The organism is Pseudomonas sp. Ant30-3 (genome assembly GCF_000690905.1).
Classification (GTDB): Bacteria; Pseudomonadota; Gammaproteobacteria; order Pseudomonadales; family Pseudomonadaceae; genus Aquipseudomonas.
Genome location: NZ_JMCL01000064.1, coordinates 1 through 45033 on the forward strand (window position 1 = coordinate 1; position 45033 = coordinate 45033).

Annotated in this window: 40 protein-coding genes, 1 tRNA gene and 6 pseudogenes; 22 read left to right on the forward strand and 25 right to left on the reverse strand. The window is 58.5% G+C overall.

Annotated elements, in window-relative coordinates; genetic code table 11:
* Together DU29_RS0116600 and DU29_RS0116610 are read right to left on the reverse strand one after the other, a co-directional pair.
* On the reverse strand, positions 1-610 hold a 610-nt coding region (locus DU29_RS0116600), incomplete at its 3' end, for an amidohydrolase (RefSeq protein ID WP_033050619.1).
* A gap of 33 nt (positions 611-643) precedes the next feature.
* The gene (locus tag DU29_RS0116610) at positions 644-1945 is read right to left on the reverse strand and encodes an MFS transporter (protein ID WP_028622685.1); all 1302 of its coding nucleotides are present in this window, start codon (positions 1943-1945) and stop codon (positions 644-646) included.
* Positions 1946-2329: 384 nt separating this feature from the next.
* On the opposite strand from DU29_RS0116610, the gene DU29_RS1000000130940 reads away from it, so the two are divergent.
* Positions 2330-2998, forward strand: a complete 669-nt coding sequence (locus DU29_RS1000000130940; RefSeq protein ID WP_161781294.1) for a porin — start codon at positions 2330-2332, stop codon at positions 2996-2998.
* Positions 2999-3012: 14 nt separating this feature from the next.
* Positions 3013-3489, forward strand: a complete 477-nt coding sequence (locus tag DU29_RS1000000130945) for a porin (RefSeq protein ID WP_050483116.1) — start codon at positions 3013-3015, stop codon at positions 3487-3489.
* 33 nt (positions 3490-3522) lie between these two features.
* Here the strand turns inward: DU29_RS1000000130945 and DU29_RS1000000131600 are convergent.
* The 5 genes and pseudogenes from DU29_RS1000000131600 to DU29_RS1000000132850 all read right to left on the reverse strand — a co-directional run bounded on the left by DU29_RS1000000131600 (position 3523) and on the right by DU29_RS1000000132850 (position 6169).
* Positions 3523-4064, reverse strand: a pseudogene (locus tag DU29_RS1000000131600) (LysE family translocator).
* A 1-nt stretch (position 4065) separates the two neighbouring features.
* Positions 4066-4512, reverse strand: a pseudogene (locus DU29_RS01000000130045) (plasmid pRiA4b ORF-3 family protein); the annotation flags it as partial.
* 118 nt (positions 4513-4630) lie between these two features.
* Positions 4631-5695, reverse strand: a complete 1065-nt coding sequence (locus DU29_RS01000000130050) for an EAL domain-containing protein (protein ID WP_236645622.1) — start codon at positions 5693-5695, stop codon at positions 4631-4633.
* Complete coding sequence (locus DU29_RS1000000133070) at positions 5643-5885, reverse strand: hypothetical protein (protein ID WP_201770523.1); 243 nt, start codon at positions 5883-5885, stop codon at positions 5643-5645. The genes DU29_RS01000000130050 and DU29_RS1000000133070 overlap by 53 nt, the downstream gene beginning before the upstream one ends.
* Positions 5886-6022: 137 nt before the next feature.
* Positions 6023-6169: a hypothetical protein gene (locus DU29_RS1000000132850; RefSeq protein ID WP_161781295.1), complete on the reverse strand. Its 147-nt coding sequence runs from the start codon at positions 6167-6169 to the stop codon at positions 6023-6025.
* A gap of 322 nt (positions 6170-6491) precedes the next feature.
* Here DU29_RS1000000132850 and DU29_RS1000000132410 point away from each other — a divergent pair, with 322 nt between their 5' ends.
* A complete protein-coding gene (locus DU29_RS1000000132410) occupies positions 6492-6734 on the forward strand; it encodes a hypothetical protein (protein WP_152635554.1) in 243 nt (80 codons plus the stop codon).
* A 23-nt stretch (positions 6735-6757) separates the two neighbouring features.
* On the opposite strand, the gene DU29_RS1000000130950 is transcribed toward DU29_RS1000000132410, so the two are convergent.
* The 3 genes and pseudogenes from DU29_RS1000000130950 to glyA form a co-directional block, all read right to left on the reverse strand.
* On the reverse strand, positions 6758-7723 hold the full coding sequence (locus tag DU29_RS1000000130950) for a methyl-accepting chemotaxis protein (protein ID WP_236645619.1): 966 nt from the start codon (positions 7721-7723) through the stop codon (positions 6758-6760).
* Between the two features lie 83 nt (positions 7724-7806).
* Positions 7807-8715 (reverse strand): LysR family transcriptional regulator, encoded by a 909-nt coding sequence (locus DU29_RS0116655; RefSeq protein ID WP_028622687.1) that lies wholly within the window; start codon positions 8713-8715, stop codon positions 7807-7809.
* A 112-nt stretch (positions 8716-8827) separates the two neighbouring features.
* Positions 8828-8973: pseudogene (gene glyA / locus DU29_RS1000000133325) on the reverse strand (serine hydroxymethyltransferase); the annotation flags it as partial.
* Positions 8974-9013: 40 nt separating this feature from the next.
* Between glyA and DU29_RS01000000130060 the strand changes: the two are divergent.
* A pseudogene (locus tag DU29_RS01000000130060) lies at positions 9014-9956 on the forward strand (site-specific integrase); the annotation flags it as partial.
* A 136-nt stretch (positions 9957-10092) separates the two neighbouring features.
* Here the strand turns inward: DU29_RS01000000130060 and DU29_RS0116670 are convergent.
* Positions 10093-11772 (reverse strand): arylsulfatase, encoded by a 1680-nt coding sequence (locus tag DU29_RS0116670; RefSeq protein ID WP_028622688.1) that lies wholly within the window; start codon positions 11770-11772, stop codon positions 10093-10095.
* 204 nt (positions 11773-11976) lie between these two features.
* Between DU29_RS0116670 and DU29_RS01000000130065 the strand changes: the two genes are divergently transcribed.
* Both DU29_RS01000000130065 and DU29_RS0116680 read left to right on the forward strand, forming a co-directional pair.
* Positions 11977-14289, forward strand: coding sequence for a HEAT repeat domain-containing protein (locus tag DU29_RS01000000130065; protein WP_081832504.1), 2313 nt, complete (start codon positions 11977-11979; stop codon positions 14287-14289).
* A 30-nt stretch (positions 14290-14319) separates the two neighbouring features.
* Positions 14320-15402 carry a helix-turn-helix transcriptional regulator gene (locus tag DU29_RS0116680; RefSeq protein ID WP_236645620.1) on the forward strand — a complete coding sequence of 361 codons (1083 nt, stop codon included), beginning with the start codon at positions 14320-14322 and terminating at the stop codon, positions 15400-15402.
* Positions 15403-15479: 77 nt separating this feature from the next.
* Here the strand turns inward: DU29_RS0116680 and DU29_RS0116685 are convergent, their stop codons facing one another.
* The 5 genes and pseudogenes from DU29_RS0116685 to pobA all read right to left on the reverse strand — a co-directional run bounded on the left by DU29_RS0116685 (position 15480) and on the right by pobA (position 19299).
* Complete coding sequence (locus DU29_RS0116685; protein ID WP_177326968.1) at positions 15480-16703, reverse strand: OprD family porin; 1224 nt, start codon at positions 16701-16703, stop codon at positions 15480-15482.
* 148 nt (positions 16704-16851) lie between these two features.
* Positions 16852-17427 (reverse strand): annotated as a pseudogene (locus DU29_RS1000000130955) (methyl-accepting chemotaxis protein); the annotation flags it as partial.
* Positions 17411-17770: a hypothetical protein gene (locus DU29_RS1000000133590; RefSeq protein ID WP_028622692.1), complete on the reverse strand. Its 360-nt coding sequence runs from the start codon at positions 17768-17770 to the stop codon at positions 17411-17413. The pseudogene DU29_RS1000000130955 and the gene DU29_RS1000000133590, both read right to left, overlap by 17 nt.
* 43 nt (positions 17771-17813) lie before the next feature.
* Positions 17814-18050: a twin-arginine translocase TatA/TatE family subunit gene (gene tatA / locus DU29_RS01000000130075; protein ID WP_033050613.1), complete on the reverse strand. Its 237-nt coding sequence runs from the start codon at positions 18048-18050 to the stop codon at positions 17814-17816.
* 61 nt (positions 18051-18111) lie between these two features.
* Positions 18112-19299 (reverse strand): 4-hydroxybenzoate 3-monooxygenase, encoded by a 1188-nt coding sequence (pobA, locus tag DU29_RS0116705; RefSeq protein ID WP_028622693.1) that lies wholly within the window; start codon positions 19297-19299, stop codon positions 18112-18114.
* Between the two features lie 201 nt (positions 19300-19500).
* On the opposite strand from pobA, the gene DU29_RS0116710 reads away from it, so the two are divergent.
* The gene (locus DU29_RS0116710) at positions 19501-20385 is read left to right on the forward strand and encodes a helix-turn-helix domain-containing protein (RefSeq protein WP_028622694.1); all 885 of its coding nucleotides are present in this window, start codon (positions 19501-19503) and stop codon (positions 20383-20385) included.
* A gap of 212 nt (positions 20386-20597) precedes the next feature.
* Positions 20598-21533, forward strand: coding sequence for a SphA family protein (locus DU29_RS0116715; protein ID WP_028622695.1), 936 nt, complete (start codon positions 20598-20600; stop codon positions 21531-21533).
* 69 nt (positions 21534-21602) lie between these two features.
* Here DU29_RS0116715 and DU29_RS0116720 read toward each other — a convergent pair whose 3' ends face one another.
* Positions 21603-23459 carry a sigma-54-dependent Fis family transcriptional regulator gene (locus DU29_RS0116720; protein ID WP_028622696.1) on the reverse strand — a complete coding sequence of 619 codons (1857 nt, stop codon included), beginning with the start codon at positions 23457-23459 and terminating at the stop codon, positions 21603-21605.
* 341 nt (positions 23460-23800) lie between these two features.
* Here DU29_RS0116720 and pchA point away from each other — a divergent pair, with 341 nt between their 5' ends.
* From pchA to tnpC, 8 genes and pseudogenes are all read left to right on the forward strand, one after another.
* A complete protein-coding gene (gene pchA / locus DU29_RS0116725) occupies positions 23801-25285 on the forward strand; it encodes a 4-hydroxybenzaldehyde dehydrogenase (RefSeq protein ID WP_028622697.1) in 1485 nt (494 codons plus the stop codon).
* Between the two features lie 52 nt (positions 25286-25337).
* Positions 25338-25673, forward strand: coding sequence for a c-type cytochrome (locus DU29_RS0116730; RefSeq protein WP_028622698.1), 336 nt, complete (start codon positions 25338-25340; stop codon positions 25671-25673).
* 10 nt (positions 25674-25683) lie between these two features.
* Complete coding sequence (locus DU29_RS0116735) at positions 25684-26376, forward strand: hypothetical protein (RefSeq protein WP_028622699.1); 693 nt, start codon at positions 25684-25686, stop codon at positions 26374-26376.
* 13 nt (positions 26377-26389) lie between these two features.
* Positions 26390-27958 (forward strand): FAD-binding oxidoreductase, encoded by a 1569-nt coding sequence (locus tag DU29_RS0116740; protein ID WP_028622700.1) that lies wholly within the window; start codon positions 26390-26392, stop codon positions 27956-27958.
* A 60-nt stretch (positions 27959-28018) separates the two neighbouring features.
* Positions 28019-28390, forward strand: a complete 372-nt coding sequence (locus DU29_RS0116745) for a c-type cytochrome (protein ID WP_028622701.1) — start codon at positions 28019-28021, stop codon at positions 28388-28390.
* Positions 28391-28844: 454 nt separating this feature from the next.
* Positions 28845-29177, forward strand: a complete 333-nt coding sequence (gene tnpA / locus DU29_RS0116750) for an IS66-like element accessory protein TnpA (protein WP_028622702.1) — start codon at positions 28845-28847, stop codon at positions 29175-29177.
* Complete coding sequence (gene tnpB, locus DU29_RS1000000133330; RefSeq protein ID WP_028622703.1) at positions 29174-29509, forward strand: IS66 family insertion sequence element accessory protein TnpB; 336 nt, start codon at positions 29174-29176, stop codon at positions 29507-29509. The genes tnpA and tnpB overlap by 4 nt, the downstream gene beginning before the upstream one ends.
* A 61-nt stretch (positions 29510-29570) precedes the next feature.
* A pseudogene (tnpC, locus tag DU29_RS01000000130080) lies at positions 29571-30920 on the forward strand (IS66 family transposase); the annotation flags it as partial.
* Positions 30921-31141: 221 nt separating this feature from the next.
* On the opposite strand, the gene DU29_RS0116765 reads toward tnpC, so the two are convergent.
* Positions 31142-31408 (reverse strand): hypothetical protein, encoded by a 267-nt coding sequence (locus DU29_RS0116765; protein WP_028622704.1) that lies wholly within the window; start codon positions 31406-31408, stop codon positions 31142-31144.
* 222 nt (positions 31409-31630) lie between these two features.
* Here DU29_RS0116765 and DU29_RS1000000133010 point away from each other — a divergent pair, with 222 nt between their 5' ends.
* Positions 31631-31822: a hypothetical protein gene (locus DU29_RS1000000133010; protein WP_028622705.1), complete on the forward strand. Its 192-nt coding sequence runs from the start codon at positions 31631-31633 to the stop codon at positions 31820-31822.
* Between the two features lie 285 nt (positions 31823-32107).
* Here DU29_RS1000000133010 and DU29_RS0116775 read toward each other — a convergent pair whose 3' ends face one another.
* The 6 genes from DU29_RS0116775 to DU29_RS0116800 form a co-directional block, all read right to left on the reverse strand.
* Positions 32108-33940, reverse strand: a complete 1833-nt coding sequence (locus tag DU29_RS0116775; protein ID WP_028622706.1) for a tyrosine-type recombinase/integrase — start codon at positions 33938-33940, stop codon at positions 32108-32110.
* 226 nt (positions 33941-34166) lie between these two features.
* Positions 34167-34242, reverse strand: a tRNA-Gly gene (locus DU29_RS0116780).
* A gap of 63 nt (positions 34243-34305) precedes the next feature.
* Positions 34306-34866 carry a CDP-diacylglycerol--glycerol-3-phosphate 3-phosphatidyltransferase gene (pgsA, locus tag DU29_RS0116785; RefSeq protein ID WP_028622707.1) on the reverse strand — a complete coding sequence of 187 codons (561 nt, stop codon included), beginning with the start codon at positions 34864-34866 and terminating at the stop codon, positions 34306-34308.
* Between the two features lie 32 nt (positions 34867-34898).
* Positions 34899-36722: an excinuclease ABC subunit UvrC gene (gene uvrC, locus DU29_RS0116790; protein WP_028622708.1), complete on the reverse strand. Its 1824-nt coding sequence runs from the start codon at positions 36720-36722 to the stop codon at positions 34899-34901.
* Between the two features lie 2 nt (positions 36723-36724).
* Positions 36725-37366 carry a response regulator transcription factor GacA gene (gene gacA, locus DU29_RS0116795; protein WP_028622709.1) on the reverse strand — a complete coding sequence of 214 codons (642 nt, stop codon included), beginning with the start codon at positions 37364-37366 and terminating at the stop codon, positions 36725-36727.
* Between the two features lie 126 nt (positions 37367-37492).
* A complete protein-coding gene (locus DU29_RS0116800; protein ID WP_033050616.1) occupies positions 37493-37957 on the reverse strand; it encodes a GNAT family N-acetyltransferase in 465 nt (154 codons plus the stop codon).
* Positions 37958-38561: 604 nt separating this feature from the next.
* Here DU29_RS0116800 and DU29_RS0116805 point away from each other — a divergent pair.
* Positions 38562-39629 carry a 3-deoxy-7-phosphoheptulonate synthase gene (locus tag DU29_RS0116805; RefSeq protein WP_028622711.1) on the forward strand — a complete coding sequence of 356 codons (1068 nt, stop codon included), beginning with the start codon at positions 38562-38564 and terminating at the stop codon, positions 39627-39629.
* Positions 39630-39665: 36 nt separating this feature from the next.
* On the opposite strand, the gene DU29_RS0116810 is transcribed toward DU29_RS0116805, so the two are convergent.
* Positions 39666-40757: a hypothetical protein gene (locus tag DU29_RS0116810; protein ID WP_236645621.1), complete on the reverse strand. Its 1092-nt coding sequence runs from the start codon at positions 40755-40757 to the stop codon at positions 39666-39668.
* A gap of 289 nt (positions 40758-41046) precedes the next feature.
* On the opposite strand from DU29_RS0116810, the gene DU29_RS0116815 reads away from it, so the two are divergent.
* From DU29_RS0116815 to DU29_RS0116830, 4 genes are all read left to right on the forward strand, one after another.
* Complete coding sequence (locus tag DU29_RS0116815; RefSeq protein WP_028622713.1) at positions 41047-41928, forward strand: triacylglycerol lipase; 882 nt, start codon at positions 41047-41049, stop codon at positions 41926-41928.
* A gap of 85 nt (positions 41929-42013) precedes the next feature.
* A complete protein-coding gene (locus DU29_RS0116820; protein ID WP_028622714.1) occupies positions 42014-42295 on the forward strand; it encodes a peptidylprolyl isomerase in 282 nt (93 codons plus the stop codon).
* Positions 42296-42430: 135 nt separating this feature from the next.
* On the forward strand, positions 42431-44299 hold the full coding sequence (locus DU29_RS0116825; RefSeq protein ID WP_028622715.1) for an extracellular solute-binding protein: 1869 nt from the start codon (positions 42431-42433) through the stop codon (positions 44297-44299).
* Positions 44299-45033, forward strand: a 735-nt coding sequence (locus tag DU29_RS0116830) for an ABC transporter permease subunit (RefSeq protein ID WP_028622716.1), incomplete at its 3' end; no start/stop codon positions are given. The genes DU29_RS0116825 and DU29_RS0116830, both read left to right, overlap by 1 nt.

Consider the following 45033-nt stretch of genomic DNA (forward strand, 5'->3'; position numbering starts at 1 on the left):
CAGGCATGGCGCCGTGACCGCCGCGACCGGTCAGGGTGATGGTGACCCGCTCGGAGGAGGCCATCAGTCCGCCGACCTGTACCACCGCCTGCCCGACTGGCAGGCCCGGCATGTTGTGGTACGCGTACACCGCGTCGCATGGGAAACGGTCGAACAGGTCATCTTCGATCATCAGCTTCGCGCCGGCCAGACCTTCCTCGTCTGGCTGGAAGATCAGGTTCAGTGTGCCGTCGAACTCCGCAGTGTGGGCGAGCTGTTCGGCTGCTGCCAGCAAGGTCGTGGTGTGGCCATCGTGGCCGCAGGCGTGCATGCGCCCTTGATGCTGGCTGGCCCAGGGCAGGCCGTTTTTTTCCAGAATCGGCAGTGCATCCATGTCGGCGCGAATGCCCAGGCTGCGTTTGCCATTGCCCCGGCGCAGGACACCGACCACGCCATTGCCGCCCACCCCGGTATGCACTTCATAACCCCAACCGCCAAGCATTTCAGCGACCAGTGCGGCGGTGCGCAGGGTGTCGGCACCCAGTTCCGGAAAGCTATGGATATCGCGGCGAATCAATGCGAAGTGTTCGGCGCTGTTTTGCAGTTGCTGCTTGATAATCAGGTTAGTCATGGCTGATTCCTCTTTTTGGCACTAGTGCCAGCGTCAAGCGCGGCCTGGATGTTCGGGGTACAAACGCAGCGCGAACAGGCTCAGGGCCACGGCGGCGATCAAATAAAATGCGGGGGTCAACGGGTTACCGGTCACACCGATCAACCAGGTCACCAGCAGCGGGGAGAAGCCGCCAAACAGGGTTACGCCAAAGCTGTAAATAATAGACAGGCCAGTGACTCGTTGCGCCCGGGGAAAGGCTTCCATCATCAGCGCCAGAGATGGGCCTATACCCACTGCCAGCGGCATGATCAGCAAGGTGATAGCCAGCATGCACAGGCCAGTGCTTTCTCCGCCCAGCAGCAGGAAGGATGGGTAGACCATCACCAGCGGCAACCCGACGGTCCAGTACAGCAGAGGTTTGCGCCGCGCGAAACGGTCGGCATAGCGTGCCGATAATGGCGGGACTACTGCCAGCAACGCACTGGCTAGGCCGACTAGGGCGAAGGCGAACGTGCTCGGATAGTGCAGCGTCTGTACCAGATAGGTCGGCATATAGAAAACCACCATGTACATGCTGACGGTGGAGCTGGCCATCAGCGCAATGCCCAACAGCAGAGTACGGCCTTGCGTGCGCAGTACTTCACTCAGGGGCGTGGGGTTATGGCTGTCAGTATGGGTTTCGTCCAGATGCTGACGGATGTACCAGCCCACTGGGCCGATCAACAGGCCAATGATGAACGGCACACGCCAGCCCCACGAGTGCAGGGCCTCGTCACTCAAGGTGCTAGTGAGCACCAGCCCGGTCAATGCGCCGACCAGCGCTGCTGCACCTTGGCTGGCGCCTTGCCAGCTGACCATGAAGCAACGAGTGTCTGTGCGTCCTGATTCCATCAGAAAGGCCGAAGCGGTGCCTACTTCACCACCAGCGGAGATGCCTTGCAGTAATCGGCCGAACACCAGCAGGAAGGTCGCGGCGATGCCGATACTGGGGTAGGTCGGAGTAAAAGCGATGATCCCGGTGCCGACGGTCATCAAACCGATGGTCAGCGACAGTGCGGTCTTGCGTCCGCGCCGGTCGGCGACCCGACCGATCAGCACTGCGCCCAACGGACGCATCAGAAAGCCGACAGCAAAAGTCGCCAAGGACATCAACAGCGAAGCGATTGCCGACTCACCGGGGAAAAACAGCTTGCCGATGATCACGGCGAAGAAGCTGTAAACGGTGAAATCGTAGATCTCCAGGGCATTGCCCAGGGAAGAGGCGATCACCACCCGCCGCATCATGCGGGATTCGGAGGCAACACTTGATGCGGTATCGACACCGAGACCGTTACTAACTAGGGGGGTTCTCATACTTATTTTCCTTAGCCCAGGTAAGGGGTGTGGCTGCAGTCTTGGGCATGCGTCGGCAATCTGCACTTGGCATTTCTGCAAGGCCCTCACCAACGGTGCGGGAAAGATCGGTCCAGCCAACAGGCACCTGCGCAGATCTGGGCATTTTTGACTCGGTAGGCACAACGACGGTGCCACTAACCTGAGTCATTCGGTAACCCGAACGCTCGGAGATGGCTTTTTCCTGGAAAGCTTGTGGCCATGTTTTCCGCAAAAGTTCTGAAACAGGTGGTTTTAGAGCCTCTGCACTGACTTTTATCAAGGGATTGAGTAATGGTGAATGGGAGTGTTGCGACCGAGCAGTGAATGCTGCGCCACCTCCACACGGATCTAAGGTGTTTGCACATGGCATTACTTACCTCGTCGTCCTGGCGCCCTCTTTTCGGCGGTGCCTTGTTGAGCTTCGGTCTAATGAGCAGCGGCGTGGTCGATGCCGAAGGCTTTCCTGCTCTGAAAATGCTCGCCCCGGGATTCGGGCCGTACACGGTCGACACGCGCGATGGTGATGCTTTCAACGTGTACGGTACGCTTGATGGTTATGTCGACACCTATGACTCAGGGAGCAAGTCTGGTACGCGCTTTGCTGGTGGCGGGGCCTGGACCAACAAAATCGGCTTGTTTTTTCGCAAATCGTTGAACGATGATCTCTCGCTGCAAGGGGTGGTCGAGGAAGGGTTCAACTTCGACGGCAGTGCACTGTCCCACAATTCCAGCTGGGTCGATGTCGGTAGGCTGCGTCTGGCTGCCTTGGCATTGCGCTCAAAAACCTGGGGGAAACTGGAGGTCGGCAAGACTTACTCCATGAGTGCACCGGCGCTCGTCGACCCTTTTCTCGCAACGGCCAAAGAGTCGCCTTACTCTTCCCTGAGTCTGCCTGTCCGTGCACCAGGTTCGTATGCCCTTGATTTGCGTCCGATGAACTCACTGGCCTACACCACGCCAAAATGGCACGGCCTGAGCCTGGGCTCAATCCTCACTTCGGCGTGGAGGATGCTTCCAGCACAGGGCGCATGATTAGGGGTGAGGGTATGCGGGTGGATTACTGGAGCCCGACGGTCGTGTTGCTCGGAGGCTACAATCGCTATTGGAGTGACCCCTTCGAGACGCATGACAGCAGCCATTTTCAGGTGCGCAACGATTACTACTTTGTCAGCGGGATGTATGACTTTGGCCCTTTGAGTGCCAGTCTGACCTGGCAACAACAGGACGTGAAAGCGGCCGGCGTACCGCAGCTTAATGTCATCACTGCAGGGGCGATGATGCCGGTGGGCAAGGACCTGGCCCGGGCGGTACTGGTTAGTCGACAGGTTCAGGGCAGCAACAACGACGCCTGGGGGGTGATGGTCGGTTACGACCACTTTTTTACCCCGCAAACAGCGATCTATGTGCGCGCCGGGCTAGTCGTCAATGAACCCAATGCCGGCCAGACCCTCGCCGCCATTCCACTGGCAGATCGCGGCGATACCCCGCAGGATCTAGCTGTTGGGGTGTACCACCACTTTTAGCGTTCTCCATTTCGGAGCTGGCTGAGTGCATACTCAAATAGCTATCCGAGCAGACAAGCCGGCCAGCACGGTTCCCACTATATAGCGCTGTGCCTTGAGCCAGCCTGGATTGTCCGCCAACCATCCGGAATGCCCGCTTTTGTACGCTGCCCAGTATCAGGCTTTGGCTCAGCACATGATTGAGGTCGGTGATGAACTGCGGCAGCACAGACAGAAAAAAACAATAACTCTCAGATTTAGCAGGTTAGCGACCAGCCCCATGCTGAATAATTTATAGGGTGGGTCGGTGTCCAGCTCCCGCGCTTCAAACGTCGACCGGCCGCCTGGCCGCAGGTTCTGTCAGGCCAGCTAGTGCAGGTACAGGGCGCCGGTATATTTGAGCAGTTCATAAACAAAGGCCAAGGCAATGAACAGGCTGTTCAGCCCGGCCGCGGCGAGCATGTGGTAGATGTAACTCCCAGTAGCGAGATCAGCCCAGCCTTTCGGCCTTGGTAAAGCGTGCGTCAAACCAGGTAGATCATGTTCGGTCCGGAAGACAGTACCAACGTAACCGTCCGAACTACACCGCCTTGCATCTCAGACCTTAATCTCCTTTAACCACTGATTAACGCGCTCCCATTCAAAAACCGTTGGATCGAAGGTACTGCCGTGCCACTCCAACATGTCTTCATGCTCTGGATGGCTGGGATCTCCCATCGTTTCAAGAAATTCGGCATTACCCGGCCAACCGCCCACGTCCTCCGGTGGGCAAGCATTGGCACCGTCGATGCAATACGGCACCTGGGGACATGCCACAACAGGCAGTTTCTTTTCGACTTTGATCCGGTGATCCCAACCATCGCCAAAGTCATAGAGGTAGCGAAACGTCTTTTTCCCGTACAACGCTTTGATCAGGGTCTTGCGGACCTCCGAGTTCACGGGTGGGCCCCACCCGTCGGGGTCGGGTATGCCGTAATTCTCACCGGCAATTTCAAACTCATGCATATGCCCTCCCTCCCAGCCCATTACGATCTGAATCACTGAGAGGTTGTAAAAAAACTCTCGCCTACTGCGGCAGCCTCCAAACGCCCGCTGCGGCGTTGCGCTACACAGAAATTAAGGCGCAGATCATCCGGCCAGCTTCGCCCTCTGGGCGGGCGCATCACTGTTCCTGCCAATCCAGGTCACAGCAGAAGACATAGAGCGTGCCGCCAACCTTGACGGTCTGCGACAGCGTGATGCACATGCGCGAATCCGCCACCGACAGATAGGGCCGACTGATCTGGATGCCCCCTGGTTGCTTCAGTGCCCGGTAGTGGTAGTGCTTACACAGCAGGGGCACAAAGCGCGCATTCAGCTGCTGTTGGTAGTGCGGGGCATAGTCATTGCGCGGCACCTGATACCCCGCTTCATTGAGCAGATAGCAGCGCACCGTGCGCGGGTCGCTGAAGAGCAAAGCGCTGCTCAGGTCAAACTGCTGGTTGGCGGAAAAGTGCACCACGGCCTGTTGAAACAAGCCTTCTATTTCACACACATAGTGCTGCAAGTCGGCGTTGCGTTTGACGCTTTGCCACTGCTGGCCGCGCAGCAGGCTGTCGAAGGTAGTGACCAAACTCTGCTCGGCGTCGATGCGGGCCTGTGGTTTGGCAAAGTAGAAGCCCTTAACCATGTCGGCGTTGGCCGCAATGGCCACCAGTGCCTCGTGTTCGGTTTCCACGCCTTCCACTACTACCAGGCTGCCAGCCTCGTGCAGCAAGCTGATGATGCCGGTGAGAATCCGCTCCACCCGGCGCAAATGACCGGCATCCTGGATCAGGCGGCGGTCGATCTTGACGATGTCGGGTTGCAGATCCCAGATGCGATTAAAGTTGGAGTGCCCCGCGCCGAAGTCATCGATGGCTATCAGGCACCCCAACTGGCGGAGATGGCTGATGAAGCGCTTCAACTGCTCATGATCGCTGACCTCGCTTTCAATGATCTCTATCACCAGTCGATGCGCCGCAATGCCAGTGGTCTGCAGCAAGTTGTGGGTAAAACCAATGTCCGGTTGTACGCTGACCAAGTGCTGCGAGTTCAAATTGAGAAACAGCCAGGCTTGATCCGTGGCCTGCCGCGCAAAGTTATGCACATGCAAGGTCCGGCAGGTGCGGTCCAGCTCCAAGCTTTCCCTGCTATCACTCGGCATGGCCAGCAGGGTTGCCGGCGGCTCTGCCGTGCCATCCGGCATGGTGTGCACGAATCAGCCCTTCGTAGCCCACCGCCCGGCCATGCGCGATACTGAAAATCGGCTGGAAATGGCTGGTCAGTGACAGGCCACGATAGCGGGTGGCGACTATGGGGACGCTCGGCAGGCCGTGGACTGGCGGGCAGGCGGGCGTCTGGTGGTCGTAGCGCAGCGGCTGGACGGTATTTAGCATCTGCGCTTCCTTAGCGGGGCTGTAGCTGAGCCAGCGCCGCATCCACCAGGGCCAGCAGTTCATCAATGGCTTGGGTGGCGCGTTGGAAGTAGGTCTTGGCGGCAATCACGGGTTGTTCCTGGTCGAGCAGCTCCTCTTTATGTGCCGCGCAGAAAATCCTCCACCACCTGTTCGCGATGCTGCAGGCGGAACACGTCAGACTGCGGGTGATCGGTGGCGTGGCGTTGCAGAGTGGCGAAGGCCGTGCCGGCCAGCAGCTCGATCTTCTGGTAGAGAAAACGCATCCTCACGTGCTGCTCGGCGCTGCTCTGACCGGCCGCCGCGATGCCGGTGCCCAGGGCGCGCGCCTGGCCGGCCCCATTCTGCTGCCTGGACTACCTCGCGCCAGATGCAGGGCAGGTAGCCCAGCTCGGCACGGCCCTCAGTCAGATCGATTTCGCTCGCCACATCCTCCATCAGAAAGATGCTGTTGCGAATGATCAGGTGATGCTGCACCAGATTGTTCGCCCGGTCGCTACTGCGCCCTTCGCGCATGCGCGACCAGTGATCGATCAAGCTGTTCCAGGCGTCCCGGTACGTGCTGTCGAACTCCTGGATCACACGGATATGCTGGTCCAACCCCTGGCGTGCGGTGGCAAGATCCTGACTCAGGCTGGCATCGCCACAGAGCACGCCATTGCTCAGGCCGCGATGGCGCTGAAACCCGGATATCAGTGCACGCAACAAGGCCAGCTGGCGAATGTTCTACTGGATATGTTGGCGCTTTTGCCGCTGCAGGCGCCGGTGCAAGCCATAGAACAGCAGGATCAGGGTGGCCAGAGCGGTGGCAGCGGCGAGCAAGAGCGGTAGTCCGTGCAATCCATTCATGCTGATTACCCCGTCAGATGAGCCAGATGGTGGGCTATGGATCGCGCCTGATCGGCGGCCTGCAGGTTGTCGGCATTGCCTTGGCGGACGCGGTCGGCCAGTTCGGCGATTTCCGCAACGGTCTTGCCCTGTTGTTCGGTACTGACCGCCACTTGGTCGACCTGCCCGGTCAATTGCAGGGTTCGCTGTTGCACCTGATTGAGCAGCGCGCACACCGCTTCGGAACTGGCGGCGCTGCGATGCGCCAGATTGGTCAAGTCGGACACCTGCACCGTGGCATCCTTGATGTGCTGTTGCACCGATTCGATGTTGCGACTGATTTCTGCCGCCGACTCCTGGCTGTGTAAGGCCAAACGGCGAACTTCATCGGCCACCACGGCGAAGCCACGGCCGCTCTCACCTGCGCGGGCCGCTTCGATGGCGGCATTCAGGGCGAGCAGGTTGGTTTGCGAAGCAATCCCGCGGATGGTGCCGGACATTTCATTGATGGTGCGCGAGTTGGTGTTCAGGATCAGTTCGTTGGTGGTGATGGCTTGCTGCGCCATCTCGGACACCTGCTGCACCAAATTGGTGAGCTGGCCGATCCCGTCGGCCAACTGTTCGCTGGCCACGACGCTGGTCTGACGCGACTCATCGGCCAGCGCCGCCACCTGCAAAATGCTCACATTCAGTTGTTCTACCGCCGCTGCGGCGACAGTGGCCGATTCGCTTTGCCCTTCGGCATTGCTGGTCACCAGCGCCGCGCTTTGTTCGAGTTCGTGTGAGGAGTGGGATATTTCATCCAATCGCTGCTGTAACAGTTGTTGTTGGCGTTGTTCGTGGTTCAGCCGCTGCTGAAAGCTTCGTCTGATCGGCTGCAGCAGCAGCCACTCGGCAGCGCTGACTGGCTCCTGGGCGCCATGCTGGGCGGAGTCTTCACAGTAGCGTTGCAACTGCCAGATCTCCTGCAAATCGGAGAGGACAAGACTCACTTTTCACGCTTCTACGGTACTGTAAGCTTCGCAAGTGGTTCTCGAATGTAAAGTTTCAAGAGCCATCAAACAGGCAGCAGGAATCACCCACTCTGCAACGCCTGCTGCAACATCTCAAACAGCTGCCCGGCAGTCTTGGTTAAATAGCTGCGGTTAACGCACACCAGGTTGATGAAGTAGTCCGGTATCGGCTCCTGGATGTTGATCGGTTGCAAATGTTTTGACATGTCACTGAGGCTGACCAGATCGTGGCCCAGGGCCGCTTCGCTCATGATCATCACCACGTCGCTGTCGATCAGTAGCTTGATCGCCAGGTTCATCGCAGTGCATTCCAGGGTCTTACGCGGGCGGGACAGAGCGCTGCCTTCAAACAGCTGGTTGAATTGCGACTGAGTATCGCTGAGCGGATCGACGCTGATCCATTGCGCCTGTTGCAGCAGACGCAGGGATTTGACGTTGCGCAGCGGGTGTTCCTTGCGCACCACCACCAAGCCGTTGATCTGGCGCAGCGGTTGCCAGTCCAGGCCCACGGTGTTGGCCGGCAGTTGCGAGGTGAGGGCGAAGTCCAGCAGGCCGTCGCGCAGATGTTGCAGCAGTTGTGCCGGGCGCAGCTCTAGGACGCGCAGCGAGGCTTGTGGGTAGGTCTGCTGGAATTCCAGCAGGATCTGTTTGAGCGGTTGCAGGATGGCCGTGACCGGGGTCACGCCGATGGTGATCTCGCTGACCACCAGGCCTTTCATGTCTTCGATTTCCTGGCGCGCGCGGCGCACGCTTTCCAGGGCCTGGCGAGCGTGGCCGAGCATGCGCTGGCCGTATTCGGTGAGGGTCATGCCCTTGTTCGAGCGTACTAGCAAGGTGATACCCAGTTCATTCTCGAGTTCTTTGATGGCCCGGCTCAGCGCCGACTGGGTCAAGTGCAGGACGGCTGAGGCATCCTGCAGACTGCCGGTTTCATGGATGGAGACGAGGGCTCGAAGTTGATGCAGTTTCATTATTATTCCCGACATCGGCCAGAGGCCAGAGAGATGTTCTGGGGGGAGTTTGCCAGAAGCCGACCAATAGTGTCCGCCCTGGCGTTGCACTGTGGCGGACGGAATATCGGGATTAGCCTGGATAGCCTGGGAAACGCTTACTCAATTGAGCCACGCGATCTGCCACTTCGGCTTCCACATTGGCATCGCCCAAGTGGTCAAAAATATCGCAGATCCAGCCGGCCAACTCGCGGCTTGCTTGAAGCCGCGAGTAGTCACCCACTGACAGTCAATCGGTATTGTCCAGCCAGGCAAGCGCCGCAACGAGCATCGTTTCCAAGCGATCAGTTTCTTCGCCGACCTCACTCAGATGTTCAGCTGGGCTAGAAAGCGCCAACCTTGGCGGGCCTTATTGGTCGAGGGTGATCCAACTGAGCTGGTCGACATCTCCCCCCTGATCCCTGCCGACTACGAGGCAGAAAGAAGCCGGACCCTTTCGCTGACTGAGCTGTTGGAACTGCACAACCGCTTCCAGAAAATGACCGCCGATTACAACGCCCTCCCCTCTGGTCATAAGTACGAGGGTATTCGTCCATTAAAGAAGGAGACCCAACTCGCGCTCTGGATCAGCCTGGGCACTTTGTGCCGGATTGGCGAATTGCTACAGGCCGAATGGAAAAATGTCGATCTGGACCAGCAGACCTGGTTCATTCCGAGCGAAAACGTCAAAGGCACTCGCGGCAAGAAACAGGACCACCATGTCTTCCTCTCTCCCTTTGCGCTGCATTTCTTTCAGGAACTCAAGATCCTCACGGGAGACTCTCAGTGGTGCTTTCCCAACAAGCAGGATGATCAGCATGTTGATGTGAAAGCAGTGAGTAAGCAGGTGGGCGATCGTCAGGCTCGGTTCAAAAACCCGCAAGGCCCTGTCAAGACGGCGTCATGACGATACCCTGGTGCTTGCCGACGGCCAGAACGGTGACTGGACGCCGCATGATCTGCGCCGTACGGGCGCGACCATGATGCAGGCTTTGGGAGTCAGCCTGGACGTCATCGACCGCTGCCAAAACCATGTGCTGGCCGGTTCCCGGGTGAGGCGCCACTACCTGCATCATGATTATGCCGAAGAGAAAAAACGCGCCTGGGACCTGTTGGGCGACCGACTCAGTGCCGTGCTGTCCTCGACCTATGAGCATCCACCGACCGAGTCGATGATGTCTTTTCCAGACTATGCCGCCGCTGGAGTCCTGCGCCCCTCATGATCAGTTTTTTACTATTGTCCCGTATGGCATAGCTTTCGCATTCTCCTAGACGTCCACCAAAGCGGGGGAAGATCAGAAGGACGACATCACCGCCAAGCCGCGCTTCTACAGGATAGTGGCGTTATCGGGTACCCTCTTACTTGAAACAGTATTCATAGAGGCAGGTCTGGAACCCGTACTTGAGGTCGAACTTGCCATCGAGCACGTTGTTTTCCTTGGCGTACTGGTCCCACGCCACGAGCATTTCCTTCATCTTGGCCGGCTCGCTCTGGGCCAGGTCGCGGCTTTCGGTAGGGTCGCTCTTGAGGTTGTACAGCTGCCAGTTGGAGTTGCCGTAAGGTTGGTTGACCAAGGTGATTTTCCAATCTCCCTTGCGCAGCGCCTTGCGGCCGAACAATTCCCAGCCAATCTGACGTTCAGCCATGGCTTGACCTTCCAGCAACGGGCGCATGCTCTTGCCGCTGATGGTTTGCACCGGACGACCGTGGAATGTCTTGCCCAGTGCCGGGACGCCGGCCAGGTCCAGCAGGGTCGGCATCAGGTCCATCACATGGACCATGTCATTATTGAGGGTGCCTTGCAGGTGGGCCTTCTTTAGCATTTTCGCGCTGATGATAGCCGGCGCGCGAATCCCGCCCTCGTTGGTGAAGCCCTTGAACAGCGGGTACGGGGTGGAACTGACTTGGGCCCACTGTGCGCCGTAGTCGGCATACGAGCCTTTGTGACCGAGGTTCTTCAGGCTGTTATCGAAGTCGCTGGCGAGCCATTCCTTGTTGCCGGGCAGGTCAAGTGGGCTGTTGCCGTCGGCACCGTTGTCGGAGATAAACACGATAAAGGTGTTATCCAGCTTGCCGGTTTTCTCCAAGTACTGGAGCAGTCGACCGATGTGGTAGTCCATGTTGGACACCATCGCCGCATAGATCTCCATGTTGCGCGACTCACGCTGACGCTGCTCATCGCTCAACTGGTTCCAGCTTGGAAGACCCTTGGCCATTGGCGTGTTGGGCGTCGTATCCGCCGCGACGATACCCAGCTGTTTCTGACGCTCCAGACGTGCCTGTCGAATCGGCTCATAGCCTGCGTTGTAGCGGCCCTTGTATTTATCCAGCCAGTCATCCGGAGCATGCAGCGGCCAATGCGGCGCGGTGTAGGACAAGACGGCCATGAACGGCTTGTTACTGGCTTTGTCGGCATCGATGTAGTCAATCAGCCGATCGGTGTAGAACTCGCTGGAGTAAAAACCCTTGGGCACTTCCACCTGTTTGCCGTCTTCGCGATAGATCGCTTTCGGATCCTTGGCAATGATGGCGTGCTGGTCATCGAAATGACTGGCGCCGCCTTGGACCAGAATGAAGGAGCGGTCAAAACCACGTGCCTTCGGGCTGGTTTCTTCGGTGCGACCCAGGTGCCATTTACCGGTGGTATAGGTGTTGTAGCCAGCGTCCTGGAGCACTTGCCCCACCGTGACCATGCGTTCGTTCAAGTAACCTTCATAGCCAGGCTTGCCTTGCTGGAACGGCTGAAGCAGCTCGCCCATGTTACCCAGGCCAGCCACGTGGCTGTCTGCACCGGAGAACATCATCGCCCGTGTCGGCGAGCAGGTGGGCGCGGTGTGGAAGTTGCTCAGGCGCACACCGCCCTGGGCAAGCGAGTCGATGTTTGGGGTGCTGATTTCACCGCCGAAGCTGCCCAGGTCGCTGTAACCCAGGTCATCGGCGACAATTATTAGGAAGTTCGGGCGCTCATCTGCGGCCATGGCCGCGTGGCTGCACACGGCAACCATCAGGGGAAGTATGAGTTTCGTCATCCAGCTCATGGGGGGCGGTTCCTCAGTTGTTATTATTGGCTGAGGCGCCAGTATGCAGATGGCTCGGTGCGTGCCGCTAACGCGGTTGCGCAAGCGCTTATTCACCTGCGTCGTTATTTGCCCAAAGGGCTGGGGAACCGGTCAATCGCCGTTCATCATGGCCTCCATTTCCGGGGGCACGGGCACCCACTATTGAGCATGAGGTGGGGGCAAATGAAGCGAGGTAGTCGGCATAGAGCGCATTTCTCACGGGGGATTCTGCTGTTGCTGCTGTGCGCATGGACCGGCTGGCTCCTCGCCGCTCAAGCTCGCCCGCCAATGCAGAAGCTGGACGATGGTTACGTCGACCCAAGTGCATGTCAGGGCTGCCATGCCCGCCAGACGCAACAATGGTCGCAGTCGCATCACAGCTGGTCGATGCGCAAGCCGACCCAGGACAATGTGCTGGGAAATTTCGCCGATCAGACCTTTCAGGATGATGCGGGAGTCGAAGTAAGGTTCACCACCCGTGATGGCAAGTTCTACATCAATGCCGAGGACGAACAGGGCCAACGTCACGACTTTTCTTTGGCCTACACCTTTGGCGTCTACCCTCTGCAGCAGTATCTGATCGAGCGCCCAGGCGGGCGATTACAGTCGTTGACCGTCGCCTGGGACAACCGCGCCAAGGCGGATGGCGGGCAGCGCTGGTTTTCGCTTTACCCCGGTCAACGCTTTACCCCGGATGACGCACTGCACTGGACCGGCCGCTCGCAGAACTGGAACGGCATGTGCGCCCAGTGCCACTCCGGCAATCTGAAAAAAGGCTACGACGCCAAACAGGACAGCTTCGCCACCACCTGGAGCGAGCTGTCGGTGGGCTGTCAGAGTTGCCATGGGCCAGGAGCCCGGCATTTGGCGTGGGCCAGTCTGCCAGAGTCGCAACAACAGCCCGCCAGCAACGCAACCGACCGCGGTTTGCTCGTGGACTTCGGGCCGCATGCCAAAGGCTACGAAGTTGAACAGTGCGCACGCTGCCACGCACAGCAGGAAAGTCTCGGCGTTGGTAGCCAGCCGGGCAAGCCACTGGCAGATACGGCCTACCCTACCCTGCTGACCGCAGGGGCCTATTACGCCGATGGCCAGCAACAAGCTGAAGTGTTCGAGTACGGCTCCTTCGTACAGAGCAAAATGTACGCCGCCGGCGTGACCTGCAGCGATTGTCACAACCCTCACAGCGGCGTATTGTACGCTCAGGACAATACGCTGTGCACGGCCTGCCATAATCCACAGGGCAACCCGCGGTTCTCGTCGCTGCAAAAGAAGGCCTACGATAGCCCCAGCCATCATTTCCACCCTCAAGGCAGCCCGAGCGCGCAATGTACCAATTGCCACGCCCCTGCCCGCAACTACATGGTGATCGACTCACGACGCGACCATAGCTTCCGACTGCCAAGACCAGACCTGACGCCGATCACCGGCGCGCCTAACGCCTGCACTGACTGTCATCGCAATCGCTCGCCACAATGGGCAGCCAGTGAAATCAGCCAGCGCTTTGGCCCCCGGCGACCTGAGCATTATGGCCCGGTGTTGCAAGGTGCTCGCGAGCACGATCCTCAGGCTATCGTCTTGGCTGCACGACTGATAACAAACGCGACACGACCGGCAATTGTTCGGGCCTCTGCCGCCGAGGCCTTGACCGGCGTGGAAGGGCCCGCACTCGATAAACTCAGTCAGGCTCTCAAGGATCAGGACGCACTGGTACGCAGCAGTGCGGTCCGAGCCATGGCGAATGCATCGAGCGAACAACGCCTGCAACACTTGCCTGCCTTGCTCGACGACCCGGCACTCACCGTGCGCGATCAGGCCGCTCGAGCCTTGGTGGATCTGCAGGAGCAACTGCCGGTCGCCCAGCGCAGTAATCTAAAGCACTTACTCGAGGACCACGAAGCTCGCCTGAGAGCCAACGCCGATTTGCCGGGAATTGGATTCAACCTCGCCAGTCTGCTGGCGCGACAGGGCCGTGAAGAACAGACGCTCGACCAATACCGCCAAGTACTGCGCCAGGATCCGGATTTCACACCGGCGCGCGTGGCACTGGCAAGTTTGCTACTTGGCCGGCAGCAATCGGACCAAGCTTTTGAGACTCTGGAGGCCGGCCTGCAGCGCGGTGAGCAACGCGCCGGTTTCACCGACCTGGCCTATGCAATGGGACTGCTGCAGGCCGAGCGCCGCCAGCCAGCACAGGCCGTGTACTGGCTGGAGAAAGCCCTACCCGGTCAGCCGCAAAACCTGCGCCTGTATTACAACCTTGGCTTATTACACAGCCAACTCAACCAGCCTGAACAGGCCCGACGCGTGGTAGTGGCCGGTCTTGAGCGTGCGGTACAAGATATCGACCTCTTGTATGCTGCCGCTTACCTGGACACGCGGGCCGGTAAATTCCTGTCGGCGCAGCAGTATTTGCAGCGCCTGCTGGCGCAACAACCGCAGCACCTCAAGGCGCAACGCCTGCTTGGCTATGTACAGGAACAACAGCGCCGTTGATGTACAATGGGGCAGGATCGATAATGGCCTGTGCAGCCAACAACCGAGACTAAAAACCAAGCTGGTCAAACCAGACTAAAAAGAACAAAGGTTACGGTGATGAATACGCCCCATATCAGCGGCCTACCCCCTCCTTCATGGGGCGACTCCTGCCCTGCCAGGAATATTCCTTTTGCAGCTGAGCCATTGCTGCGCTCGCGCAATATCGATGATGCCGAGGCGCTGCTCAACAACCATCTTGAAGAACGTCGGATCAGCCTCGGGGGACGAGGAACTCTGGACATTGATTTCACCTTGCAGTCCTTGCCGCAGATGAAGTTGTTCGGGGCGCAGTGGGGCCGTGAGGTGCGCGTGAGCTCAAGCCCCTTGAACAGCTGGCATGGGATTTTACCCCTGCAGGGTACGATCAGCAGTCGTCCCGATGGCCTGCAAGCGAATTCTGGAGAGCTGTTGGTATTCAGCCCTGGGCATGAGGTGGATGTCATCTGGCATGAGGGGGTCAAGGCGATCGTCATCGCCCTGGATGCTGCATTGCTGCTCGATCACCTGGAGCGCCACCATCAGACCCACGAGCCTCGGCGCCCGACCCAGACGCTGCTGTTTGATAGCCGCCATCCCGCCATGCAGAGCTTAGGCAGCCTGCTGCGTCTGGTAGACAGCGAAACCGGCAACGCCTCAGGCTTATTGGCAACCCCAACCAGCCAGTCTCATGTGCAGCACCTGTTTTGCGAGAACCTGCTACAACTGATCCCCAGCCTGCACACCGAGACGCAACGCCGCCTGTTGCCGGGCACCGTGAAGCGGGTGGTTGATTTTATTCATGCCCATCTCGACCAGCCGCTGTGCATCACTCAGCTGGTGAGCATCAGCGGTACTAGCCGACGCAGTCTGGAGCAGGCGTTTCGCAACGCTCTAGGGACCAGCCCGCAACGCTACATCCAGAATTGCCGGCTGCATGCGATACGCAAAGTACTGCTGAGCCACCAACCCGGAGAGCTGCAGTTATCGGCGTTGGCATTTCACTGGGGCTTTGCGCAACCCAGCCACTTTACCGCGGCTTACAAGCAGGCCTTCGGTGAGTTGCCATCGCAAACACTGGCCAAGCCGCTTTGAGGTTTTTCACCGACCGTCTCTGCACGTAGTCATGGCGGCCAGGCCGCTCCAGGCAGAGCGACCGCCGCCTCCACGACCTACCAGAACTTCCAGGTATAGGTAGTCATCACACGGTTTTCATCGTAGTCATTGCCATGCTTGAACTGGGCGTTAATGTTGCGCCACTCCATGCCCACGCCCTTCAGGGGTCCACTCTGCACCACGTAAGCCAGAAACAGATCGCGCTCGCTTTCAGCGCTGTCGCTGAGGTCGCCACCGCGATCAATGCCCGTGCCGCGCAGGTAACGGGTGGTCAGGGTCAGGCCGGGCATGCCCATGGCCGCAAAGTCATAGTCGTAGCGCGCCTGCCAGGAGCTTTCGTTGGGTTTGATGAAGGCCACTGCCGACCAGTTCACCAGATAAGGTTGCGGCGCAAAGCCGTTCAGGGTCGGGAACGTGCTGTCACCCAGCATGCGTTGATAACCCACCCCAAAGCCGTGTCCGCCCTTCCTCAAGGTGGTCATTGCTCCGTAGGAGCGGTTATCGATATTCCCGTACAGTGCCTCACCCTCTTCCTTGTTGTTGAAGTAGCGCAGATCGGTCTTCAGGCGGTAGCCACGACCCAGGTCCGAATTGAGGGTTAGGCCCAGGTAATGTTGCTGGTAAATATCCTCCAACTGCCCATAAAAGTAGCTGGCCGAAAGATTGGGACTGAAGGCATAGGTGGCGCCGGCAAAGTCCAGACCATCGCTGGTGTGGCGGGGCCCGTTTGGTTTGGTGAACAGGTACATCTTTTCGCTGTTGGAGGATTCACGGGTGCTGATCTCGGTGAATCGCCCGCCAGTCAGCGTCAGGTTGTCTATCTCGTTGGATTTGACCAGAAAACCATGAAAGGTCGTCACCAACTGCCGGGAGTCGTCCTGGAAGGCCACCGGTAACGTCGGCCGATGCTCACCGATTTTCAGCTCGGTCTTCGAGAAGCGGACTTTTCCGGTCAGCGCCGCCCGGCCGTAATCCTTTGCCTGCTCCCGGTTGCTTTGGCTATAGGGCAAGACACTGTCCGGACCACGACCGCCGCCACCGTCAAGGCGATAGGCGTATTGCGCCGCCGCATCGAGACCGAACTCAAGCGGGCCCTGGGTATAACCGGAGGTGAAGCGCAGATCAAAGCCTTGGCTCCAACTGCCATCGCGCGAGGTTTTCGGGTTATCGCCTTTGAAATCGCGGTCCACATAGAAGTTGCGCAAACCCAGGTTCAACTGACTGTCTTGGACAAAATCGGCTTGTGCGGCCAGCGGCATCATCACCCCGATCAGCCCCATGGCCTTCAGGTGTTTTCCAGCAGAGTAAGCGGGGCGCGGCACAGCTGCGTATAGATAGTTCATGGATGCCTCTACACATTTTTATTGTTGTTGTAGAGGTTCAGTATCCGCAGCCCGCTCACAAGCCGTTATCGTCTGCGCGTGATGACTAGCTGCGCAGCGCAGGTATTCGTTTTTCCAGCTCGGTGAGTACGCCGACCACGCGGTGCAGACTTCTACCAGCACCTTCAGTGCGTCGCACGTTTTCCTGATTGCTCGCAGAAATCACCACCAACTCGCTAAGGTTGCGTGAAATATCTTCGGTTATCAGCGTCTGTTCTTCGGCCGCAACGGCGATCTGCTGGTTCATCTCACAGATGGTATGCACAGCGTCGGTTACGCCGTTCAGAATCTTGCCGGCAAGCTGGACCTGTTCAACGCCGTTCTCGATGCTGCGTTTCCCACTCTCGATGGCTTGTACCGCACTTTCTGCACCCTTTTGCACGGTGGCGATGATGGTGTTGATTTCAGCCGTGGACTGGGCAGTACGTTGTGCCAGGTTGCGTACTTCATCGGCCACAACGGCAAAGCCTCGGCCCTGCTCGCCGGCCCTGGCAGCTTCAATGGCGGCGTTCAGCGCAAGTAGATTGGTCTGTTCTGCAATGCTGTGGATGACCGCAAGCACCTCACCAATTCGTCCACTGTCAGCTGCCAGGCGATGGATGACTTTAGCAGTGCTGGTTATCCGAGCGAAAATCACGCAAAGTATCAGCGGCCCATTCCAGGCAACCCGACTCGTCTGTCCGGGCATTGTTTACCCGCTCAGCGCAATGGCTTCTATCCAACTGCGCAATGCACTCGAGCAAATGACCCAGTGGCGTGAATAACACACGGTTGAACAAACTCAGAGCCAGTAACCACGCCAGCACGCCAACTGCGAGAAGTGCCAAGGCTCCCGTGAACCATGTCGGTTCAGACAGGACGTTAGTGGAAAAGTAGAAACAGAGCGGCACCGAGAGCATGACCAACATCAGGCTGGCCCCTAGCGAAGTCAGCAACTGTGTGCGCATCGAACTTTTAAACAACATGAACTCGGTCCTCGGCAAACGAAGGGTGCAAATGGCGGAGCGATTAACGGCCCAATGGTGCCTGTCCGCTTTGCGTCTGCTGAGTTTGTGCGGTACCGCTCTGCACCCGCGCCGACGTTGCAACGCGAGGCTGCGCCTCGTCGTCGCTGCTCACCGAGCGGCGAAAACCCTTGATCGTCTCGCCTAAGTCGGACCCCAGGCTCTTCAGGCGTTTACCGCCGAACAGCACCGCCACTACGAGCAAGAGCACCAGCCAGTGTTTCCAGTCGAACAGGCCCATGATTACCTCCGTATTTGTCGTTCAACGCCCACAACTTGGCTGTGGGCGCAGTAGAAGCGGATTACTCGATATCTTCGTAGGGCAGGCCCACGTAGTTCTCTGCGATGTTGACCAGGCCTGCGTGTGAGTTGAAAAAATATTCGCGGTCGGCTTGCTGCATCTTCCGGTCCCACGCGTCCTTGTGCTCGCCGAAGTCGTGCAGCAGGTTGGTCATGAACCAGCTGAAACGCTCCCCCTTCCAGACACGGCGCAGTGCCAATTTGGAGTATTTTTCCAACAAGTCTGTACGCCCCTCCTTGTAGACCTTGACCAGGATGCGATACAGGTAGCACACGTCCGAGGCGGCCAGATTCAAGCCCTTGGCACCGGTTGGCGGCACGATGTGGGCGGCGTCGCCGAGCAGGAACAACTTGCCGTACTGCATCGGCTCGACCACGTAGCTACGCAGCGGCGCGATGCTCTTCTCCAGCGAAGGACCGGTCACCAGCTTGTCCGCCACGTCGTGTGGCAGACGTGCCTTGAGCTCACCCCAGAAGCGTTCATCGGACCACTCTTGGACCTTGTCGGTCAGCGGTACTTGCAAGTAGTAACGGCTGCGGGTCAGCGAGCGCTGACTGCACAACACGAAGCCACGGTCGTGGTGGGCATAGATCAACTCGTGGTTGACCGGTGGCGTGTCGGACAGCAGTCCAAGCCAGCCGAATGGATACACGCGCTCGTAGTGGGTGAGAACCTCTGCGGGAATGCTCTTACGGGCGACACCGTGGAAGCCGTCGCAACCGGCGATGTAATCGCAGTCGATGCGGTGGGTTTGTCCATTTTTCTCGTAGGTGACGTAAGGGCTTTCGCCCTTCATCTCGTGGGGCTGCACGTTTTCGACCGAATAGATGATCGGCGCGCCGTTGACGCTGCGAGCCTCCATCAGATCGCGAGTGACCTCGGTCTGGCCATAGACCATGACGGTCTTGCCGCCAGTCAGTGCCTTGAGGTCGACACGAATACGCTTGCCGGTCACCAGCAACTCCACGCCGTCGTGGACCAGGCCTTCGGCATCCATGCGTTCGGATACACCCGCTTCGCGCAGCAGGTCGACAGTGCCTTGCTCCAGCACCCCGGCACGAATACGGCTGAGGACGTAATCCGGTGTCTGGCGCTCGAGAATGACGTTGTCGATGCCGGCATTATGCAGCAATTGGCCAAGCAGAAGTCCGGAAGGGCCGGCGCCGATAATAGCAACCTGAGTTTTCATTATTTTAATCTCTGATGTGCGCTCCAACCGCTTACAAACGGCGACTGGATTTTGTTGTTCTATATTTCTCCTGCATTTTTACTGACAAAACTCAGATGAAAAGGTGATTTTTCCTGATTAAATTGCACTTTTACAAATTTTGTTCGATTATCGAACGACCCCACACACTGTGCATTTCCACTCTCAAGGTCGCCGAGCACGATGAAAACCAGCGTCAACAACATCCCTGTGTTCAAGCTGTATGGCGAAAACAAGGCATGGACCACCCCGGACTTGTTGCACTGCGAATCGATACCCAAACGCAGCAGCCTGCACCATTGGGAGATCAAGCCTCACCGTCACGCCGACCTGTTCCAGCTGCTCTATGTCCAACGCGGCCAGGCGGTGGTCGACATCGAGGGCAAGCGCAGTGACGTGCTGGAAGCGGCCATTCAGGTCATTCCGCCGCTAACCGTGCATGGTTTTCAGTTCTCGGAAAATATCGAGGGTTATGTGCTCACCCTCGGCGTGCCGCTGGTGGCCAGGCTGGAGTCGCAACTGGGCGCACCGCTGACAGTTCTGGCGTCTTGCGGGTGCTACCCGGTCGGGCGTGATCGCCGCTATATCAACACCCTGTTTGCCGCCCTGCTTCAGGAATACGAAAGCAGCGCATCGGCGCGCGACGTGCTGATGCACTCGCTGGTCAGTGTGCTGATGGTCTGGACCAGTCGCCACCGTCAACTCAACACGCCGCCTAGCAATCGTGGCGAACGCGACCAGCATTTGCTCAGCCACTTCATCAAGTTGGTAGAGCAGCACTACCGCGAGCACCTGTCGGTGGACATCTTCGCTCAGCGCATCGGCGTTTCAAGCGTGCACCTCAACATCCTGTGCCGGGAGCTGGCCGGGCAAACCGCGCTGCAGATCATTCACCAACGCCTGCTGCTGGAAGCCAAACGTAATCTGACTTACACGAACATGAGCATCAGCCAGTTGTCCGACAGCCTGGGTTTCAGCGACCCGACTTACTTCTCACGTTTTTTCCGCCGCCTCGGCGGCCAGACACCGAATGCCTTCCGCCATAGCGTCGGGCAAAGCGGCGCATGAATAATCACGAACTTTCCGCATTCGGTCGAACTTTCTTAACAAAAACCGTCACAGGCGTGCAGCCCAGGCCTTGAACAATTAACAGTAAGAACTCAGGCCATTGATTTACAACAAAAAATAAAAGAAGCCAACCTGGCACAATAGTTGAGTAGGGCAACCTTGCGCAATCAAAAGCTGCTGTATGCCCCTCATAACAATAAGGTTGGCCTTTCATGCATCAGAAATTCACCCGCTGCACTTCCCTTGCGCTCAGCGCTGTCCTGTTGCTGGCCGGCAGCGCCTCACTGGTCCAGGCTACCGAAGGCGGTGTGTCGTCCTGGCCGCTGGGCATTGAAATCTACGGCATGGGTATCCTGCCGCCACCCGGCACCTACGGTCAGGTTTTCGTCGGCGACTACCTGGCCGATACCCTGCGCGATAACGCCGGCGACAAGGTGGCCGACATCGACCTGCGCGTCACCACTGTCGTGCCTCGATTCATCTGGGTCACCGAACAGCAGGTACTTGGAGGCAGCCTGGGCTTCCACGCACTGCTACCGCTCAATGACATACGGCTGAACATCAAGAACGGCCCGCATGACCACAAGCGCGGCATCGGCGACGCTCACCTCGGCCCGGTGGTCGGTTTCCACCACAGTGACAAGTTCCACACCGCTATGGGTGTCGACTTCGTACTGCCCACCGCCAGCGAGTACGACAAGAACGACCTGGTCAACCTCGGCACGAACTATTACACCGTACAAGCGGTGTATGCCATGACCTACATGGACCCCAAGGGTTTTAACGCCGATGTGCGCCTGATGTACGATTACAACTTCGAAAACCAGGACACCCACTACCAGTCCGGCCGCGAGCTGCATGCCGACTACACCCTTGGCTGGGGCCTGGGCAATGGCTGGGTACTCGGTGTCGGTGGCCACGCTTACAAGCAAGTGAGCGATGACCAGTGCAGCGCCTCCCATTGCGCCGCCGCGGCTTTGGTCGATGCCGCCGATGGCAACCGTGGCCGCTCCTTTTCCATCGGTCCGGCCGTGCAATATGCCAGCAAGGATGGCTGGTCCCTCAGTGCCAAATGGCAAGATGAATCCGGCGTACGCAACCGTACCGATGGCCAGACCTATTGGCTCAAGTTCACCGTTCCCCTCTGAGCCCCCCACGAAATGCCCCGTGATCATCAGGTCGCGGGGCATCGTGTTGAGCCCGGATCGCGTCCGGCGCTAGCTCCCCTTGAGGCGATAACTGACCTGCGCACGACTCATGCCGAGCATCTGCGCCGCCGCCGTGATGTTGCCACCGGAGCGCTCCATTGCCAGGCGCACCAGGTGCAGCTCGATTTCTGCCAGGGGTGTATTCAACACCCGTTGGCTCCCGGAAACGAAGGCCTGCAGGCCTTCCAGTACCGGCTCGCGAAGTGAGCCTGCATGATCCCCTTCTTCAGTTGACGCTGTGGGCGCCCGCACTTTACCTGCCGCCTCATCACGTCGCTCGATAGCCGACAAGCGCCCCTCAGGGGTCAGACCGATCGCCATTGCCATCAACGGTGCGCCAATCTCGGCCAGATGCACGATGTCTATCACCTCGCCATCGCCGGCGGAAATCACCCCACGCTCGATCAGGTTCTGCAGTTCACGAATATTGCCGGGAAACCGATAAGTGAGCAGTGCATTGACCAGCCTCGTGCTGAAACCAGCCAGCCGACGCCCATGGCGCAGGCTGAAATGACGCAGAAAGTAACTCATCAGCAGCGGGATATCTTCGCGACGCTCGCGCAACGGTGGCAGATGAATAGGGAACACATTCAGTCGGTAGAACAAGTCTTCACGAAATCGTCCGGCCTCGACCTCGCGACGCAGATCCAGGTTGGTCGCGGCTATGACCCGTACATCCACCCGGATCGGCGCCGTGCCACCGACGCGCTCGATTTCGCCTTCCTGCAAGGCGCGCAGGATCTTGCTCTGCGCACTGAAGCTCAAGGTCGCTATTTCGTCGAGGAACAACGTCCCGCCATGGGCCCGTTCGAATCGACCGGGACGCGAACGCTCGGCACCGGTAAAAGCGCCACGCTCGACACCGAACAGTTCGGCCTCCACCAGGTTCTCCGGCAAGGTCGCGCAGTTGAGTGCCACCAGCGGCATATGCTGCCGGGAACTGGATTGGTACAGCGAGCGGGCGAACAACTCTTTGCCGACCCCTGACTCCCCGATCAACAACACCGTCGCCTCGGTCGGTGCAACGCGTTGCAGCAACTGAGTGGCCACGACGAACGCCGCCGAAATGCCCACCAGCGGTTTGCCGTCTGCCGGTTCCTCCAGCTCGGCAACGGTGGTCTCGGTGCCCGAGGCGTAGGTGCTGCGACTGAGGAAGTCGCCTGGATCCAGATAGGCCAGATCGACATCGATGTCGTCCCACTGATCGGCCGGTTTGCCAACGATACGGCAGGCCTGATGGCCCATCGAGCGGCACTCCTCCTCGCGAAACACGACCAGTCGGCCGAGCAGCGACGAGGCGTACCCGCTGGCATAACCGATCTCCATCCAACAGGCCGGTTCGCCGCCCAGGCCATAGGCGGCAATGTGCTCGTCGTCTTCCAGTGAGTTGTGCCAAAGGAACTCGGAATAGAAGTGACCAATGCCAGAGTCGATTTCGAAGCGCACCACCTCGACATTGACCATGCCTTCGAGCATGTGCAGCCGCGGTCCGGCACTATACAGGCTAGTGTCATCACCTTCCGGCCACTGCTCGCTGACCTGGGCGGCGTCACGCGCACCGGCTTGCCAGCCGATGCGCGTGAGCAGGCCACGTGCCTTGTCGAACCCCAGCGCCTCGATCAGCTCGCGGCGGATGGCTCCGAACGCAGAGCCTTGCAGCAGCATCATGCGCTGGCCACACAACCAGACGCTGCCTTCCTGCGGGGCGAAGGCCACCGTTTCCGCCAACTGCTCAGCCGATGGCAGGCCGCTGGTACCGAACTGACTGGCGCGGTCGACGATCAGGCGCTTCTGCCGGCCAAGCATCTGCTTGAGGAAATCCTCATCGGCAGAACGGCCAGTCTTGGTAGGCGTAGTACGAGTCATGGGCAGTCAACAAGAGGCAGGTAGGTAACCTATGAGTATGCCCAGCCCTCCCGGCGGGTCAATCCGCTAGCGATCGACTCGGCCGCTCCCTGCTGGCCATTTGTCCGATAACCGCACAACTTCTGCTCACCCAACTGGGCGTCGAGCTTTCAACAGCGTGCGACTTCTCTGCATAAATTTCCGCACAACTTCTATCGAGTCTGTGCCTGAGGCAGGCTTTGCGCAACTACAAAACAACTCAACTTATTGTTTTAAAAGGAAATTAATCTAAAAAATGGACATGGCACGATAAGTGTTAGTAGGCACATGTGCACTTTAATAAAAAGAGAGGTGACCTCGACATGACTACTACCCACTCCGTTCGCCCTGCCTATCAGCACCTTGAATTGCAGCCACTCGCCGGCCAATGGCGGGCCGGCAGCGCCGGTCGCCCTTTGGAGGTGTTCGACCCCTTCACTCAGACGCGCTTGCTGCAGATCACCCTGGCCAATCGCGAAGACCTCGATGCAGCCTACCGCAAGGCGCGCGTAACCCAGGTCGATTGGGCTACCAAAGGGCCGGCCGAACGTGGCCAGGTACTGCTCAACGCGGTGAAAATCTTCGACGAGCGTCGTGAAGAAATCATCGACTGGATCATCCGCGAGTCCGGCAGTACGCGCATCAAAGCGCAGATCGAATGGGGCGCCGCTCGCGCCATCACCCTGGAGTCGGCCAGCCTGCCCAGCCGCGTGCATGGGCGCATTCTTGCCTCCAACATTCCTGGCAAGGAAAGCCGCGTTTACCGTACGCCCCTGGGCGTGATCGGTGTGATCAGCCCATGGAACTTCCCGCTGCACCTGACAGCCCGCTCCCTGGCACCTGCCCTGGCGCTAGGCAACGCCGTGGTGGTCAAGCCGGCCAGCGATACCCCCGTTACCGGCGGCCTGTTGCTCGCGCGTATCTTCGAGGAAGCCGGATTGCCGGCGGGCGTGCTCAGTGTGGTGGTCGGTTCCGGCGCGGAAATCGGCGACGCCTTCGTCGAGCACCCGGTCCCGGCGTTCATCTCCTTCACCGGCTCAACCCAGGTCGGGCGCAACATCGGCCGCATCGCCAGCGGCGGTGAGCACCTCAAGCACGTGGCCCTGGAGCTGGGTGGCAACAGTCCGTTCGTGGTCCTGGCCGATGCCGACGTCGAGCAGGCCGTCAGCGCCGCCGTGGTGGGCAAATTCCTCCACCAGGGGCAAATCTGCATGGCGATCAATCGCATCATCGTCGAGCAGCCCCTGCTGGAAACCTTCACCCAGCGCTTCGTCGAACGCGTCAAAGCCCTGCCCTACGGCGACCCGAACAAAGCTGAAACCGTCATCGGGCCGGTGATCAACGGCAAGCAACTGGCTGGCCTGCAACAGAAGATCGCCATCGCCCAAGCCGAAGGCGCCACGCTGCTGGTAGGCGGTGAAGCCCTGGGCAACGTCATGCCGCCGCATGTGTTCGGCAACGTCACCGCCGACATGGACATCGCCCGTGAAGAAATCTTCGGTCCGCTGGTGGGCATTCAGTCAGCGCGTGACGCCGAGCATGCCCTTGAACTGGCCAACAGCAGTGAATACGGACTCTCCAGCGCTGTGTTCACATCGAGCCTGGAGCGCGGCGTGCAGTTCGCCCAACGCATCCACGCCGGTATGACCCATGTCAACGACATCCCGGTCAATGACGAACCCAACGCGCCGTTCGGCGGTGAGAAGAACTCCGGTCTTGGTCGCTTCAACGGCGACTGGGCGATCGACGAGTTCACCACTGACCACTGGATCACCCTGCAACATGCTCCAAGAGCGTATCCGTTCTGAGCTGAACCAAGCCCCCATGAACCCACCTACCAATAAGAAAATGGAGTACGAAATGTCTTCACTCCTCAACAGCTCAGCTGTGAAACGGACTCTGTCTGCCTGCCTTGCCCTGCCCTTTATCGTGCTGGCTGGTAACGCCGCCGCCGATGGCGACGGCGTCTGGAAAGGCGGGGAAAACGTCTATGCCAAGGTGTGCGGCCACTGTCACGAAAAACAGGTCGGCCCGCAAATCACCGGCCGCCAGCTGCCACCGCAGTACATCACCGCAATTGTGCGCAATGGATTTCGCGCCATGCCGGCTTTCCCCGCCTCGTTCATCGACGATAACTCGCTGCAACAGGTCGCTGAGTACATTTCCAAAACGCCCGCCTCGGCGGCCAAGCCTTGAGGAGCCAGCTATGAACGTCGAACGTCGCATGGTACTGAAGGGTATGGCTTTGAGCAGCCTGGCCGGGATAGCCATGAGCAGCTCCGGCCTGAGCATGGCCAATAGTGTTTTGGGCGCTCAGACCAGATCGGTCTTACCGACCCTGGTCTTGGTCAACAATGAGGTGACCGAATCGGTGTTCCTCCAGGGAGTCAACGCCAGCCCGGCGGGCAAGCAGGTCAAGGTGCAGCGCACCGACCTCAGCCTGGACTTCATCCTGGGTTTTGAAAAACGCCTGCGCAGCGGGCAACCGCAACGCATCATCGGCCTGGTCGACGATGCCAGTGCCGCACTAATCATTGACCTGGCGCGCAGCGCTGGCGCACGCGTGCAGTGGCTCGGCCAGCACCGCGCCACGACCAACGCTTCACAGCACCGCCTGCTCAGCGCCGAAGCCGCAAGCGGCTGCGCCCCACAACTGGGCCTGAGCCTGAACGCCTGCGGCACCGGCTTCAGCCTTACCGAACACCGTATGCATGGCCTGCAAGCTCCGTTGCAAGTGTCTGCGGCCGCCCGCAACAGCGTCGGCTCAGATCAATGGGCGGCCACGCTGGGCTACACCCTTGCAGCTCTGGGCACCATCAGCGAGGGGCAAGCACCGCTGATCGCCCGCCGACCGTCGCCACTGACCGGTAATTTCGTTTCGTTTTCGATCGAGGCTTGAAGGAGCTAACCAAATGACTGAGCAAATCAACAAGACCCTGCTCCCGCGCGGCGTCGACAGCGCAAACTTCGAGCAAGCCATCGCCAAGTTTCGCAAACTGCTGGGCGATGAAAACGTCCTGATCAAAGACGATCAACTGATCCCCTACACCAAGATCATGATGGCCGTGGACACTGCCGAGCACACGCCGTCCGCCGCCGTCACCGCCACCACCGTCGAACAGGTGCAAGGCGTGGTGAAGATCTGCAACGAACACAAAATTCCGGTGTGGACCATCTCCACCGGTCGCAACTTCGGTTACGGCTCCGCAGCACCTGGCCAGCGCGGTCAGATCATTCTCGACCTGAAGAAGATGAACAAAATCCTCCACGTCGACCCCGAACTGTGTACCGCCCTGGTTGAGCCGGGCGTGACCTATCAGCAGCTTTACGACTACATCCAGGAACACAATCTGCCATTGATGCTGTCGTTCTCTGCGCCGTCGGCCATCGCCGGTCCGTTGGGCAACACCATGGACCGCGGTGTGGGTTACACACCCTACGGCGAACATTTTCTGATGCAGTGCGGTATGGAAGTGGTGCTGGCCAACGGCGATGTGTACCGCACCGGCATGGGCGGCGTGAAAGGCGACAACGCCTGGCAGGTATTCAAGTGGGGCTATGGCCCGACTCTGGACGGAATGTTCACCCAAGCCAACTACGGTATCTGCACGAAAATGGGTTTCTGGCTAATGCCAAAACCGCCAGTATTCAAACCGTTCGAGATCAAGTTCGAGAACGAATCGGACATCGCCGAGATCGTCGAATTCATCCGCCCACTGCGCATCGCCCAGGTCATCCCGAACTCGGTCGTAATCGCCGGCGTACTCTGGGAGGCATCCACCTGCAACACCCGTCGCTCTGACTACACCGCCGAGCCGGGCGCGACCTCTGACGCGATCCTCAAGCAAATACAGAAAGACAAGAACCTCGGCGCCTGGAACGTCTACGCCGCGCTGTACGGCACTCAGGAGCAGGTCGACGTCAACTGGAATATCGTCACTGGAGCCCTGAAGCAACTGGGCAAGGGCCGAATCGTCACCCAGGAAGAGGCCGGCGACACCCAGCCGTTCAAGTACCGCGCCCAGTTGATGTCCGGGGTGCCTAACCTGCAGGAATTTGGCCTGTACAACTGGCGTGGCGGCGGCGGCTCGATGTGGTTCGCACCGGTGAGCCAGGCCCGAGGCAGCGAGTGCGACAAACAGCAGGCGCTGGCCAAGAAGACCCTCAACAAGCACGGTCTGGACTATGTCGGCGAGTTCATCGTCGGCTGGCGCGACATGCACCACGTCATCGACGTGTTGTATGACCGCACCAACCCGGAAGAGATCAAACGCGCTAACGCCTGCTTTGCCGAACTGCTGGATGTATTCGAGAAGGAAGGCTACGCCGTATACCGCGTCAACACAGCATTCCAGGATCGAGTTGCGCAGAGCTACGGCCCTGTCAAACGCAAGCTTGAACATGCCATCAAGCGTGCGCTGGACCCGAACAACATTCTGGCACCAGGCAAGTCGGGCATCGACCTCGCCAATACATTCTGATTGCTCTTGAGGCCCCGCCAGATCTGTCTTGGCGGGGCTTTTTTATTTGTAGGAAACGCAATGACTCACACACAACTGCTCGTTGCCAGCGCCCTGCTGCTGGCCGCCCCTCTGACGCTGGCCCAGGGCGACGTCACTCAAGGCCAAGCCCTGTTCACCACTCAATGCGGTTTCTGTCACAGCCCCGAAGCGGGCAAGAACCTGATGGGGCCGAGTCTGCACGGCGTGTTCAATCGCGCCAGCGCCCAGGCGCCGGCTTTTACCTATTCCGCCGCCCTGCAAGGCGCCAAGCTGCAGTGGAATGACGCTAATCTGGACAAGTGGCTTACAAGCCCTGCCAGCCTGCTGCCGGGCAACATGATGATGTTCCCGGGGCAGCCCGACGCGCAGAGTCGTCAGCACCTCATCGCTTATCTCAAGAGTTTGAAGTAAGCACGTTGCCGGCAGTGACCTTACCTGTGGGAGCAGCACTTCATTGAGCAGGCTATTTGATGCTGGCACCGCCTACCAGAACTACCAGTATGCGGAAAAGCTTCTCGGCCTGACGAGTACAAGCTGATGGATATCTTGTCGATAGTTTGTGAGAGAAGAGCGCATCAGGTAATCAAAACACCAAAATAGGGAGACAACACCTTGAAGTCCGCACCGCAGAGCACCAAAGGGCGCTTCAACCCTAGACGGAAGCGGTGAAGATTTGTGAGTTAACAGCGGATTTGGCACCGACCAGGTCCTTGCAAGAGATTCCGAACTGACCGCTAGAAGCCGCGGCCGACGGATCTTTCGGTATCCGTCCGGCCAAGTCATTTACCCGGCCCCGCAAAGCCAAGACATGGTGTGCACTTAAATTTAAGTGGGCACCAGTTCTAGCCTTTTAAGCGGGTATTTCATGCAGCCACAACGCCGTTCCTACTCCAAGTCTTTCAAAATCCAGGTCATTCAAGAGTGTGCCCAGCCCGGCGCTTCGATTGCCAGTATCGCCCTCAGCCATAGCCTCAATGCAAACCTAGTCCACAAATGGATTCGAGTGCATGCGCAGAAAAGCACGGCGCTGCAACCTGCATTCATTCCGTTACCCATCCAGTTGGCCGGAGCAAATTCGCCCGCAGCACCCTCGAATATCTGCGTTGAGATCCAGCACCCGCGCGGCACCGTCAAAGTGAACTGGCCGACCGAAAGTGCTGCTGCCTGCGCGGTCTTTCTTCGAGACTTGCTGCGATGATCCGCATCGATTCCATCTGGCTCGCCACCGAGCCGATGGACATGCGCGCCGGTACCGAGACGGCATTGGCCAGAGTGATCGCGGTGTTTGGTGCGGCGAAGCCGCACTGTGCTTATCTGTTCGCCAACCGCCGCGCCACGCGCATGAAAGTTCTGGTGCATGACGGCTTCGGGATCTGGCTGGCGGCTCGGCGTTTGAATCAAGGCAAGTTCCATTGGCCAGGCATTCGCCAAGGCTCTGAAATGGAGTTGGATACCGAACAACTCCAGGCTCTGGTGTTGGGTCTGCCATGGCAACGCGCCGGCTCCGGCGGTGCGATCACACTGCTTTAACGGCTGCCATTAGCCTATCGGTCTATCGCCGCGAACTGCTTGCTCTGGCAAAATCGGCGCCATGACTTCGCTCCCCAATCTCGACCACCTTACCCCTGAACAACTGCGCGCTTTGGCGGAGCAGTTGATACAGCGTGTCGAGACGCTCGACCATCAAGTCGACACACTGGGTAAGACGGTCGAGACGATGGGCAAGAAGATCAACCGCGATCAAACGGTTATCGAGAAGCTCCCCCACGAGATCGCACAACTCAAGCGTTTGAAGTTTGCCAAGCGCAGCGAGCAGATGAATCCTGAGCAGGCCAGCTTGCTCGATGACCTGATCGATACCGATATCGCGGCGATTGAAGCAGAGCTTCAAGCCTTGCAAACAGTGCTGGCTCCGACCGAGAAAAAGCAAAAGCCCAAACGCACTGCTTTGCCGGCAGAGTTTCCACGCACGCTAATCCATCACGAACCGGGCAACACTCACTGCCCATGTGGCTGCGCACTCAAGCGTATCGGTGAGGACGTCAGCGAAAAGCTGGACTACACGCCCGGCGTGTTTACCGTTGAGCGCCATGTCCGTGGCAAGTGGGTCTGTGATGACTGCGAAACGCTGATCCAGGCGCCGGTTCCGGCGCAGGTCATCGATAAGGGAATCCCGACTGCCGGGTGACTTGCCCACGTCATGATCGCGAAGTTTGCTGACCATCTGCCTCTTTACCGTCAGGAATCGATCTTCGGTCGTGCCGGCTTGGCGATTCCACGTTCAACTTTGGCTCAATGGGTTGGTGTGACTGGGGTGCAGCTGCAACCTCTGGTCGATGCACTGCGCGACGTAGTGCTTGGACAGCAGGTTATTCATGCCGATGAAACACCCGTGCAGATGCTCGTGCCGGGCTCAAAGAAAACCCACCGCTCCTATGTTTGGGCCTACGCCACCAGCCAGTTCTGCGAAACAGCAGCTGTTGTTTACGACTTCAGCCCCAGCCGCGCTGGTGAACATGCTCGCAACTTCCTGCAAGACTGGAAGGGCAAGCTGGTGTGTGATGATTTTGGCGGCTACAAGGCCAGCTTCGCACTCGGCGTGACCGAGATCGGATGCATGGCCCATGCGCGACGCAAGTTCTTCGAACTGCACGCGACCAACAAGAGCACGCTCGCCGAACAGGCCCTGCGCTACATCCAATTGCTTTACGAAATCGAGAGTGAAGTGCGCGACCTGGAGCCGGATTTACGGCGCCGAATACGGCAAGAAAAAGCCGTACCTGTGATGGATATGCTGCATGCCTGGATGATGGCCCAGCGCGATCTCGTGCCTGAAGGTTCAGCCATCAGCAGAGCGCTGGATTACAGCCTGAAACGCTGGGCAGCGCTATCGCGCTACCTCGATGACGGGGCCGTACCCATTGACAATAATTGGGCGGAGGTGCGACACGAAGTCGCTTACAGAAGTTGTTCCCCTTTGAGGGAACCACCCGTGTCACCGGGTGAATCTAGAAGGCTGAATCAAGAGCGCCTTCGACAATGTGACGAGGCACCGCAAGGTGCGGGGTACTAATCGTGAGAGGCGTACCCTTCTGGCAGCCATGGCCGGACAAGGGCTAGATAGTCGGTATGGTGAACACATGTGAACCTGCGTAAAGGTCGTTAGCCGGCGACAACACTCTTGGCCTCGCCACGATCTACGTCGCGCCAGTCGATGTCATGCGCCTGAAGGAAACTGAAAAAATCGTATAAAGCACGCCCCGTGCTTGGCCATGACTTCCGTGACCCAATGGCTCCCCGCAATAAAAAGTGGCGCATAAATTCATTAACAGGAACACAACTGTCCATCGTGTCCCAAAGCAAAATCGGAAAGCCTGGATAGGGACGACCGCCAATCACCAAGGACTCGGTAGCCCAGAGAAGCTCCATCTACTCCCCCAGCCTATGACCAGAACTATTGATTTCATAATTACTTTCTAAATTATTGTTTATAAAATACTCATGTCCTAACGCTTATCAAGCCCCAGAAAAAGACATTTTCCGCGTCGGTGGCCAGAACGTCTCGCTGCTGGAAGTCGAACAGGTCTTACTCAAACACCCGGCCGTCGAGTGGCACAGGTTATTGGTGTTTCAGCCCCACATTAGGGAGAAATGCCCGTAGGCTATGTCACCCATGAGCAAGGCGCTGACGCCCGCAGCGACGACTTGATCGCTTTCTGCAAGGCGTGTTGCGCCAACTTCAAGCGGCCGCGTTATCTATGCGTTGTCGAAGACTTCGAAAGCATCGGCATGACAGGGTCGAGCAAAATTCAGCAACCGTGGGACCTGATAGTGTCAGCGTGAACCTCTCGGCTCTGATCTCACCCTCTGCTCCGAGGCCATCTTCCAGCTGAGCATTTGGCTGACAAAGCAAAGCCCTGACGGTTCGTGGCCGTCAGGGCTTCTAATTCCTCAAGCATCTCAACATGGCGGGGGAATGTGAAACTATGATAGCAAGCTAACGATTGAATGTCGCGATTCGCAGTCACAATATCGTTTCGATTACAAATTTCAGCTATGCAGCCACGGGCGCTGCATTTAGTTTCCCAGCCAGCCCCTTAAGGCCCGGAACTCGTGGCCGATCCTTTTCTATGCGCTTTGAAGAGAGGCGTTCCCGCTACTCTTCAAGGTAAAGCACGCAGCCATAACAGCCTCATGGAAATTCGCTGACGTAACGGCCTCGATCGGCATGCGGCCATCCAGCATTCGGTGGGGATTCAGTAATGCTCGGTAGATCTCCCAGGAATCAGCGTCCTGCGAATGCTTCAGAACAGCCTGCACCAGCTTATGTTTCAGGGGATCTAGGTGCCAATCTGGAACGCGCTGCCCCTGGTTACCCAGGCTCAACGCAAGCACTCTTCTGGCCTGAATCTCGTAGCTAATCCACCGGCGGGACTTGCCGACCATCTCAGCGAACACAGCAGCCGGCAGGTTATGCGGCGCATTGAACATTTCCAGCATTTCCAGCCGCTCGCGCTGAATGTCCGAACGCTTAGGCGCTGGCCCCGAAACAGCCGAGATGCGCTGAACAGCCGCTGGCAGGTTTGGCATCGTGTTTCCTGGCTTCGTCACCAGCAGGATGGGCGCAGGCGTCATGGCGGGGATCACTTCATCGATCTTCTCACCTGCCAACTGCGGTACACCGTCTAAATGAACCGTGAGGTGCATGCTGGCTGACTCGATCTGGTTTTGCTCGAACAGATCCAACCGGTCAGCCCAGTCCTGCATCATCCTGCGGCGCTGCTCCACGTATTCAGCATGGTTGTACGCCGAGCTCACTTTGTCAGGATCAGAGTGCGAGAGTTGTGCATCGACCCAGACCTTCGGGTAGCCGATCTCGTTGAGGGCCGTAGATATGGTGCCTCTGATGCCGTGCCCCGTCAGTTGATCCTTGTACCCCATCCGTCTCAGCGCGACATTGAGCGTGTTTTCGCTGATGCGCTTTTTCAAATCACTGTAGTGGGCAAACAGATAACGCTGGGCTGGCTTCACTTGATCGAGCAGGTGGCGAGCGACCTCCATCGCTTGCACAGAGAGCGGCACGATGTAGGGCGGGATATCACCGGGACGCTTGCCCTCCTTGCGCAGTTCAAGCTGCAGCTGTTTCACCACTTCAGGGGGGATGATCCAGAGGCCCTTATCGAGATGGAACTGATCCGGCGTCGCCAGCCGCAGCTCCCCCGTACGCACCCCCGTCAAAAATAGCAACCGAAGGCCAAGCTGGGTCTGCAGCTTACCGGGATACTTGCGTAGTATCTGGAGCATGGCCGGGAGCTCGGGCATGCGCAGGAATGGATTGTGGCGTACAGGTGGCTGAGGCAGCGCGACGACGTCCAGATCGAACGCCGGATTCAGCGGTAACCCAGGAGCGATGATCAATGCGTAACGGAACATCTGCCGAAACCAGGTCCGGACCTTCTCGGCGCTAGTGAGCGCCTTTCTGCGTTCGATCCTTGCCACGACCTCCAGCAGGTCGGGGCGCTGGATCTCATAGATTGACCGCCTCCCAAGAGTAGGAAGAACGTCTTTGGCAAAGATGCGCCGGATCTGTGAGAGCGTGCTCTGCCGTCCTTCCTTGAGGACAAGCCTCCGATGCTCGACCCACTTGTCAAACACGGCCTTGAACGTGCTCTCGTCCGCGAGGCGGACGGACTGCCGCTTCTGCTTACGGTGTGCTCGGGGGTTGATGCCCTTGACCAAAAGAGCTCGGGCTTCGTCGCGTAGGGTACGCGCTTCCCGGAGGCTGACCTCGGGGTAAGTACCTAGCGACATGCGTTTCTGCTTACCGGCCCAGTAGTAGCGATAGTGCCACGATTTGCCGCCTTCGGGTGCGACCGCCAGGGATAGCCCATCAAGGTCGCCGAGGGTATAGGCCTTTCCGGTCGCTTTCGCTTGCCGGACAGCCAGATCTGAGAGTGCCATGCTCTAGCTCCTGAACTCTTGGTCAGGACTAGATACTGGTCGCGTTGAACTCGCCCCGCCAGCAACAATCCGGAAACCGCCACGCCCGTATTCATGGACTTAAAAATGGACTTAAAAGTCGTGGCTGTCGGTGGTTTCCAGTAGAACTCGCTGGAACGAAAAAAGGACCCGAAGGTCCTTATTTCAACGACTTACAGACTTCAATGAACGTCTGTAGATCATAATTTGGAGCGGGAAACGAGACTCGAACTCGCGACCCCGACCTTGGCAAGGTCGTGCTCTACCAACTGAGCTATTCCCGCGTCTTGGTGAGGCGCATTCTATAGAAACCGAATGCCCCGTCAACCCTTTGATTCAAAAATGTTTTATTTCTTTTCGACCTCGGTCTTCAGATGCGGCCAGGCGGCGCGCAGGTATTGGACCATGGACCACAGGGTCAAACCGGCCGAGATCAGCAGCAAGGCGTAGCCCAGCAAAACCCAGAACGTGAAGCTCGACGGATTGGCCAGCAGGATCACCAGCGCCAGCATCTGCGCGGCGGTTTTCCATTTGCCGAGGTTCGATACCGCAACGTGCGCACGTGCGCCCAGTTCGGCCATCCACTCACGCAGCGCCGAGACGACAATTTCGCGCCCGATGATCACGGCCGCCGGCAGTGTCAGCCACAGATTACCGTGCTCCTGCACCAGCAACACCAGCGCGACCGCAACCATCAGCTTGTCGGCAACCGGATCGAGGAAAGCCCCAAACGGTGTGCTTTGTTCGAGACGGCGGGCCAGATACCCGTCCAGCCAGTCCGTCGCGGCGGCAAATGCGAACACCGAAGCGGACGCCATGTAACTCCATTGGTACGGCAGGTAGAACAGTAAAATGAAGATCGGGATGAGCAGGACGCGTAGTACGGTAATCAGATTAGGGATATTCATCGGCACAACTGGCTACGAGGTGAGGTGGCATTCTACTCGCTGTGCAGATTTGCATAAATCAACTCTGCGAGCTTTTTACTGATTCCGGGTGCTTTGGCTATCTCTTCGATGCTGGCACGAGACAGCTCCTGCAATCCACCAAAATGTTTCAACAAATCACGGCGGCGCGTTGGCCCTACCCCGGCAACACCCTCGAGCGTAGACGTACGGCGGGTTTTACCACGACGGGCGCGGTGCCCGGTAATCGCGAAACGGTGCGCCTCGTCGCGGATCTGCTGGATCAGATGCAGGGCCGGTGAGTCGCCGCGCAAGGTGAACTCGTGCGCGGCATCATTCAGATACAACGTTTCAAAACCGGCCTTGCGAGTCGCGCCTTTGGCCACGCCGAGCAAAATCAGATCGGGCACGGCTAGTTCATTGAGCACATCACGCGCCATCGACAATTGGCCTTTGCCGCCGTCGACTAACAGAATGTCCGGCAGCTTGCCCTCGCCGTCCTTGAGCTTACTAAAGCGTCGTGTCAGCGCCTGATGCATGGCGGCGTAATCGTCGCCAGCCGTCACGCCTTCGATGTTATAGCGGCGGTAATCAGACTTGATCGGACCTTCCGGACCGAATACCACACAGGATGCCACCGTCGCTTCACCGCTGGAGTGACTGATGTCGTAGCACTCCAGACGCTGCGGCGGCTCATCGAGTTTGAGCACTTCCGCCAGCGCTTCGAAGCGGGCGCCCATATGCTGCCGGTTGGCCAGCCGCGCACCCAGCGCCTGCTCGGCATTCGTGACGGCCAACTGTTGCCAGCGTGCGCGGGTCCCGCGCACCCGGTGACTGATGGTCAATTCACGACCACGCAGCTCTTCAATCGCCTCGATCACGGTGGGGAAATCTTCGTGAACCACATTGACGATCAGCTCGCTTGGCAGGTCGCGCTCGGGGCTGCTGATGAAATAATGTCCGAGAAATGCCGCCATGACCTCTGAAACGTCTTCGTCGATGCCGACCTGCGGGAAGAAGTTCTTGCTTCCCAGCACCCGCCCGCCCCGTACGCTGATCAGGTGAACGCAGGCGCCGCCGGGGTTAACAAATGCCGCGATGACATCAACGTCGCCCGACCCGCCTTCCATGCTCTGCTGATCCTGCACCCGGCGCAGCAACGAGATCTGATCGCGCAATTCGGCAGCCCGCTCGAACTCGAGATTGACCGCCGCCTCTTCCATCGCTGCCGACAACTCATCCGTCAGGGCATTACTGCGCCCTTCCAGAAACATCACCGAGTGCCGCACGTCTTCAGCGTAAACCTCGGGCTCGACCAGACCGACACACGGCGCCTTGCAGCGTTTGATCTGGTATTGCAGACACGGCCGTGTGCGGTTGCGGTAATAACTGTCTTCACACTGGCGAACGAAAAAGGTTTTCTGCAGCAGGCTAAGGCTTTCGCGAATCGCTCCCGCGCTTGGGTACGGGCCGAAATATTTGCCCTTGGCCTTTTTCGCCCCGCGGTGAATGCTCAGGCGCGGAAATTGCCCGTCCGACAGAAACACGTAAGGATAGGATTTATCGTCACGCATCAGAATGTTGTAGGGCGGCCGCCATTCCTTGATCAGCGTCTGTTCGAGCAACAACGCTTCGGTTTCGTTCGCCGTGATCGTAGTCTCGACCTGGGCGATTCGCGCTACCAGCGCGGCGGTCTTGGGCGCCAGGCCCGATTTGCGGAAGTAGCTCGACAGACGATTCTTGAGGTTTTTCGCCTTGCCGACATAAAGCAGGCGCGCCTCGCTGTCGAACATGCGGTAGACACCTGGGCGACCACTGACGGTGGACAGGAACGCGCTTGGATCGAAAGTATCAGTCATGTTCAGAGGCTGGCATCTACCATGCCGTGGCGAACCGCCAGTAGCGTCAGCTCGACGTCGCTACTGATCGAAAGCTTTTCAAAAATTCGATAACGGTAGGTGTTCACGGTTTTAGGCGACAGGCACAGCTTGTCGGAAATGATCTGCACTTTCTGGCAGCCGACAATCATCAACGCGATCTGGATCTCTCGCTCCGACAACGCGTCGAACGGCGAATCGTTGGTCGGCTGAAAAGACTTGATCGCCAGCTGCTGAGCGATTTGCGGGCTGATGTAACGCTGCCCGGCGAACACCAGACGAATGGCCTGGACCATTTCGGGCAACCCCGCGCCCTTGGTCAGGTAACCGGCCGCGCCGGCCTGCAGCAAGCGCGTCGGGAACGGGTCTTCCTCACACACGGTGACCGCAACAACCTTGATGTCCGGATGACTGCGCAGCATTTTGCGCGTGGCTTCGAGGCCGCCGATGCCTGGCATCTTCACGTCCATCAGAACCACGTCGGGCTTCAGTTCACGCGCCTTGAGCAGGGATTCTTCGCCTGACTCGGCCTGGCCGACCACTTGCAGGCCATCGATGTCAGCCAGCATTCGTGTAATGCCGGTACGAACGAGATCATGGTCATCGACCACTAGCACCCTAATCAAGCAGACACCTCGCGATATGGTCATATTGAGTTGCCGACACCTTAGCAAAAAGCAACTGGCAGACCTAGCGGCCAGCGTCATTAAAACAGTTTCAATTCGTCTTGAAAGTCTTGTCGTATGCGCGTTTCAGACACTCGGGGCTCCGACGTCACGCTGCATTCTCAAGAAACAATCGTCATTACCGACCACCGTGAGGCCCTTTCGCTCATACAAGGCTTTTGCAGGATTATTCTGAAAAACCGTCAACCGCAATGCCGGGCGTCGTTCCTTGCAGGCCATCGCGAAAACCTGATCGATCACCCAGGAACCGGCGCCCTGCCGCTGAAAGGCGTCCAGCACGTGCAGTTCACGAATGTACAGGGCCCTGGCGTCGCGACTCAGACTCACGTAACCCACGCGCTCCTCACCTTTCAGGATCAACAGGTTTTCCCGCCCGGCCCAGGCCACGTCAAACGCTTCATCCTGCCAGCGCAAGTCGTGCTGAATGTAATAGCGCAGCATGGATTCACAGGTCAGCGCTCGGGCGAAATCCAGGTCTCGGGACGTAGCCGGGCTTAATTCATATCCGGGGGTGAGGGTCGAGTGCGTCATGATCGGGCTGTATCCGGGCAAGTGAGCTGAGTGTGTCACAACCTGCGCGGCGCTCAAGCAATAGAAGTGCCTGCGTCAATCGATAGCATTTTCTGATTGAATCCGCGTACCGGCCTCTAGTAAGCTCGGCGCATTCATCGGAGATCGATCATGTTCAACACCCTCTCAACGCTTAGTACCGTCAGCGCCCTGCGCTCGGTTGCGGCTGCCCGGGTGAATAATGTCAGTCCGTCCGTTAGCTTTTATTTTGGGTATTGGTTTAGCCACTGGCGCGCCTGATACCCACACGGCGCCCACTTCAAACGGGTCGCCACCAGAGATTTCTCAACCCCCGGTCGGCTTCCCGATCGGGGGTTTTGTTTTTTCAGCTTGCCACTTTTGCAAACACTTGAGGATTAACGACATGAACTACGCCACTTATTACCGTCACGACAGTTTTACCGCCTGGCGATTTAGCAGCCTCCGCTCGGGACAGCCTGCCGCCTCCGATCGGTCACCCGCAGGTGGCAAGCACACACACGCGGTCAAACCGGCCAATTGTCGAACACCCCAGTAGGGCCGAGTGCGCGGGAACGAACCCGCCGCCTGCCCAGGAAGCCTGAATATGAACTCGTCCGTCTCTGCTCTGCCACTGTCCACTCTGAGCCCTGCCAATGAAGCGCTGACGGTGCGTCTGCCAACCTCATTGCAACTCAAACAGCAATTGCCGCTCGGCAATACGCTGACCCGACAAGTCGCCAGCCACCGCGATGCCGTCCGCTCGATCCTCAACGGTGAAGACTCCCGTTTGCTGGTCATCGTCGGCCCTTGCTCGATTCACGACCCCGAATCCGCCCTCGAGTATGCCGGCAACCTTGCCCGTCTCGCCGCTGAAGTCAGCGACCAGATGCTGCTGGTCATGCGCGCCTACGTCGAAAAACCACGCACCACGGTAGGCTGGAAAGGCCTGGCTTACGATCCGCATCTTAACGGCAGCGATGACATGGCCCACGGCCTGACATTGTCCCGGGCGCTCATGCGCGAAATGCTGGAGCTGGGCTTGCCAATCGCCACCGAATTACTGCAACCGATGGCCGCCGGCTACTTCGACGACCTGCTCAGCTGGGTCGCGATCGGTGCACGCACCACCGAATCACAGATCCATCGGGAAATGGCCAGCGGCCTGAGCATGCCGGTCGGGTTCAAGAACGGCACCGATGGCGGGATTTCCGTTGCCAGCGACGCCATGCGGTCGGCCGCCCACCCTCACCGTCATTTCGGTGTCGACAGTCAGGGACATCCTGCCATCGTTCACACACCGGGCAACCCTGATACCCATCTCGTCCTGCGCGGTGGCCATCGCGGGCCGAACTACGGCCGCGACAGCGTTGCTCAAGTGAACAGCGAGCTTGGCAAGCTGAAGATCCCGGCACGGATCATGGTCGACTGCAGCCACGCTAATAGCGGCAAAGACCCGCTGCGTCAACCGGCAGTATTCACTGATGTACTCGAGCAGCGTCTGCAAGGTGACACCACGTTGATCGGCATGATGATCGAAAGTCATCTGTTCGAAGGTTGCCAGCCTTTGAGCCCGTCGCTGCGTTACGGCGTCTCGGTCACAGACGGTTGCCTGGGCTGGAGCGCCACGGAGCAATTATTGCTTCAGGCGGCAACGCGGCTGCGTCGACCCTGAGCTTCAGCCGTCCGGCCTTGCAAAGGCTGGGCGGCGTCATGAACGCACTTGCAGTAACGCCATTTCGGATTGTTGAGTGACATCGTCGAGCCGCTCAATCGAGTAAGACACCTTAACGGTCGACCCGCGGTGTTCTTTCCAAAACGGGTAAGGCACGCTGAACTCCAGCGGTTCGCCGGCCGACTCTTTCGAAATCTCGCGCGCGTCACGATGACTGAAATGCTCGCCATTGCATTTCAGATAGACCAGCTCACCGTCCTCTGTCTCAGCGTCAACGATGGAAATGGTTGCACCCTCGAGCACATCTTCCAGCGCCAGCCAGCCGTTGTCAGCCTCCAGAATCTCTGGCGGCGCCAGCGTAGCGCGGATCAGCGGCCCGATCATTAATTGTGCAGGCTGTGAGTGGCGGGTTTCCTCGCCCTGCCGGACTGAATACGCAATGGTCACGGTGCTGTTGAGGTTCGGCGCTATTTGCTCCGGATTGATCCAGAATGACAGCTCCCCACCCAGCGCAAATGCCTCGATCATCAGCGTATCCGTCAGGCTTGCCTGCGGGGTAATACCCGTCCAGGACAGCTCAACACGGTCGCCGACCGACATTCGCGAATACGCTCTGATGGTCACAAGCGTGCCTTGCGGGACTCGGCCTGGATCGAGCGTGTCGCGTACCGCTTCGGGAACACATGCAGGCAAAAGCCCTGTGCTGGCATCGCCCACGCTCAAGTGCAAAGAGCCGGACCTTGCAGGCTCAGTTATCCGTGCACTCTGGAGTGTGTAGTAAACCTCGAGTGAACCGCCGTCGAGTGCGGCGATATGTTCGCCATCGATGACGATGACGACGGCAGCACCCACCTGCCGCTCGCTGATGAAACGCGCGAACTCGCGGCGATACACAACACCCTCGACATCGAGACCCGTCCAGGACACCAGCAACCTGTCGCCACATGCCATGCCGGTATAAGGCCGAATCCGGATGACGGCTTTCCTGTCAGCAGGGTCCAGAACGGCGCCCCTCGCCTGATGCAGGACGGGTACGGATAGCCCGATTTCTTGAGGGATCCCGGCTTCGCATGTGCTCATTGGTTTACTCCATTCCATGGAAATCGCGTTGCCTGAGGATGGCAACAATCGAGGCTTATTTAATCGCGAATCTGCCGGAGGGCGATGTCGGGCGAATGCGCCGGATGTCTGGGGCAAATGCCGATCGCCGAGTAAGGCGCTTCAATGCGCCGCGCAGAAGTCGTTGAAAGGACGTCCGAAGATTCGGAACAAGACCTCGTGGACATACGGGTTTTCGTACCAGACCTATTCCGTTTTCGCCGTTCTACAGCGGACTTTTCATACATCGCGGCTGCGCAAGAGTGCATTAGAGTGAAACCCGGACACCCCAATCAACTTCCCCGAAGAAGGTACGCACATGCAACGGAATGCAACGACTCAGTTTCCGATTCTGCTGGTCCATGGGCTTTTCGGTTTTGATCGAATTGGCCGGGTCGACTTGTTCCACGACATCAAACAAGCCCTGCGCAGCGCTGGTGCCAGGGTGTTCATCCCTCATCTTTCAGCGACCCATTGCAACGAAACGCGCGGCATACAACTGCTGGCGCAAATCGAACGAGTGCTGGACGGCACCGGCGCCGAGAAAGTCAACCTGATAGGACACAGTCAAGGCGCACTCACCGTGCGTTACGCTGCTGCGGTTGCGCCAGAGCTTGTCGCGTCGGTCACTTCCGTCAGCGGTCCAAATCACGGCTCGGAACTGGCCGATTTCCTGCGCAAGGCGCTCACGCCGGGGAAACTTCCGGAAGCAGTCGCAGAAACCGTGGCCACGCTGTTTGCAGATTTCATCTCTGTACTCAGCGGTCATCAAAAAATGCCACAAAATGCCGTTGCTGCGCTGAACGCGCTGACTACTGAAGGGGTGGGCGCATTCAATGACAAATACCCGCAGGGCTTGCCAACCACGTGGGGCGGCAAGGGCCGCGACCAGGTCAATGGCGTTCGCTACTACTCCTGGAGCGGCACGTTGCAGGGAAGCGTTCTGGACGAAGGCGCCAACAAGCTGGACCCATTGCACGGATTCTGCCGTGCCTTTTCCCACTATTTCTCCACCGAGGCCGAGCACAACGACGGCATGGTCGGCCGTTTCAGCTCCCACCTGGGCAAAGTAATTCGCTCCGACTATCCGCTGGATCACATGGACAGCATCAATCAGACCGCTGGCCGAGTCCGTCCCGGCGTCGACCCGGTGGGCCTGTACGTGCAGCATGCCGAACGGCTGCGCAAGGCCGGCCTGTAGACATCCGAAGGAACTTTGAGAAGAAATGGGCCACTGAATCCGGTAGGCTCAACACTTTACCGAACGTTGAAAGGAGTATTTTCCCATGGCTAAAGCCACTGCCCGTCACATCCTGGTTGCCAGCGAAGACAAATGTAACGAACTCAAAACGCAAATCGAAGGCGGCGCTGATTTCGCCGAAGTGGCCAAGGCCAACTCTACTTGCCCGTCCAGCCGTCAGGGCGGCGATCTGGGCTCGTTTGGTCCAGGTCAAATGGTCAAGGAATTCGATACCGTGGTTTTCAGCGCGCCGATCAACGTCGTGCAAGGCCCGGTGAAAACCCAATTCGGCTATCACCTGCTCGAAGTGACCAGCCGTCAGGACTGATCATCGTCTGATTGCCTGTACAACGGCCCGCCTTTTTGGCGGGCCGTTGTGTTTTGGTTACGCGATACGGCTGGCGAGGAACGCGCCGCTAGCGTACAAATTACGCTTTTCGACCACCCGGCTTTAAGGCTGATAATGCGACTGGCTTTCCCTACTTTATTGCTCACTGCCGTGGCACTGCTTTTGAGTGCTGCCGGTGTGAATGCCACCCCACAGCATGCGCTGACCGTGTATGGCGAGCCGGCGAAATATCCCGCCAACTTCAGTCATTTTGCCTACACCAATCTACAAGCCCCCAAGGGCGGCACAATGCGCCGCTCGGCGCTGGAGATCGGTCACTACGATCACATCCTTCCTTATATAGACAAGGGCATCGGCGTATCGCAGATCGACGGCCTGCTCTATTCGCCTCTGGCGCAACGTTCGCAGGACGAGCCGTACACCGTTTATGGCCTGGTGGCGCAGCAAATGGAGCGGTCCGATGACGGCCTCTCGCTACGTTTCTACCTGAACCCCGAAGCGCGTTTTGCCGATGGCAAACCGATCACTGCTGAAGACGTGCGGTACACATTCAACCTGCTGATGACCCAAGGCAGTTTGCGCTACCGCACTCAGTTCGCCGACGTCAAAGGCGTCGAAGTTGAGTCGCCGCGCACAGTGCGCTTTGACTTCAAGACCAATGAAAACCGCACCCTGCCCCTCGACATCGCGACCCTGCCGGTACTTCCGGAGCATTGGTGGAAGACCCGCGATTTCGCTGGCGGCGGCGGTTACGAGCCTCCCTTGGGCAGCGGCCCGTACCGGGTCGGCAAGGTCGACTCCGGGCGCACGATCACTTTTGAACGCAATCCCGACTGGTGGGGCAAGGACCTGCCGGTCAGTCGCGGTCTGTATAACTTTGATCACTTCAGCATCGAGTATTTCGGCGACACCGACGTGGCGCGGCAGGTCTTGCGCGGAGGCGCTTACGATTACAACCGCGAATTTTCCGCTACCGGTTACTCGATCGGCTACGACAGCCCGGCGCTTAGCGACGGTCGACTGCAAAAGGCTCACCTGGCGCAAAATGCACCGCAGTCCGCTCAGGGATTTGTGTTCAACCTGCAAAATCCGCTGTTTCAGGACCTGCGCGTGCGCAAGGCCTTGGTAATGCTGTGGGATTTTGAATGGACCAACCGGCAGATGATGCGCGGCCTGTACATCCGCCAGCAAAGTTATTTTTCCAACAGCGAGCTCGCCGCGCGCGAGCTCCCGGACGCTGCCGAACGGGCGATTCTGGAGCCGTTGCGCGGGCAAATACCGGACGAAGTATTTACCCAAGTATTCGAGGCGCCAAAAACCGACGGCAGCGGCATGATCCGCGACAAGCAACTGGAAGCGTTGAAACTGCTCGAACAGGCCGGCTGGCAACCCGATGGCGATCAATTGGTGAATGCCGAAGGAAAGCCCCTGAGCTTCACGTTTCTGATCAGTCAGAACGGCCTGGATCGAATGTTACTTCCGTACAAGCGCACGCTGAAGCAGATCGGTATCGACCTGAACATCCGCCGTATCGATTCGTCTCAATACGTCAATCGCCTGATGTCCCGCGATTACGACATGATCGTCACCGGCTACCCGGTGACCACCTCTCCCGGCAATGAGCTGTACAACTATTTCGGCTCGGTCGCGGCAAACGATCCGGGCTCGAACAATTACATGGTGTTGAAGAACCCGGCCGTCGACACACTGGTCGACGGGCTGGTGCGCGCGTCCACCAAAACCGACATGTTGCGCCACGCCCATGCATTGGACCGGGTGCTGCAATGGAGTTATTACTGGATCCCCAATTACTATCCGCCGGGCAGTTCGACGGTGTGGTGGAACCGCTTCGGAATTCCCAGCGTGCAGGCGGCTAACGACGAAGTCATCGAAAGCTGGTGGGAGGTGAGCACCACGCCACTGACCAACCAGCAGATGACCGCTGAACTGATCAAACGTGGCAGACCCGGAGGGCCGCACTGATGTGGGCTTATATTCTGCGGCGCCTGATATTGATCATCCCGACGCTGGTGATCATTCTTCTGGTCAACTTCATCATTGTGCAGGCTGCACCGGGTGGTCCGGTCGAGCAGGCGATCGCGCACCTGCAGGGCATCGGCGGCGGCAGTGTCGGCGGCGGCTCCAGCGAAGTCATGAGCAGCAGCTCGCGCGCCAGTCGCGGCCTTGATCCGCAACTGATCAAGGAAATTGAAAAGCAGTACGGCTTCGATAAACCGGCACCCGAACGCCTGTGGCTGATGCTCAAAAGCTACGCGCAACTGGACTTCGGCAAGAGCTTCTTCCGCGGCGCCACAGTCACCGACCTGATCCTGGAAAAGATGCCGGTGACCATTTCCCTAGGGCTCTGGGCGACGCTGATCACTTATCTGGTGTCCATCCCGCTGGGCATTCGCAAAGCGGTGCGTCATGGCAGTCATTTCGATATCTGGAGCAGCACCGCGATCATCATCGGTTACGCGATGCCGGCGTTTCTCTTCGCGATGTTCCTGATCGTGGTGTTCGCCGGCGGCACGTCGCTGAACTGGTTTCCGGTGCGCGGCCTGGTGTCGGACAACTTCGAGTCCTTGTCGACCGTGGGCAAAATTGCCGATTACTTCTGGCATCTGGTGTTGCCGGTGACGTCGCTGGTTATTGGCGGTTTCGCGACCCTGACCATCCTGACCAAAAATTCCTTCCTCAACGAAATCACCCGCCAA

Coding starts and splice junctions, on each gene's coding strand:
- DU29_RS0116610 (WP_028622685.1), bottom strand. CDS start 1,945: ATGAGAACCCCCCTAGTTAGTAACGGTCTCGGTGTCGATACCGCATCA.
- DU29_RS1000000130940 (WP_161781294.1), top strand. CDS start 2,330: ATGGCATTACTTACCTCGTCGTCCTGGCGCCCTCTTTTCGGCGGTGCC.
- DU29_RS1000000130945 (WP_050483116.1), top strand. CDS start 3,013: ATGCGGGTGGATTACTGGAGCCCGACGGTCGTGTTGCTCGGAGGCTAC.
- DU29_RS01000000130050 (WP_236645622.1), bottom strand. CDS start 5,695: ATGCCGGATGGCACGGCAGAGCCGCCGGCAACCCTGCTGGCCATGCCG.
- DU29_RS1000000133070 (WP_201770523.1), bottom strand. CDS start 5,885: ATGCTAAATACCGTCCAGCCGCTGCGCTACGACCACCAGACGCCCGCC.
- DU29_RS1000000132850 (WP_161781295.1), bottom strand. CDS start 6,169: ATGCGTTTTCTCTACCAGAAGATCGAGCTGCTGGCCGGCACGGCCTTC.
- DU29_RS1000000132410 (WP_152635554.1), top strand. CDS start 6,492: ATGCTGGTCCAACCCCTGGCGTGCGGTGGCAAGATCCTGACTCAGGCT.
- DU29_RS0116655 (WP_028622687.1), bottom strand. CDS start 8,715: ATGAAACTGCATCAACTTCGAGCCCTCGTCTCCATCCATGAAACCGGC.
- DU29_RS0116670 (WP_028622688.1), bottom strand. CDS start 11,772: ATGAGCTGGATGACGAAACTCATACTTCCCCTGATGGTTGCCGTGTGC.
- DU29_RS01000000130065 (WP_081832504.1), top strand. CDS start 11,977: ATGAAGCGAGGTAGTCGGCATAGAGCGCATTTCTCACGGGGGATTCTG.
- DU29_RS0116685 (WP_177326968.1), bottom strand. CDS start 16,703: ATGGGGCTGATCGGGGTGATGATGCCGCTGGCCGCACAAGCCGATTTT.
- DU29_RS1000000133590 (WP_028622692.1), bottom strand. CDS start 17,770: ATGTTGTTTAAAAGTTCGATGCGCACACAGTTGCTGACTTCGCTAGGG.
- tatA (WP_033050613.1), bottom strand. CDS start 18,050: ATGGGCCTGTTCGACTGGAAACACTGGCTGGTGCTCTTGCTCGTAGTG.
- pobA (WP_028622693.1), bottom strand. CDS start 19,299: ATGAAAACTCAGGTTGCTATTATCGGCGCCGGCCCTTCCGGACTTCTG.
- DU29_RS0116710 (WP_028622694.1), top strand. CDS start 19,501: ATGAAAACCAGCGTCAACAACATCCCTGTGTTCAAGCTGTATGGCGAA.
- DU29_RS0116715 (WP_028622695.1), top strand. CDS start 20,598: ATGCATCAGAAATTCACCCGCTGCACTTCCCTTGCGCTCAGCGCTGTC.
- DU29_RS0116720 (WP_028622696.1), bottom strand. CDS start 23,459: ATGACTCGTACTACGCCTACCAAGACTGGCCGTTCTGCCGATGAGGAT.
- pchA (WP_028622697.1), top strand. CDS start 23,801: ATGACTACTACCCACTCCGTTCGCCCTGCCTATCAGCACCTTGAATTG.
- DU29_RS0116730 (WP_028622698.1), top strand. CDS start 25,338: ATGTCTTCACTCCTCAACAGCTCAGCTGTGAAACGGACTCTGTCTGCC.
- DU29_RS0116735 (WP_028622699.1), top strand. CDS start 25,684: ATGAACGTCGAACGTCGCATGGTACTGAAGGGTATGGCTTTGAGCAGC.
- DU29_RS0116740 (WP_028622700.1), top strand. CDS start 26,390: ATGACTGAGCAAATCAACAAGACCCTGCTCCCGCGCGGCGTCGACAGC.
- DU29_RS0116745 (WP_028622701.1), top strand. CDS start 28,019: ATGACTCACACACAACTGCTCGTTGCCAGCGCCCTGCTGCTGGCCGCC.
- tnpA (WP_028622702.1), top strand. CDS start 28,845: ATGCAGCCACAACGCCGTTCCTACTCCAAGTCTTTCAAAATCCAGGTC.
- tnpB (WP_028622703.1), top strand. CDS start 29,174: ATGATCCGCATCGATTCCATCTGGCTCGCCACCGAGCCGATGGACATG.
- DU29_RS0116765 (WP_028622704.1), bottom strand. CDS start 31,408: ATGGAGCTTCTCTGGGCTACCGAGTCCTTGGTGATTGGCGGTCGTCCC.
- DU29_RS1000000133010 (WP_028622705.1), top strand. CDS start 31,631: ATGCCCGTAGGCTATGTCACCCATGAGCAAGGCGCTGACGCCCGCAGC.
- DU29_RS0116775 (WP_028622706.1), bottom strand. CDS start 33,940: ATGGCACTCTCAGATCTGGCTGTCCGGCAAGCGAAAGCGACCGGAAAG.
- pgsA (WP_028622707.1), bottom strand. CDS start 34,866: ATGAATATCCCTAATCTGATTACCGTACTACGCGTCCTGCTCATCCCG.
- uvrC (WP_028622708.1), bottom strand. CDS start 36,722: ATGACTGATACTTTCGATCCAAGCGCGTTCCTGTCCACCGTCAGTGGT.
- DU29_RS0116800 (WP_033050616.1), bottom strand. CDS start 37,957: ATGACGCACTCGACCCTCACCCCCGGATATGAATTAAGCCCGGCTACG.
- DU29_RS0116805 (WP_028622711.1), top strand. CDS start 38,562: ATGAACTCGTCCGTCTCTGCTCTGCCACTGTCCACTCTGAGCCCTGCC.
- DU29_RS0116815 (WP_028622713.1), top strand. CDS start 41,047: ATGCAACGGAATGCAACGACTCAGTTTCCGATTCTGCTGGTCCATGGG.
- DU29_RS0116820 (WP_028622714.1), top strand. CDS start 42,014: ATGGCTAAAGCCACTGCCCGTCACATCCTGGTTGCCAGCGAAGACAAA.
- DU29_RS0116825 (WP_028622715.1), top strand. CDS start 42,431: ATGCGACTGGCTTTCCCTACTTTATTGCTCACTGCCGTGGCACTGCTT.